This is a genomic window from Pseudomonas ogarae (genome assembly GCF_014268695.2).
Classification (GTDB): domain Bacteria; phylum Pseudomonadota; class Gammaproteobacteria; order Pseudomonadales; family Pseudomonadaceae; genus Aquipseudomonas; species Aquipseudomonas kilonensis.
Window position 1 is genome coordinate 6050209 of the sequence record NZ_CP077086.1, and the last position, 56629, is coordinate 6106837.

59 protein-coding genes, 6 tRNA genes and 3 rRNA genes (2 of these 68 running past the window's edge) are annotated in these 56629 nt (G+C 56.2%); 8 read left to right on the forward strand and 60 right to left on the reverse strand.

The genetic code is table 11. The features are described from left to right. Both HU749_RS26725 and HU749_RS26730 read left to right on the forward strand, forming a co-directional pair. Positions 1 to 516 carry the final stretch of an MAC/perforin domain-containing protein gene (locus HU749_RS26725; protein WP_079302794.1) on the forward strand. Its footprint begins 1410 nt before the window's first position, so only the last 516 of its 1926 coding nucleotides appear in the window; the start codon falls outside the window, past its left edge; its stop codon occupies positions 514 to 516. A gap of 169 nt (positions 517 to 685) precedes the next feature. Further along, complete coding sequence (locus HU749_RS26730) at positions 686 to 1540, forward strand: hypothetical protein (RefSeq protein ID WP_079302795.1); 855 nt, start codon at positions 686 to 688, stop codon at positions 1538 to 1540. Between the two features lie 125 nt (positions 1541 to 1665). Here the strand turns inward: HU749_RS26730 and HU749_RS26735 are convergent, their stop codons facing one another. Both HU749_RS26735 and HU749_RS26740 read right to left on the reverse strand, forming a co-directional pair. After that, complete coding sequence (locus tag HU749_RS26735; protein WP_003206078.1) at positions 1666 to 2187, reverse strand: single-stranded DNA-binding protein; 522 nt, start codon at positions 2185 to 2187, stop codon at positions 1666 to 1668. 9 nt (positions 2188 to 2196) lie between these two features. Then, complete coding sequence (locus tag HU749_RS26740) at positions 2197 to 3594, reverse strand: MFS transporter (protein ID WP_046064835.1); 1398 nt, start codon at positions 3592 to 3594, stop codon at positions 2197 to 2199. A gap of 179 nt (positions 3595 to 3773) precedes the next feature. Here HU749_RS26740 and uvrA point away from each other — a divergent pair, with 179 nt between their 5' ends. Next, positions 3774 to 6608: an excinuclease ABC subunit UvrA gene (uvrA, locus tag HU749_RS26745; RefSeq protein WP_014340469.1), complete on the forward strand. Its 2835-nt coding sequence runs from the start codon at positions 3774 to 3776 to the stop codon at positions 6606 to 6608. A gap of 94 nt (positions 6609 to 6702) precedes the next feature. Here uvrA and bfr read toward each other — a convergent pair whose 3' ends face one another. From bfr to tyrS, 56 genes are all read right to left on the reverse strand, one after another. Beyond that, entirely contained in the window at positions 6703 to 7167 is a 465-nt protein-coding gene (gene bfr, locus HU749_RS26750; RefSeq protein ID WP_014340470.1) for a bacterioferritin, read from the reverse strand. 158 nt (positions 7168 to 7325) lie between these two features. Then, entirely contained in the window at positions 7326 to 8774 is a 1449-nt protein-coding gene (locus HU749_RS26755; protein WP_186652301.1) for a catalase, read from the reverse strand. Positions 8775 to 8996: 222 nt separating this feature from the next. Then, the gene (gene rplQ, locus HU749_RS26760) at positions 8997 to 9383 is read right to left on the reverse strand and encodes a 50S ribosomal protein L17 (protein ID WP_003186009.1); all 387 of its coding nucleotides are present in this window, start codon (positions 9381 to 9383) and stop codon (positions 8997 to 8999) included. A 42-nt stretch (positions 9384 to 9425) separates the two neighbouring features. Next, positions 9426 to 10427, reverse strand: a complete 1002-nt coding sequence (locus tag HU749_RS26765; protein WP_003186012.1) for a DNA-directed RNA polymerase subunit alpha — start codon at positions 10425 to 10427, stop codon at positions 9426 to 9428. Positions 10428 to 10449: 22 nt separating this feature from the next. After that, positions 10450 to 11070, reverse strand: coding sequence for a 30S ribosomal protein S4 (rpsD, locus tag HU749_RS26770; protein WP_003176404.1), 621 nt, complete (start codon positions 11068 to 11070; stop codon positions 10450 to 10452). Positions 11071 to 11088: 18 nt separating this feature from the next. Next, complete coding sequence (gene rpsK / locus HU749_RS26775; protein ID WP_002555466.1) at positions 11089 to 11478, reverse strand: 30S ribosomal protein S11; 390 nt, start codon at positions 11476 to 11478, stop codon at positions 11089 to 11091. A 30-nt stretch (positions 11479 to 11508) separates the two neighbouring features. After that, on the reverse strand, positions 11509 to 11865 hold the full coding sequence (gene rpsM / locus HU749_RS26780; protein WP_003186020.1) for a 30S ribosomal protein S13: 357 nt from the start codon (positions 11863 to 11865) through the stop codon (positions 11509 to 11511). A gap of 129 nt (positions 11866 to 11994) precedes the next feature. Beyond that, positions 11995 to 12111: a 50S ribosomal protein L36 gene (gene rpmJ / locus HU749_RS26785; RefSeq protein ID WP_002555468.1), complete on the reverse strand. Its 117-nt coding sequence runs from the start codon at positions 12109 to 12111 to the stop codon at positions 11995 to 11997. Positions 12112 to 12141: 30 nt separating this feature from the next. Beyond that, positions 12142 to 13470, reverse strand: coding sequence for a preprotein translocase subunit SecY (gene secY, locus HU749_RS26790; protein WP_018612224.1), 1329 nt, complete (start codon positions 13468 to 13470; stop codon positions 12142 to 12144). Beyond that, a complete protein-coding gene (gene rplO, locus HU749_RS26795) occupies positions 13471 to 13908 on the reverse strand; it encodes a 50S ribosomal protein L15 (RefSeq protein ID WP_003186032.1) in 438 nt (145 codons plus the stop codon). 3 nt (positions 13909 to 13911) lie between these two features. Beyond that, positions 13912 to 14088 (reverse strand): 50S ribosomal protein L30, encoded by a 177-nt coding sequence (rpmD, locus tag HU749_RS26800; RefSeq protein WP_003186033.1) that lies wholly within the window; start codon positions 14086 to 14088, stop codon positions 13912 to 13914. A 2-nt stretch (positions 14089 to 14090) separates the two neighbouring features. Next, on the reverse strand, positions 14091 to 14591 hold the full coding sequence (gene rpsE / locus HU749_RS26805) for a 30S ribosomal protein S5 (protein WP_003186035.1): 501 nt from the start codon (positions 14589 to 14591) through the stop codon (positions 14091 to 14093). Between the two features lie 3 nt (positions 14592 to 14594). Further along, positions 14595 to 14945, reverse strand: a complete 351-nt coding sequence (gene rplR / locus HU749_RS26810; protein ID WP_003186037.1) for a 50S ribosomal protein L18 — start codon at positions 14943 to 14945, stop codon at positions 14595 to 14597. A 10-nt stretch (positions 14946 to 14955) separates the two neighbouring features. Then, entirely contained in the window at positions 14956 to 15489 is a 534-nt protein-coding gene (gene rplF, locus HU749_RS26815) for a 50S ribosomal protein L6 (RefSeq protein ID WP_003186039.1), read from the reverse strand. Between the two features lie 12 nt (positions 15490 to 15501). After that, the gene (gene rpsH / locus HU749_RS26820; protein WP_003186040.1) at positions 15502 to 15894 is read right to left on the reverse strand and encodes a 30S ribosomal protein S8; all 393 of its coding nucleotides are present in this window, start codon (positions 15892 to 15894) and stop codon (positions 15502 to 15504) included. A 210-nt stretch (positions 15895 to 16104) separates the two neighbouring features. After that, positions 16105 to 16410 carry a 30S ribosomal protein S14 gene (rpsN, locus tag HU749_RS26825; protein WP_003186042.1) on the reverse strand — a complete coding sequence of 102 codons (306 nt, stop codon included), beginning with the start codon at positions 16408 to 16410 and terminating at the stop codon, positions 16105 to 16107. Positions 16411 to 16423: 13 nt separating this feature from the next. Further along, entirely contained in the window at positions 16424 to 16963 is a 540-nt protein-coding gene (rplE, locus tag HU749_RS26830; RefSeq protein WP_003186044.1) for a 50S ribosomal protein L5, read from the reverse strand. Between the two features lie 20 nt (positions 16964 to 16983). Further along, positions 16984 to 17298 (reverse strand): 50S ribosomal protein L24, encoded by a 315-nt coding sequence (rplX, locus tag HU749_RS26835; RefSeq protein WP_007896770.1) that lies wholly within the window; start codon positions 17296 to 17298, stop codon positions 16984 to 16986. Positions 17299 to 17309: 11 nt separating this feature from the next. Next, positions 17310 to 17678 (reverse strand): 50S ribosomal protein L14, encoded by a 369-nt coding sequence (gene rplN, locus HU749_RS26840; protein ID WP_002555479.1) that lies wholly within the window; start codon positions 17676 to 17678, stop codon positions 17310 to 17312. A gap of 23 nt (positions 17679 to 17701) precedes the next feature. Beyond that, positions 17702 to 17968, reverse strand: coding sequence for a 30S ribosomal protein S17 (gene rpsQ, locus HU749_RS26845; protein ID WP_003176419.1), 267 nt, complete (start codon positions 17966 to 17968; stop codon positions 17702 to 17704). Positions 17969 to 17970: 2 nt separating this feature from the next. Further along, a complete protein-coding gene (gene rpmC, locus HU749_RS26850; protein WP_002555481.1) occupies positions 17971 to 18162 on the reverse strand; it encodes a 50S ribosomal protein L29 in 192 nt (63 codons plus the stop codon). Further along, positions 18162 to 18575 (reverse strand): 50S ribosomal protein L16, encoded by a 414-nt coding sequence (rplP, locus tag HU749_RS26855; RefSeq protein WP_003186052.1) that lies wholly within the window; start codon positions 18573 to 18575, stop codon positions 18162 to 18164. Before rplP ends, rpmC begins: the two co-directional genes overlap by 1 nt. A 12-nt stretch (positions 18576 to 18587) precedes the next feature. Next, positions 18588 to 19274 carry a 30S ribosomal protein S3 gene (rpsC, locus tag HU749_RS26860; RefSeq protein ID WP_003176422.1) on the reverse strand — a complete coding sequence of 229 codons (687 nt, stop codon included), beginning with the start codon at positions 19272 to 19274 and terminating at the stop codon, positions 18588 to 18590. Positions 19275 to 19287: 13 nt separating this feature from the next. Continuing rightward, on the reverse strand, positions 19288 to 19620 hold the full coding sequence (gene rplV / locus HU749_RS26865; RefSeq protein WP_003103908.1) for a 50S ribosomal protein L22: 333 nt from the start codon (positions 19618 to 19620) through the stop codon (positions 19288 to 19290). An 11-nt stretch (positions 19621 to 19631) separates the two neighbouring features. Next, positions 19632 to 19907 carry a 30S ribosomal protein S19 gene (gene rpsS / locus HU749_RS26870; RefSeq protein ID WP_002555486.1) on the reverse strand — a complete coding sequence of 92 codons (276 nt, stop codon included), beginning with the start codon at positions 19905 to 19907 and terminating at the stop codon, positions 19632 to 19634. Between the two features lie 16 nt (positions 19908 to 19923). Beyond that, a complete protein-coding gene (gene rplB, locus HU749_RS26875; RefSeq protein ID WP_003186055.1) occupies positions 19924 to 20748 on the reverse strand; it encodes a 50S ribosomal protein L2 in 825 nt (274 codons plus the stop codon). Positions 20749 to 20762: 14 nt separating this feature from the next. Then, on the reverse strand, positions 20763 to 21062 hold the full coding sequence (rplW, locus tag HU749_RS26880; RefSeq protein ID WP_002555488.1) for a 50S ribosomal protein L23: 300 nt from the start codon (positions 21060 to 21062) through the stop codon (positions 20763 to 20765). After that, complete coding sequence (gene rplD / locus HU749_RS26885) at positions 21059 to 21661, reverse strand: 50S ribosomal protein L4 (protein WP_186652299.1); 603 nt, start codon at positions 21659 to 21661, stop codon at positions 21059 to 21061. Before rplD ends, rplW begins: the two co-directional genes overlap by 4 nt. 12 nt (positions 21662 to 21673) lie before the next feature. After that, positions 21674 to 22309, reverse strand: coding sequence for a 50S ribosomal protein L3 (gene rplC / locus HU749_RS26890; protein ID WP_003186059.1), 636 nt, complete (start codon positions 22307 to 22309; stop codon positions 21674 to 21676). 80 nt (positions 22310 to 22389) lie between these two features. Next, on the reverse strand, positions 22390 to 22701 hold the full coding sequence (gene rpsJ, locus HU749_RS26895) for a 30S ribosomal protein S10 (RefSeq protein ID WP_003186070.1): 312 nt from the start codon (positions 22699 to 22701) through the stop codon (positions 22390 to 22392). 156 nt (positions 22702 to 22857) lie between these two features. Continuing rightward, on the reverse strand, positions 22858 to 24051 hold the full coding sequence (gene tuf, locus HU749_RS26900) for an elongation factor Tu (protein WP_003186071.1): 1194 nt from the start codon (positions 24049 to 24051) through the stop codon (positions 22858 to 22860). A 30-nt stretch (positions 24052 to 24081) separates the two neighbouring features. Then, on the reverse strand, positions 24082 to 26187 hold the full coding sequence (gene fusA, locus HU749_RS26905) for an elongation factor G (RefSeq protein ID WP_014340475.1): 2106 nt from the start codon (positions 26185 to 26187) through the stop codon (positions 24082 to 24084). A gap of 30 nt (positions 26188 to 26217) precedes the next feature. Continuing rightward, positions 26218 to 26688, reverse strand: coding sequence for a 30S ribosomal protein S7 (rpsG, locus tag HU749_RS26910; protein ID WP_003186074.1), 471 nt, complete (start codon positions 26686 to 26688; stop codon positions 26218 to 26220). Between the two features lie 102 nt (positions 26689 to 26790). Then, complete coding sequence (gene rpsL / locus HU749_RS26915; protein WP_003186084.1) at positions 26791 to 27162, reverse strand: 30S ribosomal protein S12; 372 nt, start codon at positions 27160 to 27162, stop codon at positions 26791 to 26793. Positions 27163 to 27378: 216 nt separating this feature from the next. Continuing rightward, entirely contained in the window at positions 27379 to 31578 is a 4200-nt protein-coding gene (gene rpoC, locus HU749_RS26920; protein WP_003206095.1) for a DNA-directed RNA polymerase subunit beta', read from the reverse strand. Between the two features lie 64 nt (positions 31579 to 31642). Then, on the reverse strand, positions 31643 to 35716 hold the full coding sequence (gene rpoB / locus HU749_RS26925) for a DNA-directed RNA polymerase subunit beta (protein ID WP_013694338.1): 4074 nt from the start codon (positions 35714 to 35716) through the stop codon (positions 31643 to 31645). A 220-nt stretch (positions 35717 to 35936) separates the two neighbouring features. Continuing rightward, positions 35937 to 36302, reverse strand: a complete 366-nt coding sequence (gene rplL, locus HU749_RS26930) for a 50S ribosomal protein L7/L12 (protein ID WP_003206098.1) — start codon at positions 36300 to 36302, stop codon at positions 35937 to 35939. A 78-nt stretch (positions 36303 to 36380) separates the two neighbouring features. Then, entirely contained in the window at positions 36381 to 36881 is a 501-nt protein-coding gene (gene rplJ, locus HU749_RS26935; RefSeq protein ID WP_003206099.1) for a 50S ribosomal protein L10, read from the reverse strand. 198 nt (positions 36882 to 37079) lie between these two features. Further along, entirely contained in the window at positions 37080 to 37775 is a 696-nt protein-coding gene (gene rplA, locus HU749_RS26940) for a 50S ribosomal protein L1 (RefSeq protein WP_003186095.1), read from the reverse strand. Further along, positions 37775 to 38206, reverse strand: a complete 432-nt coding sequence (rplK, locus tag HU749_RS26945) for a 50S ribosomal protein L11 (RefSeq protein ID WP_003176435.1) — start codon at positions 38204 to 38206, stop codon at positions 37775 to 37777. The genes rplA and rplK overlap by 1 nt, the downstream gene beginning before the upstream one ends. Positions 38207 to 38323: 117 nt before the next feature. Beyond that, complete coding sequence (nusG, locus tag HU749_RS26950) at positions 38324 to 38857, reverse strand: transcription termination/antitermination protein NusG (RefSeq protein ID WP_003186097.1); 534 nt, start codon at positions 38855 to 38857, stop codon at positions 38324 to 38326. Between the two features lie 9 nt (positions 38858 to 38866). Continuing rightward, positions 38867 to 39235 carry a preprotein translocase subunit SecE gene (gene secE, locus HU749_RS26955; RefSeq protein ID WP_003206102.1) on the reverse strand — a complete coding sequence of 123 codons (369 nt, stop codon included), beginning with the start codon at positions 39233 to 39235 and terminating at the stop codon, positions 38867 to 38869. A gap of 45 nt (positions 39236 to 39280) precedes the next feature. Continuing rightward, positions 39281 to 39356 (reverse strand) — tRNA-Trp (locus HU749_RS26960). A 53-nt stretch (positions 39357 to 39409) separates the two neighbouring features. After that, positions 39410 to 40603 (reverse strand): elongation factor Tu, encoded by a 1194-nt coding sequence (gene tuf / locus HU749_RS26965; RefSeq protein WP_003186103.1) that lies wholly within the window; start codon positions 40601 to 40603, stop codon positions 39410 to 39412. A gap of 84 nt (positions 40604 to 40687) precedes the next feature. Further along, positions 40688 to 40763: transfer RNA gene (locus tag HU749_RS26970), tRNA-Thr, on the reverse strand. A 26-nt stretch (positions 40764 to 40789) separates the two neighbouring features. Continuing rightward, a tRNA-Gly gene (locus tag HU749_RS26975) sits at positions 40790 to 40863 on the reverse strand. A gap of 24 nt (positions 40864 to 40887) precedes the next feature. Further along, positions 40888 to 40972 (reverse strand) — tRNA-Tyr (locus tag HU749_RS26980). A 142-nt stretch (positions 40973 to 41114) separates the two neighbouring features. Continuing rightward, on the reverse strand, positions 41115 to 41570 hold the full coding sequence (locus HU749_RS26985) for a hypothetical protein (RefSeq protein WP_046064837.1): 456 nt from the start codon (positions 41568 to 41570) through the stop codon (positions 41115 to 41117). A gap of 7 nt (positions 41571 to 41577) precedes the next feature. Beyond that, on the reverse strand, positions 41578 to 42327 hold the full coding sequence (locus HU749_RS26990) for a pantothenate kinase (protein WP_186652297.1): 750 nt from the start codon (positions 42325 to 42327) through the stop codon (positions 41578 to 41580). Beyond that, the gene (gene birA / locus HU749_RS26995) at positions 42317 to 43273 is read right to left on the reverse strand and encodes a bifunctional biotin--[acetyl-CoA-carboxylase] ligase/biotin operon repressor BirA (protein WP_186652295.1); all 957 of its coding nucleotides are present in this window, start codon (positions 43271 to 43273) and stop codon (positions 42317 to 42319) included. The genes HU749_RS26990 and birA overlap by 11 nt, the downstream gene beginning before the upstream one ends. A 133-nt stretch (positions 43274 to 43406) precedes the next feature. Continuing rightward, positions 43407 to 43522: ribosomal RNA gene (gene rrf / locus HU749_RS27000) — 5S ribosomal RNA — on the reverse strand. Positions 43523 to 43688: 166 nt separating this feature from the next. Further along, positions 43689 to 46580, reverse strand: a 23S ribosomal RNA gene (locus tag HU749_RS27005). Positions 46581 to 46826: 246 nt separating this feature from the next. Further along, positions 46827 to 46902 (reverse strand) — tRNA-Ala (locus tag HU749_RS27010). A gap of 30 nt (positions 46903 to 46932) precedes the next feature. Further along, positions 46933 to 47009, reverse strand: a tRNA-Ile gene (locus HU749_RS27015). A gap of 81 nt (positions 47010 to 47090) precedes the next feature. Beyond that, a 16S ribosomal RNA gene (locus HU749_RS27020) occupies positions 47091 to 48627 on the reverse strand. Together the 16S, 23S and 5S rRNA genes with 2 tRNA genes alongside form the textbook arrangement of a ribosomal RNA operon. Before the next feature lie 550 nt (positions 48628 to 49177). Beyond that, positions 49178 to 50377 carry a tyrosine--tRNA ligase gene (gene tyrS, locus HU749_RS27025; protein WP_046064577.1) on the reverse strand — a complete coding sequence of 400 codons (1200 nt, stop codon included), beginning with the start codon at positions 50375 to 50377 and terminating at the stop codon, positions 49178 to 49180. A gap of 212 nt (positions 50378 to 50589) precedes the next feature. Here tyrS and HU749_RS27030 point away from each other — a divergent pair, with 212 nt between their 5' ends. Together HU749_RS27030 and HU749_RS27035 are read left to right on the forward strand one after the other, a co-directional pair. Then, entirely contained in the window at positions 50590 to 52008 is a 1419-nt protein-coding gene (locus tag HU749_RS27030) for a peptidoglycan DD-metalloendopeptidase family protein (protein WP_046064576.1), read from the forward strand. 2 nt (positions 52009 to 52010) lie between these two features. Further along, positions 52011 to 53102: an anhydro-N-acetylmuramic acid kinase gene (locus HU749_RS27035; protein WP_079302800.1), complete on the forward strand. Its 1092-nt coding sequence runs from the start codon at positions 52011 to 52013 to the stop codon at positions 53100 to 53102. Between the two features lie 67 nt (positions 53103 to 53169). Here HU749_RS27035 and erpA read toward each other — a convergent pair whose 3' ends face one another. Further along, a complete protein-coding gene (gene erpA / locus HU749_RS27040) occupies positions 53170 to 53520 on the reverse strand; it encodes an iron-sulfur cluster insertion protein ErpA (protein ID WP_003177727.1) in 351 nt (116 codons plus the stop codon). Between the two features lie 149 nt (positions 53521 to 53669). After that, a complete protein-coding gene (gene argC / locus HU749_RS27045) occupies positions 53670 to 54704 on the reverse strand; it encodes an N-acetyl-gamma-glutamyl-phosphate reductase (protein WP_079302801.1) in 1035 nt (344 codons plus the stop codon). 135 nt (positions 54705 to 54839) lie between these two features. Here argC and hemJ point away from each other — a divergent pair, with 135 nt between their 5' ends. The 3 genes in view from hemJ to HU749_RS27060 are tightly spaced (at most 35 nt apart) and all read left to right on the forward strand, a layout consistent with a single transcriptional unit that may run on beyond the window. Beyond that, a complete protein-coding gene (gene hemJ / locus HU749_RS27050; RefSeq protein ID WP_003206117.1) occupies positions 54840 to 55271 on the forward strand; it encodes a protoporphyrinogen oxidase HemJ in 432 nt (143 codons plus the stop codon). A 35-nt stretch (positions 55272 to 55306) separates the two neighbouring features. After that, on the forward strand, positions 55307 to 56302 hold the full coding sequence (locus HU749_RS27055; RefSeq protein ID WP_079302802.1) for an NAD(P)H-dependent flavin oxidoreductase: 996 nt from the start codon (positions 55307 to 55309) through the stop codon (positions 56300 to 56302). A gap of 24 nt (positions 56303 to 56326) precedes the next feature. Then, positions 56327 to 56629, forward strand: the 5' portion of a protein-coding gene (locus HU749_RS27060; RefSeq protein ID WP_079302803.1) for a DUF805 domain-containing protein. 663 nt of this gene lie beyond the right edge of the window; 303 of the gene's 966 nt are visible here — the first part of the coding sequence; it begins with the start codon at positions 56327 to 56329; the stop codon falls past the right edge of the window.

A 56629-nucleotide genomic window follows, 5' to 3' on the forward strand; every position in this document is an offset into this window, starting at 1 on the left:
GTGAAGGTCAAGGCTCGGCTTTCCCACGACTCGTTCGGCAAGGTCAAGTTGGTAAAAACCGCAACGACCGAAGAAGACCCTCGCACCGCGCTGTACATCGTGCGCAACAATACCGACGCCAAACCGGCCCTGGCGGTCGATCCGCAAAACCGGACCCGTATCGCCATGCAGACGCCGGACCGGCACAACCCTGGACAATTCTGGTACATGCCCGAGCTGGAAAAACCCTACCCGGAAATCAACCACCCGGTACTGCTGATCAACTACGAGACCGGAACCTGCCTGCAGGGCATGCATGACCAGGGCGACTGCCGGCTCAAGCCCATCGAACCGGGTCGCCAGCAGGACGACGTCATTTGGGACCGGCGCGGCGATGAGGTGTTTCACCTGTTGATGGTCTACTACTGGATGGACGCCTTGTGCCTGACCCAGGTTGAAAAGCGCGCCGCCGTCCGGGCTTGGCGCCAACCTCACGGCATGGATTGGTTGCGCGAGCAGCATCGTCCGTATAGTTGATACCCGATAATTACCCCTGTGGGAGCGAGCTTGCTCGCGATGGCGGCGGCACATTCAACATTGATGCAAGCTGACCCACCGCTATCGCGAGCAAGCTCGCTCCCACAGGTTTTGTGGCTTGATTGACTGCCATTCCCTCTAGCCCTCTTGCGTGCGTGGTCCCCATACGATGCAAGTCTTCAACAGTGTTCCCTTTATCGGCGACGGCGTGGAAACAGCCCTCGATCCCCGCCGCTTTCCCTATCTGTTCAACGACCATGGGTTGGCGCAGCCGAGTGTCCAGGTGCGCGGCAACCTGATCCCGCTCAGCCCCGAGAATCCATCCCTGTCCTTGGGCACTCGCTACTCCGGCATCAGTTGGAGGGACCGTGAGGTTCCAACGAACACCGGCTCCTACTGGATCAAGACGTTCGACTTCCACGCCAGCGAAGTGCACTACGCCCCCATCTGGGCAACCAGGGAAACGGCGCAAGCCTTCGGCATGACCCTGCTCGGCAACGGCGAATGCCTGCGTTTCGAGTACGACCAACTGATCCTGGGCCAATACACCTACGGTAAATGGGCCGGCCACCAATCGCCCTACCTGGGCCCGGCGCGCCAGCGCGAGCTGCTGACCTACAACCCGACCGACCTCGAATACCACAACTTCCCCCACGCGTTCTTTTCCCGCTACGGACGCTTGCCGCTGGTGATCAGCGTCGCCCGCTGGCGTCCTGCGGCCAGGGAAATCCATCTGGCTGACCTGTGGCTGCGGCCCGGTGATGCACTGGTCCTGCCGCCCAAGCATTACCCCGACATTGCCCCAAGTGACGCCCACGGCATCGAAAACTGGCCGGCCGTCGTGGACATGCACGGCAACCGAAACTCGGCGCTGGCCTGCTGGTTCGGGGAAGGCGAGGACTGTTTGCTGACGGAGACGATCCTGGCCAATTCGACCTTGATGAACTCCCCCCAGGGTAAACCGCACTATCACGAAGAGAAGACGCCGACACGGCATGAGTTACCGGCAAATTACCGACCGTGAAAGTGACGGCACGGCAGGTGAACATGACCGCGATTGCCCGGTGTACCCAGCGCCCAACAAAAAGCCCCAAGAGCAGAGCACTTGGGGCTTTTCAGGAACTACCTGCGTTATGAGTTCAGGCAGGATCAGAACGGAATATCGTCATCAAAGCTGTCGAAATCCGGAGCCGGTTGCGGCGCGGCCTGTTGTGGGGCCGGGCGTTCGCGTTGTGGCTGTGGAGCGGACTGCGGACGAGGCGCCTGCTGACGCGGGGCCGGAGCCGACTGCTGGTAGTTGTTGCCACCTTGCTGCTGGTCGCCTTGTGGACGGCCACCCAGCAATTGCATGGTGCCTTGCATGTCGACCACGATTTCGGTGGTGTAACGCTTGATACCGTCCTTTTCCCACTCGCGAGTCTGCAGCTTGCCCTCGATGTACACCTGCGAACCCTTGCGCAGGTATTCGCCGGCGATCTCAGCCACCTTGCCGAACATCGACACGCGGTGCCATTCGGTCTTCTCGACCTTCTGGCCGGTCTGCTTGTCGGTCCACTGTTCGCTGGTCGCCAGACTCAGGTTGGTCACGGCGTTGCCGTTCGGCAAGTAGCGAACTTCGGGATCCTGGCCGCAAGTACCGACCAATATGACTTTGTTAACCCCACGGGCCATAACGTTCTCCTAGGCTTCGCACGTAGTCGGGGCCGGGTTGTTCACCAGGCGCTCGAGCGTCGCACGATCCAATAATTCGGTGTCCAGTTTGATGTAAACGGCCGCTTCGTCGGCGACCACCACTGCATCGGTTACTCCAACGACGGCCTTCAGACGCTCGGTCAGGCCAGCCTCACGAATCGCCTCGGGCGATAAGGGCAAGCGCAGGCTCGTCACATAGGGAGGTTCGCGCATGGTAACAGCAAAGGCTAACCAAAGTGCAGCCAGCGCGGCACATCCCAGGAACACAACCGACAAACCGCCGTGCTGGAACAGCCAGCCGCCGAGGATCCCACCCAACGCCGAGCCCAGGAACTGGCTGGTGGAGTAGACCCCCATCGCCGTGCCCTTGCCGCCCGCCGGTGAAACCTTGCTGATCAGCGATGGCAGCGATGCTTCCAGCAGATTGAACGCGGTGAAGAACACCACCGTGCCGATCACCAGGGCTCGCAAGCTATCGCCGAACTGCCAGAAGAATAGCTCAGTGAGCATTAGCGTCACGACGGCGCCGAGCAAAACTCGTTTCATTTTGCGTCGTTTTTCGCCATAGATAATGAATGGGATCATGGCGAAGAACGAAATCAGCAACGCGGTAAGGTAAACCCACCAGTGCTGTTCCTTGGGCAGGCCAGCCTTCTGAACCAGCGCCAGCGGCAGGGCCACGAAGCTGGACATCAGCATGGCGTGGAGCACGAAAATGCCCAGGTCCAGGCGCAACAGGTCCGGGTGCTTGAGCGTCGGGATCAGTGCCTGGCGCGCCACCCCGGATTCCCGGTGCTGCAGCGGCCCGGTGGCGCGCGGCACCATGAACGCCACGATCAGGATCCCCACCAACGCCATGGCGCCGGTCGCCAGGAACAGGCCCGACAAGCCAAAGGCACGGGTCAGCAAGGGGCCTACCACCATGGCGACTGCGAATGACAGACCGATGGTCATGCCGATCATGGCCATGGCTTTGGTCCGATGCTGTTCGCGGGTCAAGTCTGACAGCAGCGCCATGACCGCCGCGGAAATAGCCCCGGCGCCTTGTAGGATGCGTCCGGCGATCACGCCCCAGATCGAGTCGGCATTGGCCGCCAGCACGCTGCCGAGGGCGAAGACGATCAATCCCAGGTAGATGACGGGGCGCCGGCCGATGCGGTCGGAAATGACCCCGAACGGGATCTGGAAGATCGCCTGGGTCAGGCCATAAGCGCCAATCGCCAACCCGATGAGGGCCGGGGTCGCGCCCGCCAGGTCCATGCCATAGGTCGCCAGCACCGGCAACACCATGAACATGCCCAGCATACGGAAGGCGAACACCAGGGCCAGACCGCTTGCTGCGCGTGTCTCGCCACTACTCATGCGTTCGCTGTGGGGATCTTGCATGTAAAAACCTCATGTGAACCGGCGGCGATTCTACCAGTCCCATCGATTGAGAGGGTATATGGCGACCGTTTGCCGCGCAGTCTTCATGTATGGCTGCAACCGCACCTTCAATAGTGTGCATCCATCCAGTATTTGCCCGTATACTCCTACGTTTTCGACGCCCGCCGAGCGAGGCCACTTTGGACAAGATCCTGATTCGTGGGGCCCGTACCCACAACCTGAAGAACATCGACCTGACCCTGCCACGGGACAAGCTGATCGTCATCACCGGCCTGTCCGGATCCGGCAAATCATCCCTGGCCTTCGACACGTTGTACGCCGAAGGCCAGCGACGCTATGTCGAATCGCTGTCGGCCTACGCCCGGCAGTTCCTGTCGATGATGGAAAAACCCGACGTCGACACCATCGAAGGCCTGTCGCCGGCGATTTCCATCGAACAGAAGTCGACCTCCCATAACCCCCGGTCGACGGTCGGCACCATCACCGAGATCTACGACTACCTGCGCTTGCTGTATGCGCGGGTCGGTATTCCCCGTTGCCCCGATCACGACATTCCCCTGGAAGCCCAGACCGTCAGCCAGATGGTCGACCTGGTGCTGGCCCAGCCGGAAGGCAGCAAGCTGATGCTGCTGGCGCCAGTGATTCGCGAGCGCAAGGGCGAACACCTGATGGTTTTCGAAGAACTGCGCGCCCAGGGCTTCGTGCGGGCCCGGGTCAACGGCAAGCTGTGCGAACTGGACGAATTGCCGAAGCTGGATAAACAGAAGAAGCATTCGATCGATGTGGTGGTCGACCGCTTCAAGGTCCGGGCCGACTTGCAACAGCGGCTGGCCGAGTCTTTCGAGACGGCGCTGAAGCTGGCCGACGGCATCGCCCTGGTCGCGCCGATGGACGACGAGCCCGGCGAAGAGATCATTTTCTCCGCGCGCTTCGCCTGCCCGATCTGCGGCCACGCCATCAGCGAGCTGGAACCCAAGCTGTTCTCCTTCAACAACCCGGCTGGCGCCTGCCCGACCTGCGACGGCCTGGGGGTCAAGCAGTTCTTCGACACCAAGCGGCTGGTCAATGGCGAGCTGACCCTGGCCGAAGGCGCGATTCGCGGCTGGGACAGGCGCAATGTCTATTACTTCCAGATGCTCGGTTCGCTGGCAGCCCATTACAAGTTCAGTCTGGACATGCCGTTCAACGAGTTACCCGCTGACCAGCAGAAGTTCATCCTGCAGGGCAGTGGCTCGCAGAATGTCGACTTCAAGTACCTCAACGACCGCGGCGATATCGTCAAGCGCTCCCACCCGTTCGAAGGCATCGTGCCGAACCTGGAGCGACGCTACCGCGAGACAGAGTCGGCCAGCGTGCGCGAAGAACTGGCCAAGTTCCTCAGCACCCAGCCCTGCCCCGATTGCCGTGGCACCCGCCTGCGTCGCGAAGCGCGGCATGTGTGGGTCGGCGAGAAGACGCTACCGGCGGTGACCAACCTGCCGATTGGTGACGCCACCGAGTATTTCGGCGGCTTGAAGCTCACCGGTCGTCGTGGCGAAATCGCCGACAAGATCCTCAAGGAAATTCGCGAGCGCCTGCAGTTCCTGGTAAACGTCGGCCTGGATTACCTGACCCTCGATCGCAGCGCCGACACCCTGTCCGGCGGCGAAGCCCAGCGTATCCGCCTCGCCAGCCAGATCGGCGCCGGCCTGGTGGGGGTGATGTACATCCTCGACGAGCCGTCCATCGGCCTGCATCAACGGGATAACGACCGCTTGCTCGGGACCCTGAAGCACCTGCGGGACATCGGCAACACGGTGATCGTGGTCGAGCACGACGAGGATGCCATCCGCCTGGCCGACTACGTCGTCGACATCGGCCCGGGCGCGGGCGTGCATGGCGGGCACATCGTCGCCCAGGGCACCGCCGCCGAAGTCATGGCGCACCCTGACTCGTTGACGGGCAAATACCTGTCGGGCCGGGTCAAGATCAAGGTCCCAGCCAAACGTACGCCGCGCAACAAGAAGTTGTCGCTGACCCTCAAGGGTGCTCGCGGCAACAACTTGCGCAACGTCGACCTGGAAATCCCGATCGGCCTGCTGACCTGCGTTACCGGCGTGTCCGGCTCCGGCAAATCGACGCTGATCAACAACACCCTGTTCCCCCTCAGCGCCACGGCCCTGAACGGCGCCACCACCCTGGAAGCGGCCGCCCACGACAGCATCAAGGGCCTGGAGCACCTGGATAAAGTCGTCGACATCGACCAAAGCCCCATCGGCCGTACCCCGCGCTCCAACCCGGCGACCTATACCGGGCTGTTTACGCCGATCCGCGAACTGTTCGCCGGCGTGCCGGAGTCCCGTTCACGGGGCTACGGCCCGGGGCGTTTCTCGTTCAACGTCAAGGGTGGGCGCTGCGAGGCCTGCCAGGGCGATGGCTTGATCAAGGTGGAAATGCACTTCCTGCCAGACATCTACGTGCCGTGCGATGTGTGCAAGAGCAAGCGCTACAACCGCGAAACCCTGGAGATCAAGTACAAGGGCAAGAACATCCACGAAACCCTCGAGATGACCATCGAGGAGGCCCGGGTGTTCTTCGACGCGGTGCCGGCCCTGGCGCGCAAGCTCCAGACGCTGATGGATGTCGGCCTGTCGTATATCAAGCTGGGGCAGTCGGCAACCACGCTATCTGGCGGTGAAGCCCAGCGGGTCAAGTTGTCCCGCGAACTGTCCAAGCGCGACACCGGCAAGACCCTGTATATCCTCGACGAGCCGACCACAGGCCTGCACTTCGCCGATATCCAGCAATTGCTCGACGTGCTGCACCGCCTTCGCGACCACGGCAACACCGTAGTGGTGATCGAACACAACCTGGACGTGATCAAGACCGCTGACTGGCTGGTGGATCTGGGGCCGGAAGGCGGCTCCAAAGGCGGCCAGATCATCGCCGTGGGTACGCCGGAACAAGTGGCCGAGATGAAGCAGTCCTACACCGGCTACTACCTCAAGCCGCTGCTGGAACGTGATCGGGACTGATTTCAACCGAGCACGAAAAAGCCCCTGTCATCTCATCGATGGCAGGGGCTTTTTGTTTTCCTGTGGGAGCGAGCTTGCTCCCACAATAAATACATCAGAACTGTGATTGCAGGTAGTTTTCCAACCCGATCAGCTTGATCAGACCCAACTGCTTCTCCAGCCAGTAGGTATGGTCTTCTTCGGTGTCGTTGAGCTGGATCCGCAAGATCTCGCGGGTCACATAGTCGTTGTGCTGCTCGCAGAGCTCGATGCCTTTGCACAGCGCAGCGCGGACTTTGTATTCCAGGCGCAGGTCGGCAGCGAGCATGTCGGGCACTGTGGTACCGACGTCGAGATCATCGGCGCGCATGCGTGGCGTGCCTTCGAGCATCAGGATCCGGCGCATCAGTGCATCGGCGTGTTGGGTCTCTTCTTCCATCTCGTGGTTGATACGTTCGTAGAGCTCGGTAAAACCCCAATCCTCGTACATCCGCGAATGGATGAAATATTGATCACGGGCTGCCAGTTCGCCTGTCAGCAACGTGTTGAGGTAATCGATTACGTCTGGGTGACCTTGCATCGCCCTACATCTCCACAAGCTTTTAAAGGTTGTAGTTTGAACCAAGCTGACCGCAAGGTCACTGCCTCAACGCAACAAAAGCGAAGAAAATCCGAGAAAACCAGGTTAAATAACGCAAAAACCGCCCTAATGAGGGCGGTTCTGCTTCTCGTTTAGACTTAGTTAAGCGCTACACCCAAGGCTTTTGCGATGCCCTCTCCATAGGCAACATCGGCCTTGAAGAAATGCTGCAACTGACGGTCAACCACATCTGCCGACACGCCTCCCATTGCACCGGCGATGTTGCTGATCAACAGCGCCTTCTGCTCATCGCTCATCAAGCGGAACAGCGCACCGGCGTGGCTGTAGTAGTCGGTGTCTTCGCGATGATCGTAACGGTCCGCCGCACCACTGAGGGCCAGTGCTGGTTCTGCATAACGCGGGGCCTGCTTTGGCGCCTCCACGTAGCTGTTAGGCTCGTAGTTCGGTGCCGCCCCGCCATTGCTGCCAAACGCCATGGCACCGTCGCGCTGGTAGGTATTGACCGGACTGCGCGGCGCATTCACCGGCAATTGCTGGTGATTGGTGCCCACACGATAGCGGTGCGCATCAGCGTAGGCGAAGACACGGCCCTGCAGCATGCGGTCCGGCGAGAGCCCAACACCTGGCACCATGTTGCTCGGGCCGAACGCCGCTTGCTCGACTTCAGCAAAGTAGTTCAGTGGGTTACGGTTGAGCTCGAGCACACCGACTTCGATCAGCGGAAACTCCTTCTGCGACCAGGTCTTGGTGACATCGAAGGGATTCTCGTAATGCGCTGCGGCCTGGGCCTCGCTCATGACCTGGATGCAGACGCTCCATTTCGGGAAGTCACCGCGCTCGATGGCGTTGAACAAGTCACGCTGGGCGTAATCCGGGTCGGTACCCGCCAGGCGTGTTGCCTCTGCCGGCGCGAGGTTCTTGATCCCTTGCTGGGTCTTGTAGTGCCACTTCACCCAGTGGCGCTCACCCTGCGCGTTGATCAGGCTGTAGGTATGACTACCGAAGCCGTGCATGTGGCGGTAGCCATCCGGAATGCCGCGATCAGAGAACAGAATGGTGACCTGGTGCAACGCCTCAGGCGAATGCGACCAGAAATCCCACATCGCCTGGGCGCTTTTCAGGTTGCTTTGCGGCAGACGTTTCTGGGTGTGGATGAAGTCTGGAAACTTCAACGGATCACGAATGAAGAATACCGGCGTGTTGTTGCCTACGATGTCCCAGTTACCTTCCTCGGTGTAGAACTTCAGGGCGAAACCGCGCGGGTCGCGTTCAGTGTCAGCCGAACCACGCTCGCCACCCACGGTGGAGAACCGCAGGAAGGTGGGCGTCTGCTTGCCGACCGACTCGAACAACTTGGCGCTGGTGTACGGGGTAATGTCCTGGGTGACGGTAAATGTACCGTAGGCGCCCGAGCCTTTGGCGTGCACACGGCGCTCAGGAATGTTCTCGCGATTGAAGTGAGCAAGCTTCTCGATCAGGTGGAAATCGTCGAGCAGCAGCGGGCCGCGCGGGCCGGCGGAACGAGAGTTCTGGTTATCGGCGACAGGAGCGCCGCTGGCGGTCGTAAGCGTTTTGGTCTGGCTCATGCTCAATCTTCCTAGGTCGGTCTTCGAACTGCCGGCTAATCGGCTGGAAAGGAGTATTGATCATATTAATGACAGTATCCAAATTCATTAAATCATGGACATCGATAGTCATTATCTAACGTTGAAGACTTGCGATAGCCAAGCCGGGCGAAACGGTTTGTCTGCTTTTCTATCAGGCACAAAAAACCGGGCACAAGGCCCGGTTTTTTGTATGTTGCCGACTTACTCAGCGGATACAGCTTCACCGCTGGTAGCACGATCAACCAACTCGACGTACGCCATAGGCGCGTTGTCGCCAGCGCGGAAACCGCACTTGAGGATGCGCAGGTAGCCACCCTCACGGGTAGCGTAACGCTTGCCCAGGTCGTTGAAGAGCTTACCAACGATAGCTTTCGAACGAGTACGGTCGAAAGCCAGACGGCGGTTAGCCAGGCTATCTGTCTTGGCCAGAGTGATCAGCGGCTCAGCAACGCGACGCAGTTCTTTGGCTTTCGGCAGTGTAGTTTTGATCAGCTCGTGCTCGAACAGCGACACCGCCATGTTTTGGAACATGGCCTTGCGGTGCGAGCTGGTGCGGCTCAGGTGACGACCACTTTTACGATGACGCATGGTTCATTCCTTACCAAACACAACGTTCGGTGATTACGACGATCAGGCAGTCGCCTTGTCGTCCTTCTTAAGACTTGCAGGCGGCCAGTTGTCGAGGCGCATGCCGAGGGACAGACCGCGGGAGGCCAGAACGTCCTTGATTTCAGTCAAGGATTTCTTGCCAAGGTTCGGAGTCTTCAACAGCTCTACTTCGGTACGCTGAATCAGGTCGCCGATGTAGTAGATGTTTTCCGCCTTAAGGCAGTTAGCCGAACGTACAGTCAGTTCCAGATCGTCAACCGGGCGAAGCAGGATCGGATCGATCTCGTCTTCCTGCTCGACAACCACTGGCTCACTGTCACCCTTGAGGTCGACGAACGCAGCCAACTGCTGTTGCAGGATGGTTGCAGCACGGCGGATAGCCTCTTCAGGATCCAGGGTACCGTTGGTTTCCAGATCAATAACCAGCTTGTCCAGGTTGGTACGCTGTTCGACACGGGCGTTTTCCACCACGTATGCGATACGGCGAACCGGGCTGAACGAAGAGTCAAGCTGCAAGCGACCGATGCTGCGGCTTTCGTCTTCATCGCTCTGACGCGAGTCTGCCGGTTCATAACCACGACCACGAGCTACAGTGAGCTTCATGTTCAGGGCGCCGTTAGACGCCAGGTTAGCGATTACGTGATCGGGGTTAACGATCTCGACATCATGATCCAGCTGAATATCGGCAGCGGTAACCACCCCCGAACCCTTCTTCGACAAGGTCAGCGTAACTTCGTCACGACCGTGCAGCTTGATAGCCAGACCTTTAAGGTTCAACAGGATTTCAATTACATCTTCCTGTACACCTTCGATGGCGCTGTACTCGTGGAGCACACCGTCAATCTCGGCCTCGACTACTGCACAGCCGGGCATTGAGGACAACAGGATGCGGCGCAGCGCGTTGCCCAGGGTGTGGCCGAAACCACGCTCGAGAGGCTCGAGTGTGATCTTGGCGCGGGTTGGACTGACAACCTGCACATCAATATGGCGGGGTGTCAGGAACTCATTTACCGAAATCTGCATGGATGCACCTATTTTCTAGCCCTTACTTGGAGTAGAGCTCGACAATCAGGCTTTCGTTGATGTCGGCGGACAGATCACTGCGAGCAGGAACGTTCTTGAAAACGCCCGACTTCTTCTCAGTGTCTACTTCTACCCATTCTACGCGGCCACGTTGGGCACACAGATCGAGAGCTTGGACAATGCGAAGTTGGTTCTTTGCTTTCTCGCGAACAGCAACCACGTCACCAGCACGAACCTGGTAGGACGGAACGTTTACGGTCTGACCGTTAACGCTGATCGACTTGTGCGATACCAGCTGACGGGATTCGGCACGAGTAGAACCGAAACCCATACGGTATACAACGTTGTCCAGACGGCATTCGAGCAGTTGCAACAGGTTTTCGCCGGTTGCGCCTTTCTTGCCAGCTGCTTCTTTGTAGTAGCCGCTGAATTGACGCTCGAGAACGCCGTAGATACGACGGACCTTCTGCTTTTCACGCAGTTGGGTGCCGTAGTCGGACTGGCGACCGCGGCGTTGGCCGTGGATACCAGGTGCTGCTTCAATGTTGCACTTCGATTCGATCGCGCGCACGCCGCTCTTCAGAAAAAGATCGGTGCCTTCGCGACGAGCGAGTTTGCATTTTGGACCAATGTAACGAGCCATTCTTTACAATCTCCTGGATTACACGCGGCGCTTCTTCGGCGGACGGCACCCGTTGTGCGGGATTGGCGTCACGTCGGTGATGCTGGCGATCTTGTAGCCACAGCCGTTCAAAGCGCGGACTGCGGATTCACGACCTGGACCTGGACCTTTGACGTTGACGTCGAGGTTTTTCAGGCCGTATTCCAGCGCAGCTTGACCAGCACGTTCAGCAGCTACTTGAGCAGCGAACGGGGTGGACTTGCGGGAACCGCGGAAACCCGAACCACCGGAGGTAGCCCAGGAAAGAGCGTTACCTTGACGGTCGGTAATGGTCACGATGGTGTTGTTAAAAGAAGCATGGATGTGGGCGATGCCATCAACCACTGTCTTTTTAACTTTTTTACGAGGACGAGCAGCAGGTTTTGCCATGATTAAATTCCTGTCGATTCGCTGGGGCGATTACTTGCGGATCGGCTTACGCGGACCTTTACGGGTACGCGCGTTGGTCTTGGTACGCTGACCGCGTACTGGCAGACCACGACGATGACGCAGACCGCGATAGCAACCGAGGTCCATCAAGCGCTTGATTTTCATGTTGATTTCGCGACGCAGGTCACCTTCAGTGGTGAACTTCGCCACTTCGCCACGCAGCTGTTCAATCTGCTCGTCGCTCAGATCTTTGATCTTTGCCGCTGGGTTGACCCCAGTCACTGCACAAATTTTCTGTGCAGTAGTGCGACCAACACCATAGATGTAGGTCAGCGAGATAACAGTATGCTTGTTATCTGGAATGTTGACGCCTGCAATACGGGCCATTCAGTGGGACTCCAATTGACAGCTACCTACGCCCCGGAAGCCAAGAAATAGGGCGCGAGATAATATCGCTGTAATAACAAATAATCAACCCGGCAGCGCACTAGCTGCCGGGCTTAAGCACAATCACACTCAGCCTTGGCGCTGTTTGTGACGCGGTTCCGCGCTGCAAATTACCCGAACAACACCTTCGCGGCGAATAATCTTGCAGTTACGGCACAGCTTTTTCACCGATGCACGAACTTTCATCACCAACTCCTCGAACCTTATGGACGCTACTCAGCGCAACATGCCGCTGCCGTAGCCCTTCAGGTTGGCTTTCTTCATCAGGGATTCGTACTGGTGCGAAACGAGGTGCGATTGTACTTGGGACATGAAGTCCATCACAACCACGACCACGATCAGCAACGAGGTCCCGCCAAGGTAGAACGGTACGTTTGCCGCAACCACCAGGAACTGGGGAAGCAGGCATACGGCCGTCATGTAAAGAGCACCGAACAAGGTCAAACGAGTCAGAACGCCATCAATGTAGCGCGCCGACTGCTCACCTGGACGGATACCCGGAATAAAGGCACCGGACTTCTTCAGGTTTTCCGCTACGTCTTTCGGATTGAACATCAACGCCGTATAGAAGAAGCAGAAGAAAATAATCCCTGCACTAAACAGCAGAATATTCAACGGCTGACCAGGAGCGATCGACTGCGAGATGTCCTGCAACCAGCCCATACCTTCAGACTGGCCGAACCAGGCACCCAACGAAGCCGGGAACAGCAAGATGCTGCTCGCGAAAATAGCCGGGATAACGCCGGCCATGTTCACCTTCAACGGCAAGTGGCTGGTCTGCGCAGCAAACACCTTGCGGCCCTGCTGACGCTTGGCGTAGTGAACAGCAATACGACGCTGGCCACGCTCAATGAACACCACGAAACCGATAATCGCTACTGCCAGCAAACCGATGGCAACCAGGGCGAAGATGTTGATATCACCCTGACGCGCAGACTCGAAAGACTGCCCGATCGCTCTCGGAAGACCGGCGACGATACCTGCGAAGATCAACATCGAGATACCGTTGCCAACACCACGCTCAGTAATCTGCTCACCCAGCCACATCATGAACATCGCGCCCGCCACAAAAGTGGTTACCGCAACGAAATGGAAGCCAAAGTCACCAGTGAACGCTACGCCCTGCCCCGCCAGACCGATGGACATGCCAACAGCCTGGACGAGAGCGAGGACGACAGTGAGGTAGCGGGTGTACTGGCTAATCTTGCGACGGCCAGCTTCACCTTCCTTCTTCAACTGCTCCAGCTGCGGGCTGACGGCGCTCATCAATTGCATGATGATCGATGCCGAAATGTACGGCATGATCCCCAGTGCAAAGATGCTCATCCGCTCCAGCGCGCCGCCGGAAAACATGTTGAACAAGCTAAGAATGGTCCCCTCATTCTGTCGAAACAGGTCCGCGAGTCGGTCCGGGTTGATACCTGGAACCGGGATGTGTGCGCCTATTCGGTAGACGATAATCGCCAGGAACAGAAAACGCAGACGAGCCCAGAGTTCAGACATACCGCCTTTGCCGAGCGCAGAGAGAGCACCTTGCTTAGCCATTTATTCCTCGAACTTGCCGCCAGCTGCTTCGATAGCCGCGCGCGCACCTTTGGTGGCGCCGATTCCCTTTCCGATGGTGACAGCACGAGCAACTTCGCCCGACAGCATGATTTTCACACGCTGAACGTTCTGGTTGATCACGTTGGCATCCTTCAGGGACTGCACGGTGACGATGTCGCCATCCACTTTGGCCAGCTCGGACAGACGCACTTCTGCGCGGTCCATGGCTTTCAGGGAAACGAAACCGAACTTCGGCAGACGACGATGCAGCGGCTGTTGACCGCCTTCAAAGCCTGGAGCAATGGTGCCACCGGAGCGGGAGGTCTGACCTTTGTGGCCACGGCCACCGGTCTTGCCCAAACCACTACCGATACCACGGCCCGGACGATGCTTTTCACGACGGGAACCCGGCGCTGGACTCAGATCATTGAGTTTCATCGATTAACCCTCGACACGCAGCATGTAGTAAGCCTTGTTGATCATCCCGCGATTCTCGGGAGTATCCAGGACTTCTACAGTGTGACCGATGCGACGCAGACCCAGACCCTTAACGCACAGTTTGTGGTTAGGGATGCGGCCGGTCATGCTTTTGATCAGCGTAACTTTTACGGTAGCCATGATCAGAAGATCTCCTTGACGCTTTTGCCACGCTTGGCGGCAATGGATTCAGGAGACTGCATTGCTTTCAAACCCTTGAAAGTGGCGTGAACCACGTTTACCGGGTTAGTCGAGCCGTAGCACTTGGCCAGAACGTTCTGAACGCCAGCAACTTCGAGGACAGCACGCATAGCGCCGCCAGCGATGATACCGGTACCTTCAGAAGCAGGCTGCATGTACACCTTCGAAGCGCCATGGGCAGACTTCATTGCGTACTGCAGAGTGGTGCCGTTCAGATCAACCTGGATCATGTTGCGGCGAGCAGCTTCCATTGCCTTCTGGATCGCAGCAGGCACTTCACGCGACTTGCCACGGCCGAAGCCAACACGGCCCTTACCATCACCCACTACGGTCAACGCAGTGAAAGTGAAGATACGGCCGCCTTTAACGGTTTTGGCTACGCGGTTAACTTGAACCAGCTTCTCGATGTAGCCTTCGTCGCGCTTTTGGTCGTTATTTGACATAACTTAGAACTCCAGCCCAGCTTCACGAGCAGCATCAGCCAGCGCCTTGACGCGGCCGTGGTACTTGAAGCCAGAGCGGTCGAAAGCCACCTGCGAGACGCCAGCGGCTTTAGCACGCGTAGCGACCAGCTGGCCAACCTTAGTGGCCGCGTCGATGTTGCCAGTGGCGCCATCACGCAGTTCTTTATCCAAAGTCGAGGCACTTGCCAGGACTTTGTTGCCGTCGGCCGAAATGACCTGGGCGTAGATGTGCTGCGACGAGCGGAACACGCAGAGACGCACGACTTCGAGTTCGTGCATTTTCAGGCGTGCTTTGCGAGCGCGACGCAGTCGAGTAACTTTTTTGTCGGTCATTTGCTATGCCCTACTTCTTCTTGGCTTCTTTACGACGGACGACTTCGTCCGCGTAGCGCACACCTTTGCCTTTGTACGGCTCTGGTGGACGGAAGTCGCGGATCTCGGCGGCCACTTGACCTACCAGCTGCTTGTCGATGCCCTTGATCAGGATATCGGTCTGGCTAGGAGTCTCAGCGGTGATGCCTTCCGGCAGTTCATAATCCACTGGGTGCGAGAAGCCAAGAGCCAGGTTCAGCACTGTGCCTTTTGCTTGCGCTTTGTAACCAACACCGACCAGCTGGAGCTTGCGCTCGAAGCCTTGGCTTACGCCTTGGACCATGTTGTTTACCAACGCACGAGTGGTACCAGCCATTGCGCGAGTCTGTTGATCGCCATTGCGAGCAGCGAAACGCAGCTCACCAGCTTCTTCAACAATCTCAACGGACGAATGGATGTTCAGTTGCAGAGTGCCCTTGGCACCCTTCACCGAAAGCTGTTGGCCTGCGAATTTGACTTCGACACCGGCTGGCAGCTTAACGGGGTTCTTAGCGACGCGTGACATGCTTATCCCCCCTTAGAACACAGTGCAAAGAACTTCGCCGCCGACACCGGCAGCGCGCGCAGCACGATCCGTCATCACACCTTTGTTGGTGGAGACGATAGACACACCGAGACCGCCACGAACTTTTGGCAGATCATCGACGGACTTGTACTGACGCAGGCCTGGACGGCTAACGCGCTTCACTTCCTCGATGACCGGACGGCCTTCGAAGTACTTCAGCTCGATGGACAGCAGAGGCTTGATTTCGCTGCTGATCTGATAACCCGCAATGTAACCTTCGTCCTTCAGGACTTTGGCAACAGCTACCTTCAACGTAGAAGATGGCATGCTTACGACGGACTTTTCAGCCATCTGGGCATTACGGATACGAGTTAGCATGTCCGCTAACGGGTCCTGCATACTCATGGGCTAGACGCTCCTAATACACAAAAAATTAGCCTTTCGACTAGTACGTGTCGCCGAGCGCATCCGCGCAATAAAAACACGGGCTCAGGCGAGCCGGGTATTCTAGACACACCCCACAAATGAATCAAGCCCCAAAAGGGGCTTGATTCAAGTTCAAGGCCACCGGCGGTCAGGATCTTGCGATCCCGAACGCCGCGACTTTGACAGTGCTTACCAGCTGGCTTTAACCAGACCTGGAACGTCACCACGCATTGCAGCTTGACGCAGCATGTTACGGCCGAGGCCGAACTTGCGGTACACGCCGTGCGGACGACCAGTCAGGCGGCAGCGGTTACGCATGCGCGAGGCGCTTGCATCACGTGGCTGCTTCTGCAGGGCTACGGTAGCTTCCCAACGCGCTTCTGGACTTGCGTTCAGATCAACGATGATAGCTTTCAGCGCTGCACGCTTGGTGGCGTACTTGGCAACGGTGAGCTGACGCTTCAGCTCACGGTTCTTCATGCTCTTCTTGGCCATTTTCCTACTCCAATCAGTTGCGGAACGGGAATTTGAAAGCGCGCAGCAGTGCGCGACCTTCGTCATCCGTCCGAGCAGTGGTGGTCAGGGTAATGTCCAGACCGCGGAGAGCATCGATCTTGTCGTAATCGATTTCCGGGAAAATGATCTGCTCTTTAACGCCCATGCTGTAGTTGCCACGACCATCGAAGGACTTGGCATTCAGGCCGCGGAAGTCGCGAACCCGAGGCAGGGAGATCGACAGCAGACGATCCAGGAACTCGTACATACGCTCACGGCGCAGGGTCACTTTGACGCCGATCGGCCAACCTTCACGGACTTTAAAGCCAGCGATGGATTTCCGAGCGTAAGTCACAACGACTTTCTGACCGGTGATCTTTTCCAGGTCGGCAACAGCGTGCTCGATGACTTTTTTGTCGCCGATCGCTTCGCCCAGACCCATGTTCAGGGTGATTTTGGTAACGCGCGGAACTTCCATCACGTTCGAAAGCTTAAGCTCTTCCTTAAGTTTCGGTGCGATTTCCTTCCGGTAAATCTCTTTTAGTCGTGCCATGGTCTTCTACCTAGCAGTGTTCAAGCATCAACCGCTTTTTGGGTCGACTTGAAGACACGAATTTTCTTACCGTCTTCTACTTTGAAACCAACGCGGTCAGCCTTGTTGGTTTCGCCGTTGAAGATGGCGACGTTGGAAGCGTGCAGTGGCGCTTCTTTCTCGACGATACCGCCTTGTACGCCCGACATCGGGTTTGGCTTGGTATGGCGCTTGACCAGGTTCAGACCACCAACAACCAGACGGTCATCAGCGAGAACCTTAAGCACCTTACCGCGCTTACCTTTGTCTTTGCCGGCGATCACGATGATCTCGTCGTCACGACGAATCTTTTGCATGTCGGATCTCCTTACAGCACTTCTGGGGCGAGCGAGACGATCTTCATGAACTTCTCAGTACGAAGTTCACGGGTCACTGGCCCAAAGATACGGGTGCCGATCGGCTCTTGCTTGTTGTTCAACAGAACAGCAGCGTTGCCATCAAAGCGGATAATGGAGCCATCTGCACGGCGAACGCCGTGACGAGTGCGGACTACAACAGCAGTCATCACTTGGCCTTTTTTCACTTTACCGCGAGGAATTGCTTCCTTGACGGTAACCTTGATGATGTCACCGATACCAGCGTAACGACGATGGGAGCCACCCAGCACCTTGATGCACATAACGCGGCGAGCGCCGCTGTTATCGGCCACATCGAGCATGGATTGAGTCTGAATCATATAATTTCTCCGACCCCTAGTCCTTAGACTTCCACAGCGCGTTCGAGAACATCAACCAGCGCCCAAGACTTGGTCTTGGCCAAAGGACGAGTTTCACGAATAGTGACTTTGTCGCCGATGTGGCACTGATTGGTTTCGTCGTGCGCGTGCAGCTTAGTCGAACGCTTAACGTATTTACCGTAGATCGGGTGCTTAACGCGACGCTCGATCAGAACGGTGATGGTTTTGTCCATCTTGTCGCTGACAACACGGCCAGTCAGCGTACGGACAGTTTTTTCGGCTTCAGCCATGATTACTTACCTGCCTGCTGGTTGAGCACAGTTTTCACGCGAGCGATGTCACGCTTAACTTGCGAGAGCAGATGAGACTGCCCCAACTGGCCAGTTGCTTTCTGCATACGCAGATTGAACTGGTCGCGCAGCAGGCCGAGCAGTTGCTCGTTCAGCTGCTGTGCTGATTTTTCACGAAGTTCATTCGCTTTCATCACATCACCGTCCGTTTAACAAAGGAGGTGGCGAGCGGCAGCTTTGCAGCAGCCAGGGCGAAAGCCTCACGCGCCAGCTCTTCAGAAACACCCTCGATTTCATACAGGACTTTACCTGGCTGAATCTGGGCAACCCAGTACTCCACGTTACCCTTACCTTTACCCATCCGAACTTCGAGTGGCTTCTTGGTGACAGGCTTGTCCGGGAATACACGGATCCAGATCTTGCCGCCACGTTTTACGTGACGGGTCAGAGCACGACGCGCTGACTCGATCTGACGAGCGGTGAGACGACCACGAGCAACAGACTTCAGCGCGAACTCGCCGAAGCTGACTTTGCTACCGCGCAATGCCAGGCCACGGTTGTGGCCGGTCATCTGCTTGCGGAACTTCGTACGCTTTGGTTGCAACATTTGGCGTACCCCTTACTTAGCAGCTTTTTTACGAGGCGCTGGTGCTTGTGGTTTCAGTTCTTCTTGGCGACCACCAATTACTTCGCCTTTGAAGATCCAAACCTTTACACCGATCACACCGTAAGTGGTGTGAGCTTCGTAGTTGGCATAGTCGATGTCGGCACGCAGGGTGTGCAGTGGCACACGACCTTCGCGATACCATTCAGTACGTGCGATTTCAGCACCGCCGAGACGACCGCTCACTTGGATTTTGATGCCTTTGGCACCAATGCGCATTGCGTTCTGTACAGCGCGCTTCATAGCGCGACGGAACATTACGCGACGCTCCAGCTGCTGAGCTACGCTCTGCGCAACCAGCATACCGTCGAGCTCCGGCTTGCGGATCTCTTCGATATTGATGTGCACAGGCACACCCATTTGCTTGGTCAGGTCCTGACGCAGTTTCTCAACATCTTCACCTTTCTTCCCGATAACGATACCTGGACGAGCGGTGTGGATGGTGATACGTGCAGTCTGCGCCGGACGATGGATATCGATACGGCTTACGGACGCGCTTTTTAGTTTGTCTTGGAGATACTCACGCACCTTCAGATCAGCGAACAAGTAGTCCGCATAAGTCCGACCGTCTGCGTACCAGACGGAGGTGTGCTCCTTGACGATTCCCAGGCGAATGCCAATGGGATGTACTTTCTGACCCATCTCTTCGACTCCGTTACTTGTCAGCAACCTTGACAGTGATATGGCAAGACCGCTTGACGATGCGATCAGCACGGCCTTTGGCACGTGGCATGATGCGCTTCAGCGAACGCCCTTCGTTGACGAAAACGGTGCTGACCTTCAGGTCATCAACGTCTGCGCCTTCGTTATGCTCGGCGTTGGCTACGGCCGACTCCAGCACTTTCTTCATGATCTCGGCGGCTTTCTTACTGCTGAAAGCCAACAGGTTGAGCGCTTCGCCCACCTTCTTCCCGCGGATCTGGTCGGCGACCAAGCGGGCTTTCTGGGCGGAGATTCGAGCGCCCGACAACTTAGCGGCTACTTCCATTTCCTAACCCCTTAACGCTTGGCTTTCTTGTCTGCCACGTGCCCGCGATAAGTGCGGGTACCGGCGAACTCGCCCAGTTTGTGGCCGACCATGTCTTCGTTAACGAGAACTGGGACGTGTTGACGACCGTTGTGTACTGCGATGGTCAAACCGACCATTTGTGGCAGGATCATCGAACGACGCGACCAGGTCTTAACTGGTTTGCGATCGTTCTTTTCCGCCGCCACTTCGATCTTCTTCAGTAGGTGAAGATCAATAAAAGGACCTTTTTTCAGAGAACGTGGCACTGTCGTATCCCTCTATTTACTTGCGACGACGGACGATCATTTTGTCGGTACGCTTATTACCACGAGTCTTCGCGCCCTTAGTCGGGAAGCCCCATGGCGATACCGGATGACGACCACCAGAGGTACGACCTTCACCACCACCATGTGGGTGGTCAACCGGGTTCATGGCAACACCACGAACGGTTGGGCGAACGCCACGCCAGCGCTTGGCACCAGCTTTACCCAACGAACGCAGGCTGTGCTCGGAGTTCGAGACTTCGCCCAGGGTCGCACGGCATTCAGCCAGTACTTTACGCATCTCACCAGAACGCAGACGCAGGGTCACGTAGACACCTTCACGAGCGATCAGCTGAGCCGAAGCACCAGCGGAACGAGCGATCTGTGCGCCTTTACCTGGCTTCAATTCGATGCCGTGTACGGTGCTACCAACTGGAATGTTACGCAGCTGCAGAGCGTTGCCCGGCTTGATCGGTGCCAGGGCACCTGCGATCAGCTGGTCGCCAGCACTCACGCCTTTAGGGGCGATGATGTAGCGACGCTCGCCATCTGCGTACAGCAGCAGAGCGATGTGAGCAGTACGGTTTGGATCGTATTCGATACGCTCGACGGTGGCAGCGATGCCATCCTTGTCGTTGCGACGGAAGTCGACCAGACGATAATGCTGCTTATGACCACCACCGATGTGACGAGTGGTAATACGGCCATTGTTGTTACGACCACCAGACTTCGATTTTTTCTCGAGCAGCGGTGCGTGAGGAGCGCCTTTATGCAGCTCCTGGTTGACCACCTTGACCACAAAACGGCGGCCAGGGGAAGTCGGTTTGCATTTAACGATTGCCATGATGCACCCCTTCCTTACTCAGCACTGCTGCTGAAATCGAGATCTTGGCCTGGCTGAAGGGAGATAACTGCCTTCTTCCAGTCATTACGCTTGCCCAGACCGCGAGCAGTGCGCTTGCTCTTACCCAGAACATTCAGGGTAGTAACGCGCTCTACTTTCACGCTGAACAGGCTTTCGACGGCCTTCTTGATTTCCAGCTTGGTTGCGTCGGTCGCAACCTTGAAAACGAACTGGCCTTTCTTGTCTGCCAGAACCGTAGCCTTCTCGGAAACGTGCGGGCCAAGCAGAACTTTAAATACGCGTTCCTGGTTCATCCCAGCAGCTCCTCGAATTTCTTCACGGCCGACACGGTGATCAACACCTTGTCGTATGCGATCAGACTGACCGGATCGGAACCCTGCACGTCACGAACGTCGACGTGTGGCAGGTTGCGAGCAGCCAGGTACAGGTTCTGATCAACAGCGTCAGACACGATCAGGACGTCAGTCAGGCCCATGCCGTTCAGCTTGCTCAGCAGATCTTTGGTTTTCGGTGCTTCAACAGCGAAGTCCTGAACCACGACCAGACGATCAGTACGCACCAGCTCAGCAAGGATGGAACGCATTGCTGCGCGATACATCTTCTTGTTCAGCTTCTGGGAGTGATCCTGAGGACGAGCCGCGAAAGTGGTACCGCCGCCACGCCAGATTGGGCTACGGATAGTACCGGCACGAGCACGGCCAGTACCTTTCTGACGCCATGGGCGCTTGCCGCCACCGGAAACGTCGGAACGGGTCTTTTGCTGCTTGCTACCTTGACGGCCGCCGGCCATGTAGGCCACGACTGCTTGGTGAACCAGCGTCTCGTTGAATTCGCCGCCAAATGTCAGTTCGGAAACTTCGATCGCTTGAGCGTCATTTACATTTAATTGCATGTCAGCTTCCCCTTAACCGCGAGCCTTGGCTGCTGGACGTACAACCAAGTTGCCGCCAGTAGCGCCAGGAACAGCGCCCTTGACCAACAACAGATTGCGTTCAGCGTCCACGCGCACTACTTCGAGGGACTGCACGGTCACGCGCTCAGCGCCCATATGACCGGACATTTTTTTGCCCTTGAATACACGACCAGGAGTCTGGCACTGGCCGATAGAGCCTGGAACGCGGTGGGATACGGAGTTACCGTGGGTGTTATCTTGCCCGCGGAAGTTCCAACGCTTGATCGTACCCTGGAAGCCTTTACCCTTGGACTGACCGGTTACATCAACCAGTTGACCAGCGGCGAAGATTTCAGCGTTGATCAGATCGCCGGCCTGGTACTCGCCTTCTTCAAGGCGGAATTCCATTACGGTACGACCAGCGGCAACGTTCGCCTTGGCGAAGTGGCCAGCCTGAGCTGCTGTTACACGCGAAGCACGACGCTCGCCGACAGTGACTTGCACTGCACGATAGCCATCGGTCTCTTCAGTTTTGAACTGGGTGACGCGATTCGGCTCGATCTCAATGACCGTGACCGGAATGGAGACACCTTCTTCGGTGAAAATACGGGTCATACCGCATTTACGACCGACTACACCAATAGTCATGTTGTAAACCTCATGAGTGTACGGGGCTTTCACCCGCTATGGCCGCCCATTTCAGAGCGTTACACGACTAAGACCGAGTCTTAGCCGAGGCTGATCTGCACTTCCACACCGGCCGCAAGATCAAGCTTCATAAGTGCATCAACGGTTTTATCCGTTGGCTGGACGATGTCCAGAACGCGCTTATGAGTACGGATCTCGTACTGGTCACGCGCGTCTTTGTTGACGTGCGGGGAGACCAGAACGGTGAACCGCTCTTTACGGGTAGGCAGTGGAATTGGACCACGCACTTGAGCACCAGTACGTTTCGCGGTTTCCACGATTTCCTGGGTGGATTGGTCGATCAGGCGATGGTCGAAAGCCTTCAACCTGATACGGATTTGCTGATTTTGCATTGGATTTCAGACTCCGGCTGCTATTCCCACCGAGCGCAATACGCCCGTTAAAAGGAGGCGCAATTCTATAGACGCCCCATATAGGTGTCAACCCAATAAAAAAGCCCCCGCTGGGCGGGGGCTTTTTCAACTCATCGAAGCTGACTCAAAAAGAGCTTACTCGATGATTTTGGCTACGACGCCAGCGCCGACGGTACGACCGCCTTCACGAATAGCGAAACGCAGACCGTCTTCCATTGCGATGGTCTTGATCAGGGTGACAACCATTTTGATGTTGTCGCCTGGCATTACCATTTCAACGCCTTCCGGCAGTTCGCAGTTACCGGTCACGTCAGTGGTCCGGAAGTAGAACTGTGGACGGTAGCCTTTGAAGAACGGAGTGTGACGACCGCCTTCTTCTTTGCTCAGAACGTACACTTCAGCTTCGAACTTGGTGTGCGGCTTGACCGAACCCGGCTTAACCAGAACCTGGCCACGCTCAACGTCGTCACGCTTGGTACCACGCAGCAGAACGCCGCAGTTCTCGCCAGCACGACCTTCGTCGAGCAGTTTACGGAACATTTCAACACCGGTGCAGGTGGTGACGGTGGTGTCACGCAGACCTACGATTTCCAGTGGATCCTGAACCTTGACGATACCGCGCTCGATACGACCAGTCACAACAGTACCGCGACCAGAGATCGAGAATACGTCTTCGATTGGCATCAGGAACGGCTTGTCGATAACACGAACTGGCTCTGGGATGTAGCTGTCCAGAGTTTCTACCAGACGCTTGACAGCGGTGGTACCCATTTCGTTGTCGTCTTGGCCGTTCAGAGCCATCAGAGCCGAACCGATGATGATTGGAGTGTCATCACCTGGGAAGTCATAAGTGCTCAGCAGATCGCGCACTTCCATCTCAACCAGTTCCAGCAGCTCAGCGTCGTCAACCATGTCAGCCTTGTTCAGGAAGACAACGATGTACGGAACGCCTACCTGACGGGACAGCAGGATGTGCTCACGGGTTTGCGGCATCGGACCATCAGCGGCCGAGCAAACCAGGATCGCGCCGTCCATCTGGGCAGCACCGGTGATCATGTTCTTCACATAGTCAGCGTGACCTGGGCAGTCAACGTGAGCGTAGTGACGAATCGAAGAGTTGTACTCAACGTGCGCGGTGTTGATGGTGATACCACGTGCCTTTTCTTCCGGAGCGCTGTCGATCTTGTCGAAAGCAACAACGGCCGAACCGAAAACTTCGGAGCAGACGCGAGTCAGAGCAGCAGTCAGAGTGGTTTTACCGTGGTCAACGTGACCAATGGTGCCAACGTTGACGTGCGGTAGGGAACGATCAAATTTTTCTTTAGCCACGACAATTAACTCCTTGCCTAAAGGGCTGAATCAGCCTTGCTTTTTGGTAACAGTCTCGACGATATGCGACGGAGCTGTATTGTATTTTTTGAATTCCATAGAGTAGCTTGCGCGACCCTGAGACATGGAACGAACGTCGGTCGCGTAACCGAACATTTCACCCAACGGAACCTCGGCACGAATAACCTTGCCGGAAACCGTATCTTCCATACCCAGAATCATGCCACGACGACGGTTAAGGTCGCCCATGACATCACCCATGTAGTCTTCAGGCGTAACGACTTCTACTGCCATGATCGGCTCGAGCAACTCACCACCGCCCTTCTGGGCCAGTTGCTTGGTTGCCATGGAAGCAGCCACCTTGAACGCCATCTCGTTGGAGTCGACGTCGTGGTAAGAACCATCAAACACAGTCGCCTTCAGGCCGATCAGCGGATAGCCGGCAACAACGCCGTTCTTCATCTGCTCTTCGATACCCTTCTGGATCGCCGGGATGTATTCCTTAGGAACCACACCACCTACGACTTCGTTCACGAATTGCAGACCTTCCTGACCTTCGTCAGCCGGTGCAAAACGGATCCAGCAGTGACCGAACTGGCCACGACCGCCGGATTGGCGAACGAACTTGCCTTCGATTTCACAGTTCTTCGTGATGCGCTCACGATAGGAAACCTGAGGCTTACCGATGTTGGCTTCGACGTTGAACTCACGGCGCATCCGGTCAACCAGGATGTCCAGGTGCAACTCGCCCATGCCGGAGATGATCGTCTGACCAGTCTCTTCATCAGTCTTGACGCGGAAAGACGGGTCTTCCTGAGCAAGCTTGCCCAGAGCGATACCCATTTTTTCCTGGTCGTCCTTGGTCTTAGGCTCAACGGCAACCGAAATAACCGGCTCCGGGAAGTCCATGCGAACCAGGATGATTGGCTTGTCGCCATTGCACAAAGTTTCACCAGTGGTGACGTCCTTCATGCCGATCAAGGCCGCGATGTCACCAGCGCGCACTTCCTTGATCTCTTCGCGGGCGTTTGCGTGCATTTGCACCATACGGCCTACGCGCTCTTTCTTGCCTTTTACAGAGTTGATCACGCCGTCGCCGGAGTTCAACACGCCCGAGTAAACACGGACAAAGGTCAAGGTACCCACGAATGGGTCGGTAGCGATCTTGAACGCCAGAGCCGAGAACGGCTCGTTGTCGTCTGCATGACGCTCCAGTTCGACACTCTCGTCATCCGGGTCAGTACCCTTGATGGCAGGAATGTCGGTCGGCGCAGGCAGGAAGTCGATAACGGCGTCGAGAACCAGGGGAACACCCTTGTTCTTGAAGGAAGAACCGCAAACAGCCAGGACGATTTCGCCAGCGATAGTACGCTGACGCAGAGCGGCCTTGATTTCCTCGTTGGTGAGTTCTTCACCCTCGAGGTACTTGTTCATCAGCTCTTCGTTGGCTTCGGCCGCAGCCTCAACCATGTTACCGCGCCACTTCTCGGCTTCTTCCAGCAATTCAGCAGGAATATCCTTGCGAACAGGGACCATGCCCTTGTCAGCATCGTTCCAGTAGACAGCTTGCATGTTGATCAGATCGATCTGACCCTGGAAGTTGTCTTCGGAACCGATAGCCAGCTGGATTGGCACTGGAGTGTGGCCCAGACGCTGCTTGATCTGACCGATCACGCGCAGGAAGTTGGCACCAGCACGGTCCATCTTGTTCACATAAACAAGACGCGGAACGCCGTATTTGTTGGCTTGACGCCATACGGTTTCCGACTGAGGCTCAACGCCCGAGGTACCGCAGAATACAACCACAGCGCCGTCGAGTACGCGCAGGGAACGTTCTACTTCAATGGTGAAGTCAACGTGGCCCGGGGTATCGATGACGTTGAAGCGGTGCTCGTCCTTGTACTGCTTCTCGGAACCCTTCCAGAAAGCGGTAATGGCAGCAGAAGTAATGGTAATACCACGCTCCTGCTCCTGCACCATCCAGTCGGTGGTCGCGGCGCCATCATGCACCTCGCCCATCTTGTGACTTTTGCCGGTGTAAAAAAGGACGCGCTCGGTGGTGGTGGTTTTACCAGCATCCACGTGAGCAACGATACCGATGTTACGGTAGCGGTTAATCGGTGTAGTACGAGCCATAAAGCCCTCGCAAATTGAGTGACGCTAAAATTAGAAGCGGTAGTGCGAGAAAGCCTTGTTGGCTTCAGCCATACGGTGCACGTCTTCACGCTTCTTAACTGCAGCACCTTTACCTTCAGCAGCGTCCAACAGTTCGCCAGCCAAACGCAGGGCCATGGACTTCTCGCCGCGCTTGCGGGCGAAGTCTACCAACCAGCGCATTGCCAGGGCGTTACGACGGGACGGACGAACTTCGACCGGAACCTGGTAAGTAGCACCGCCTACACGGCGCGACTTCACTTCGACCAGCGGAGCGATGGCGTCGAGAGCTTTCTCGAAGATTTCCAGGGGATCGCTGTTCTTGCGTTCCTTAACTTTGTCCAGTGCGCCATAAACGATACGCTCGGCAACGGCTTTCTTGCCGCTTTCCATTACGTGGTTCATGAACTTGGCGAGAATCTGGCTTCCGTATTTCGGATCGTCCAGAATCTCACGTTTGGCTGCTACGCGACGTCTTGGCATTGATAAGCCCTCAAACGGTCTTCAGGTTAGCCCGGGACAGCAGATGCGTGCCCGACCTTACTCTTATCGACTCAATAAAATTAAAAACTGCAAAACGGCCGATTATTTCGGACGCTTGGTACCGTACTTCGAACGACCCTGGTTACGACCTTTAACGCCGGAAGTATCCAAAGAGCCGCGAACGGTGTGGTAACGAACACCTGGCAAGTCTTTTACACGACCGCCGCGGATCAGTACCACGCTGTGTTCTTGCAGGTTGTGGCCTTCACCGCCGATGTACGAGGAAACCTCGAAACCGTTGGTCAGACGCACACGGCATACTTTACGCAGTGCCGAGTTAGGTTTTTTCGGCGTGGTGGTATACACACGGGTGCATACGCCACGACGTTGCGGGCAGTTCTGCAGCGCAGGCACGTCGGATTTCTCGACGATACGCTTACGCGGCTGACGTACCAGCTGGTTGATAGTTGCCATCTACTAGCTCCACTGTTGTCTTGCGACGCTATTGTCTTACAAGAAAAGCAAAATGGCAGGAACGAATTCCCGCCAAATTTAGGGGATCAAGAGTCTAAAGAGGATCTTGTCCCCAGTCAAGGCAAGGCCCCGACCTCCCCGCCCGCCGGATCTCGACAATTTGTCTCGATCCGCCGAACGGGGTGACCAGGGCCAGGCACTCAATTACCGCAGAACTCAGTTACCACTCGAGTTCAGTGCTTCGGTCAGTGCAGCTTCCACTTCACTGGCGCTTACGCGCAGCGGCTTGTCAGCATCACGGCGACGCTTGCGTTCGCTGTGATAGGCCAAACCGGTACCGGCCGGGATCAGACGACCCACGACCACGTTTTCTTTCAGGCCGCGCAGGTAATCGCGCTTGCCGGTTACCGCCGCTTCGGTCAGTACGCGGGTGGTTTCCTGGAAGGAAGCCGCCGAGATGAACGATTCGGTGGACAACGACGCCTTGGTGATACCCAGCAGCACGCGAGTGAACTTGGAGACGAACTTGTCTTCGGTCGCCAGGCGCTCGTTTTCCACCAGTACGTGAGTCAGTTCCATCTGGTCGCCCTTGATGAAACTCGAGTCGCCGGATTCAGCGATCTCGACCTTACGCAGCATCTGACGCAGGATGGTCTCGATGTGCTTGTCGTTGATCTTCACGCCTTGCAGACGGTAAACGTCCTGGATCTCGTTCACGATGTACTTGGCCAGCGCACTCACACCCAGCAGACGCAGGATGTCGTGTGGATCGCTCGGACCGTCCGAGATAACTTCGCCGCGGTTTACCTGTTCGCCTTCGAAGACGTTCAGGTGACGCCACTTCGGAATCAGCTCTTCATACGGATCGCTACCGTCGTTCGGTGTAATGACCAGGCGGCGCTTGCCCTTGGTCTCTTTACCGAACGCGATGGTGCCGCTGACTTCAGCCAGAATCGAGGCTTCTTTCGGACGACGGGCTTCGAACAAGTCGGCAACACGCGGCAGACCACCGGTGATGTCGCGAGTTTTCGAAGTTTCCTGCGGGATACGGGCGATAACATCACCGATCGCGATCCGCGCACCGTCCGCAACACCGACCAGGGCGTTGGCTGGCAGGAAGTACTGAGCGATTACGTCAGTGCCTGGCAGCAACAGATCCTTGCCGTTGTCGTCGACCATCTTCACAGCAGGACGGATGTCCTTGCCGGCAGCTGGACGATCTTTCGCATCGAGTACTTCAATGTTGGTCATACCGGTCAATTCGTCGGTCTGACGCTTGATCGTGATGCCTTCTTCCATGCCCACGTAGGTCACGGTACCTTTCATTTCGGTAACGATCGGGTGAGTGTGCGGGTCCCACTTGGCCACGATGGCGCCAGCGTCGACCTTGTCACCTTCCTTGACCGAAATCACAGCACCGTACGGCAGCTTGTAGCGCTCGCGCTCGCGACCGAAGTCGTCAGCGATAGCCAGCTCACCGGAACGCGATACAGCCACCAGGTGACCATCCACTCGCTCAACGTGCTTCAGGTTGTGCAGACGGACGGTACCGCCATTCTTCACCTGAACGCTGTCGGCCGCGGAGGTCCGGCTTGCCGCACCACCGATGTGGAACGTACGCATCGTCAGCTGGGTACCCGGCTCACCGATGGACTGGGCAGCGATAACGCCGACCGCTTCACCGATGTTCACCTGGTGACCACGTGCCAGGTCGCGACCGTAGCACTTGGCGCAGATGCCGTAGCGAGTTTCGCAGCTGATCGGCGAACGTACGATCACTTCGTCGATGCTGTTGAGCTCGATGAACTCAACCCACTTCTCGTCAACCAGGGTGCCCGCAGGAACGATTACGTCCTCGGTACCCGGCTTGAATACGTCACGGGCGATGACACGACCCAATACGCGCTCACCCAACGGCTCTACAACGTCACCGCCTTCAATGTGCGGAGTCATTACCAGGCCATGTTCGGTGCCGCAATCGATCTCGGTCACGACCAGATCCTGGGCAACGTCCACCAGACGACGAGTCAGGTAACCGGAGTTCGCGGTTTTCAACGCGGTATCCGCAAGACCCTTACGAGCACCGTGAGTGGAGATGAAGTACTGGAGTACGCTCAGGCCTTCACGGAAGTTCGCGGTAATCGGGGTCTCGATGATGGAGCCGTCCGGCTTGGCCATCAGGCCACGCATACCGGCGAGCTGACGGATCTGCGCAGCAGAACCCCGTGCGCCCGAGTCGGCCATCATGTACATCGAGTTGAAGGATTCCTGGTCGACTTCGTTGCCATGGCGGTCGATGACTTTCTCTTTCGAGAGGTTGGCCATCATCGCCTTGGATACTTCGTCGTTCGCCTTGGACCAGAGGTCGATCACCTTGTTGTACTTCTCGCCCTGGGTTACCAGGCCGGAGGCGTACTGACTTTCGATCTCTTTCACTTCTTCGGTAGCAGCACCGATGATGCGGGCTTTTTCATCCGGGATAACGAAGTCGTTAACACCGATGGAAACGCCGGAAATGGTCGAATAGGCAAAACCGGTGTACATCAACTGGTCAGCGAAGATCACGGTCTCTTTCAGACCAACCACGCGGTAGCACTGGTTGATCAGCTTGGAGATCGCCTTTTTCTTCATCGGCTGGTTGACGACGTCGTACGACAGGCCCGGTGGAACGACCTGGAACAACAGCGCACGGCCAACAGTGGTGTCGACGATACGGGTGTTCTTGACGCTGCCACCATCACGATCGTTCACGGTTTCGTTGATCCGCACCTTGACCTTGGCGTGCAGTGCGGCTTCGCCAGCACGGAACACACGGTCAACTTCCTGCAGATCCGCGAATACACGACCTTCGCCCTTGGCGTTGATCGCTTCACGCGTCATGTAGTACAGACCCAATACAACGTCCTGCGACGGAACGATGATCGGCTCACCGTTGGCTGGCGACAGGATGTTGTTGGTCGACATCATCAACGCACGCGCTTCCAACTGGGCTTCCAGTGTCAGCGGTACGTGCACGGCCATTTGGTCGCCGTCGAAGTCGGCGTTGTACGCAGCACAGACCAACGGGTGCAGCTGGATAGCCTTACCTTCGATCAGTACCGGTTCAAACGCCTGGATACCCAGACGGTGAAGGGTCGGTGCACGGTTGAGCAGAACCGGGTGTTCGCGAATCACTTCGGCGAGAACGTCCCAGACCTCTGGCAGCTCGCGCTCGACCATCTTCTTGGCGGCTTTGATGGTAGTCGCGAGACCACGCATTTCCAGCTTGCCGAAAATGAACGGCTTGAACAGCTCCAGAGCCATTTTCTTAGGCAGACCGCACTGGTGCAGACGCAGGGTCGGGCCTACGGTAATTACCGAACGACCGGAGTAGTCAACACGCTTACCGAGCAAGTTCTGACGGAAACGACCCTGCTTACCCTTGATCATGTCAGCCAGGGATTTCAGAGGACGCTTGTTGGAACCGGTGATAGCGCGGCCACGACGACCGTTGTCGAGCAGTGCATCGACCGCTTCCTGCAACATACGCTTTTCGTTGCGCACGATGATGTCCGGAGCGGACAGATCGAGCAGGCGCTTCAAGCGGTTGTTACGGTTGATCACTCGACGATACAGATCGTTGAGGTCGGAAGTCGCGAAGCGACCACCATCGAGCGGAACCAGTGGACGCAGGTCTGGCGGCAGAACCGGCAGAACGGTCAGCACCATCCACTCTGGCAGGTTGCCGGAACCCTGGAAGGCTTCCATCAACTTCAGACGCTTGGACAGCTTCTTGATCTTGGTTTCGGAGTTGGTTTGCGGAATTTCTTCGCGCAGACGGCCAATCTCGTGCTCCAGGTCGATAGCGTGCAGCAGTTCGCGGACAGCTTCGGCACCCATGCGGGCATCGAAATCGTCGCCGAACTCTTCCAGCGCTTCGAAGTACTGCTCGTCGTTGAGCAGCTGACCTTTTTCAAGGGTGGTCATGCCTGGATCGATAACGACATAGCTCTCGAAGTAGAGAACGCGTTCGATATCACGCAGGGTCATGTCCATCAGCAGGCCGATACGGGACGGCAGCGATTTCAGGAACCAGATGTGGGCAACTGGCGAGGCCAGTTCGATGTGCGCCATGCGCTCACGACGAACTTTTGCCAGCGCGACTTCAACGCCGCACTTCTCGCAGATCACACCACGGTGCTTCAAGCGCTTGTACTTACCGCACAGGCACTCGTAATCCTTGACCGGGCCAAAGATCTTGGCGCAGAACAGGCCGTCACGCTCAGGTTTGAACGTACGGTAGTTGATGGTTTCCGGTTTTTTAACTTCACCGAACGACCACGAACGGATCATCTCAGGCGAGGCCAATCCAATACGGATGGCGTCGAACTCTTCGACTTGACCCTGGTTTTTCAGCAAATTCAGTAGGTCTTTCAAGGCCTTTCCTCCTGGCGGAGCAGAGAGCGGGCAAAACAGCCCCGCTCTCGATTCGCGTCACGTGTTATTCGGTTTCCAGATCGATATCGATGCCGAGGGAACGAATTTCCTTGATCAACACGTTGAAAGACTCGGGCATGCCCGGCTCCATACGGTGATCGCCGTCCACGATGTTTTTGTACATCTTGGTCCGGCCGTTCACATCGTCCGACTTCACTGTGAGCATTTCTTGCAGAGTGTATGCAGCACCGTACGCTTCCAGTGCCCAGACCTCCATCTCCCCGAAACGCTGACCACCGAACTGCGCCTTACCACCCAGCGGCTGCTGGGTAACCAGGCTGTAAGAACCGGTAGAACGAGCGTGCATCTTGTCGTCTACCAAGTGGTTCAGCTTCAGCATGTACATGTAGCCAACGGTAACCGGGCGCTCGAACTTGTTGCCGGTACGGCCGTCGAACAGCTGCATCTGGCCGCTTTCTGGCAGGTCCGCCAGTTTCAGCATGGCCTTGATTTCGCTTTCCTTGGCACCGTCGAACACCGGAGTAGCCATTGGAACGCCGCCGCGCAGGTTCTTCGCCAGGTCCAGGATTTCCTGGTCGGAGAAGGTGTCCAGCTCTTCGTTGCGGCCGCCGATTTCGTTGTAGATCTCGTGCAGGAACTTACGCAGGTCCGCGACCTTGCGCTGCTCTTCGATCATACGGTTGATCTTCTCGCCCAAGCCCTTGGCCGCGAGGCCCAGGTGGGTTTCAAGGATCTGACCAACGTTCATACGCGAAGGTACGCCCAACGGGTTGAGGACCACATCGACCGGGGTGCCATTGGCATCGTGCGGCATGTCTTCAACCGGCATGATCACGGAGACCACACCCTTGTTACCGTGACGACCAGCCATCTTGTCGCCCGGCTGGATGCGGCGACGGATTGCCAGGTAAACCTTGACGATTTTCAGCACGCCTGGAGCCAGGTCATCGCCCTGCTGCAGTTTGCGCTTCTTGTCTTCGAACTTGTCGTCCAGCAGACGGCGGCGATCAACGATATAGGCCTGGGCCTTCTCGAGCTGCTCGTTCAGAGCATCTTCAGCCATGCGCAGTTTGAACCACTGGCCATGCTCAAGACCGTCGAGAACTTCGTCGGTGATTTCCTGACCTTTCTTCAGGCCGGCGCCGCCTTCGGCTTTGTGGCCGACCAGAGCGGAGCGCAGACGCTCGAAAGTTGCGCCTTCGACGATACGGAACTCTTCGTTCAGGTCCTTGCGGATCTCGTCGAGTTGAGTCTTCTCGATGGACAGTGCACGAGCATCACGCTCAACACCGTCGCGAGTGAAGACTTGTACGTCGATGACGGTACCCTTGGTGCCGGTAGGCACGCGCAGGGAGGTGTCTTTAACGTCGCTGGCTTTTTCACCGAAGATGGCACGCAGCAGTTTTTCTTCCGGAGTCAGCTGGGTCTCGCCTTTCGGAGTGACCTTGCCCACCAGAATGTCGCCTGCGCCTACTTCAGCACCTACGTAAACGATACCGGCTTCGTCCAGCTTGTTCAGTGCAGCTTCACCCACGTTCGGGATGTCCGCAGTGATTTCCTCTGGGCCAAGCTTGGTGTCACGAGCCACACAGGTCAGTTCCTGGATGTGGATCGTGGTGAAGCGGTCTTCCTGAACCACACGCTCGGACAGGCAGATGGAGTCTTCGAAGTTGAAGCCGTTCCATGCCATGAACGCGATGCGCATGTTCTGACCCAGCGCCAGCTCACCCATATCGGTGGACGGACCGTCGGCCATGATGTCGCTGCGCTGAACCCGATCACCCTTGCTCACCAGCGGACGCTGGTTGATGCAGGTGTTCTGGTTGGAGCGGGTGTATTTGGTCAGGTTGTAGATGTCGACACCGGCTTCGCCAGTTTCAACTTCGTCATCGGCAACACGAACCACGATACGGCTGGCGTCGACGGAGTCGATCACGCCACCACGACGAGCCACGACGCAAACGCCGGAGTCACGGGCAACGTTACGCTCCATGCCGGTACCTACCAGCGGCTTGTCGGCACGCAGGGTGGGTACAGCTTGACGCTGCATGTTCGAACCCATCAACGCACGGTTGGCGTCGTCGTGCTCGAGGAACGGGATCAGCGACGCTGCAACCGAAACTACCTGCTTCGGCGACACGTCCATCAAGGTGACGTCTTCCGGCGCCTTGACGGTGAACTCGTTCAAGTGACGAACAGCTACCAGCTCGTCGACCAGGACCTTCTTGTCGTTCATCGTGGCCGAAGCCTGAGCGATCACGTGATCAGCTTCTTCGATGGCGGACAGGAACACGATCTCGTCGGTCACCAGGGCGTCTTTCACCACACGGTACGGGCTCTCGAGGAAGCCGTACTGGTTGGTGCGCGCATAGGCAGCCAGGGAGTTGATCAGACCGATGTTCGGACCTTCCGGCGTTTCGATCGGGCATACACGACCGTAGTGCGTCGGGTGTACGTCACGAACTTCGAAGCCTGCACGCTCACGGGTCAGACCGCCCGGGCCGAGTGCGGAGACGCGACGCTTGTGGGTGATCTCGGACAGCGGGTTGTTCTGGTCCATGAACTGGGACAGCTGGCTCGAACCGAAGAACTCCTTCACCGCCGCAGCCACAGGCTTGGCGTTGATCAGGTCTTGCGGCATCAGGCCTTCGCTTTCAGCCATCGACAGACGTTCCTTGACCGCACGCTCTACGCGCACCAGGCCAACACGGAACTGGTTCTCGGCCATCTCGCCTACACAGCGAACACGACGGTTACCCAGGTGGTCGATGTCATCGACGATGCCCTTGCCGTTACGGATGTCGACCAAGGTCTTGAGGACCGCAACGATGTCGTCCTTGTTCAGTACACCCGAACCTTCGATCTCGGTACGACCGATACGACGGTTGAACTTCATCCGGCCGACCGCAGACAGGTCATAGCGCTCAGGGCTGAAGAACAGGTTGTTGAACAGGGTCTCGGCGGCATCCTTGGTTGGCGGCTCGCCAGGACGCATCATGCGATAGATCTCGACCAGGGCTTCCAGTTGGTTGCCGGTGGAGTCGATCTTCAGCGTGTCGGAGATGAACGGACCGCAGTCGATGTCGTTGGTGTACAGCGTCTCGATGCGAACGACCTGGGCCTTGGCGATTTTCGCCAGGATCTCGGTGTTCAGCTCGGTGTTGCACTCTGCCAGGATTTCGCCGGTGGCCGGATGCACGATGACCTTGGCCGTGGTGCGACCCAGGACGTAGTCCAGAGGCACCTGCAGCTCTTTGATCCCGGCTTTTTCCAGCTGGTTGATGTGGCGAGCGGTGATACGACGACCCTGCTCGACAATAACCTTGCCTTTGTCATCCTGGATATCGAGGACAGCGATTTCACCGCGCAGGCGCTGTGGCACCAGTTCCAGGCTGAGGTTTTCACCTTGCACATGGAAAACGTTGGTGGTGTAGAACGCGTCCAGCACTTCTTCGGTGGTATAGCCGAGCGCGCGCAGCAGTACCGATGCAGGCAGCTTGCGACGACGGTCGATACGCACGAATACGCAGTCTTTCGGGTCGAACTCGAAGTCCAACCACGAACCGCGGTAAGGAATGATGCGCGCGGAGTAAAGCAGTTTGCCGGAGCTGTGCGTCTTGCCACGGTCGTGGTCGAAGAACACGCCCGGAGAACGGTGCAGCTGGGAAACGATTACACGCTCGGTACCGTTGATTACGAAGGTACCGTTCTCAGTCATCAGGGGGATTTCACCCATGTAGACTTCTTGCTCTTTGATGTCCTTGATCGCTTTGTTCGACGATTCTTTGTCGAAAATGATCAGGCGCACTTTTACCCGCAAAGGTACGGCGTAAGTAACACCGCGCAATACGCATTCTTTGACATCAAATGCCGGTTCGCCCAGGCGATAACCGACGTACTCCAGCGCAGCATTGCCGGAGTAGCTGATGATCGGGAAAACGGATTTGAAGGCCGCATGCAGGCCCACGTCGCGGAACTGATCTTTAGTCGCTCCCGCTTGCAAGAATTCACGATACGAATCCAGCTGGATGGCCAGGAGGTACGGCACATCCATGACGTCCGGCAACTTGCTAAAGTCCTTGCGGATACGTTTTTTCTCAGTATATGAGTAAGCCATCAGCGTTCCCCAGCTTGGTCACCTGCTTGTTTGGCCCCTCCCGACGGGAGCAGCCAGAAAATCGTGCAAACCCCATGGTTTGCGCCACCACATCGGGTGGTTACAGCTCGTGATCAGCACCGACCCAGTCGGCTGCCAATAACGGAAAAAGGCCGGTGGCAAGAGCCACCAGCCATCAGCCTGTCGCTTAACGCTCGGGCTGGAGACGCAAAGTCGATGCTTACTTCAGCTCGACTTTAGCGCCTGCTTCTTCCAGAACTGCTTTGGCTTTGTCAGCTGCGTCTTTGGCAACAGCTTCCAGAACCATGGCAGGAGCGCCGTCAACTACAGCCTTGGCTTCTTTCAGGCCCAGACCGGTCAGTTCACGTACTGCCTTGATCACGTTTACTTTCTTCTCGCCAGCTTCGGTCAGCATGACGTTGAATTCGGTTTGCTCTTCAGCAACGGCAGCAGCAACAGCTGGACCAGCGGAAGCAGCAGCAGCGGTAACACCGAATTTTTCTTCGAAAGCTTTGATCAGCTCAACAACTTCCATTACGGACATGTTGCCAACGGCTTCGAGGATATCGTTTTGAGAGATAGACATGACTCTAAATTCCTGGATTGGGGGACGGCCTACGCGACCATCGAAATAAACAAAAAACGCGAAAAGGAGTGTCGAGCCTTAGGCTGCGGCAGCTTCTTTCTGGTCGCGCAGTGCCGCCAGAGTACGAGCCAATTTGCTGGTTGCGCCTTGAATCACGCTCATCAGCTGGGAAATTGCTTCGTCACGGGTCGGCAGAGTTGCCAGTACGTCGATCTGGTTAGCTGCGAGGAACTTGCCCTCGAACGCAGCTGCCTTAATCTCGAACTTGTCCTGACCTTTGGCGAATTCCTTGAACAAACGGGCAGCAGCGCCAGGATGTTGGGTGGAGAACGCGATCAAGGTCGGGCCGGTGAACACGTCGTTGAGGACACTGTATTCAGTGTCAGCAACAGCGCGCTTGAGCAGGGTGTTACGTACAACACGTACGTAAACGCCAGCTTCACGAGCCTCTTTACGGAGTCCGGTCATAGCGCCTACTGTTACGCCACGGGCATCAGCCACGACAGCGGACAGAGCAGCTTTGGCAGCCTCGTTGACTTCAGCGACGATGGCCTTCTTGTCTTCGAGTTTAATTGCCACGGGTTTAACTCCTGCTTGTTACCGTTTCATCCGGTCGAAACCGAATGTCGTTTTGGTGTCTGATTCGGTAAGGAACCGGGAGCACCATCTGCGTAGGCTTGTGGTTTAAGACTTGCGTCGCCTACGGTCTTGGACAGCCCCCGCCAGGCAGGGACCCCAATTTTTTGATTGGCGCAATTACTTGCGCCAACCTGAGTCTTACGCGTCGAGCGAGCTCTGATCGATGACCAGACCTGGGCCCATAGTGGTGCTCAGGGTAACGCGCTTGACGTAGATACCTTTCGAAGAAGCTGGCTTGATACGCTTCAGATCAGCGATCAGGGCTTCAACGTTTTCCTTCAGCTTGACGGCGTCGAAGCCGATCTTGCCAACGGAAGTGTGGATGATGCCGTTTTTGTCGGTGCGATAACGAACCTGACCAGCCTTGGCGTTTTTAACCGCGGTGGCTACGTCTGGCGTTACGGTGCCGACTTTAGGGTTAGGCATCAGACCACGTGGACCGAGGATCTGACCCAACTGACCTACAACGCGCATGGCATCCGGGGATGCGATCACTACGTCATAGTTCAGGTCGCCGCCCTTCATTTCAGCAGCCAGATCGTCCATGCCTACGCGATCAGCACCAGCAGCCAGAGCAGCTTCAGCTGCTGGGCCCTGGGTGAAGACAGCTACACGAACGGTCTTGCCAGTGCCGTGTGGCAGCACAGTAGCGCTACGAACGACCTGGTCGGATTTACGTGGGTCAACGCCCAGGTTTACAGCAACGTCGAACGACTCGCTGAACTTGACAGTCGACAGCTCAGCCAGCAGAGCGGCGGCGTCTACAAAGTTGTAGGCCTTGCCTGCTTCGATTTTGCCGGCGATAGCCTTTTGACGCTTGGTCAGCTTAGCCATTACACACCCTCCACGTTAAGGCCCATGCTACGAGCAGAACCGGCGATAGTACGCACGGCTGCATCCATATCAGCTGCAGTCAGATCCGCGTTTTTGGTTTTCGCGATTTCTTCCAGCTGAGCACGGGTAACGGTGCCAACCTTAACGGTGTTTGGACGAGCGGAACCGCTGGTCAAACCTGCAGCCTTCTTCAGCAGAACCGAAGCTGGGGTGCTTTTTGTTTCGAAAGTGAAGCTACGGTCGCTGTAGACAGTGATGATCACTGGAGTCGGCAGACCTGGCTCAAGACCCTGAGTACGGGCGTTGAAGGCCTTGCAGAATTCCATGATGTTCACGCCGTGCTGACCCAGGGCAGGACCAACAGGTGGGCTTGGGTTAGCCTGAGCGGCCTTCACTTGCAGCTTGATGTAAGCGGTAATTTTCTTGGCCATGAGGCACTCCAATTACGGGTTCGAACGCCTCGAAAGGCTCCCCGGTTACTTGCGCGTTTATCCCAGTGACGACAAAACCCCACAGCCTTGGGCTGCGGGGTTGGGATGCCTGCTCAATCAGACCTTTTCGACCTGACTGAACTCTAGCTCTACCGGAGTAGAGCGACCGAAAATGAGCACTGCCACTTGGATCCGGCTCTTTTCGTAGTTAACTTCTTCAACCGTGCCATTGAAATCAGCGAATGGACCGTCGGTGACGCGTACAACCTCACCTGGTTCAAACAGTGTCTTCGGCTTCGGCTTGTCGCTACCATCAGCGACGCGACGCAGAATCGCTTCTGCCTCTTTATCTGTGATCGGCGCAGGCTTGTCGGCGGTACCGCCAATGAAGCCCATCACCCGAGGGGTATCCTTGACCAAGTGCCAAGTCCCTTCGTTCATGTCCATCTGTACCAGCACGTAGCCCGGAAAGAACTTACGTTCACTTTTGCGCTTCTGGCCATTACGCATCTCAACCACTTCTTCAGTGGGGACCAGAATCTCGCCAAAGCCATCTTCCATGCCAGCCAGCTTTACGCGCTCTACCAACGAGCGCATAACATGCTTCTCGTAACCCGAGTAAGCATGCACAACGTACCAACGCTTAGCCACGGGACACCCTTAGCCAACAATCAAGGAAACAAGCCAGCCGAGCAGGGAATCGAGCCCCCACAACAGCAACGCCATTACCAGAACAACAGCCACAACGATCAACGTGGTCTGCGTGGTTTCTTGGCGAGTCGGCCATACGACTTTACGAATCTCGGTGCGAGCTTCCTTAGCGAGTACAAAGAAAGACTTGCCCTTGGCTGTCTGCAGGCCTACAAAGGCAGCAACAGCAGCAATGGCAAGCAATGCAAGTACGCGGTACAGGATCGGCGAAGCAGAATAATACTGATTGCCAACAACGCCAATAACCACCAAAGCGACTACCACTAGCCACTTGAGCAGATCGAAGCGAGAGCCTTGAGCTTCAGCTTTAGGAGTCATCTATGAAGATCCTGTGAAAAGAAAGCCAGACACACCGAGTGAATCTGGCAGGTCAGGAGGGAATCGAACCCCCAACCTACGGTTTTGGAGACCGTCGCTCTGCCAATTGAGCTACTGACCTAAAACAAAATCAGGCCGACCATTATGCCGGCCCGAAAAAGACATTACAACTGTTTACTCGATGACTTTGGCTACGACGCCAGCGCCGACGGTACGACCGCCTTCACGGATAGCGAAACGCAAACCGTCTTCCATCGCGATGGTCTTGATCAGGGTAACAGTCATCTGAATGTTGTCACCTGGCATTACCATTTCAACGCCTTCTGGCAGCTCGCAGTTACCAGTCACGTCAGTTGTACGGAAGTAGAATTGTGGACGGTAGCCTTTGAAGAACGGAGTATGACGACCACCTTCTTCCTTGCTCAGAACGTAAACTTCTGCGGTGAATTTGGTGTGCGGCTTGACGGTGCCTGGCTTGACCAGAACCTGGCCACGCTCAACGTCGTCACGCTTGGTACCGCGCAGCAGCACGCCGCAGTTCTCGCCAGCGCGACCTTCGTCGAGTAGCTTGCGGAACATTTCAACACCAGTGCAGGTAGTTTTCTGAGTATCGCGCAGACCGACGATCTCAACCTCTTCCTGGATACGGACGATGCCACGCTCAACACGACCAGTCACAACAGTACCGCGACCAGAGATCGAGAATACGTCTTCGATTGGCATCAGGAACGGCTTGTCGATAGCACGCTCTGGCTCTGGGATGTAGCTATCCAGAGTTTCCACCAGCTTCTTGACAGCAGTGGTACCCATTTCGTTGTCGTCTTGGCCGTTCAGAGCCATCAGCGCCGAACCGATGATGATTGGAGTGTCATCACCCGGGAAGTCGTAAGTGCTCAGCAGATCGCGCACTTCCATCTCAACCAGTTCCAGCAGCTCAGCGTCGTCAACCATGTCAGCCTTGTTCAGGAAGACAACGATGTACGGAACGCCTACCTGACGGGACAGCAGGATGTGCTCACGGGTTTGCGGCATCGGACCATCAGCGGCCGAGCAAACCAGGATCGCGCCGTCCATCTGGGCAGCACCAGTGATCATGTTTTTTACGTAGTCGGCGTGACCTGGGCAGTCAACGTGCGCATAGTGACGCACAGCCGAATCGTATTCAACGTGAGCGGTGTTGATGGTGATACCGCGAGCTTTCTCTTCCGGGGCGCTGTCGATCTTGTCGAAGTCAACCTTGGCCGAACCGAAAACTTCGGAGCAGACACGGGTCAGAGCAGCGGTCAGGGTGGTTTTACCGTGATCGACGTGACCAATGGTACCAACGTTGACGTGCGGCTTATTACGTTCGAACTTTTCCTTAGCCATCGAAATCACCCCTAGGAGAAGAATTTAGCGAGTCACACAAGCCATTAAAACAAAGGCAGATATTTTCATATCTGCCTTGTTATATGGAGCTCTTGAGCGGATTTGAACCGCTGACCTCACCCTTACCAAGGGTGTGCTCTACCAACTGAGCTACAAGAGCGAAACACTTTGCACAACCTGCAAACTTGGAGCGGGTAGCGGGAATCGAACCCGCATCATCAGCTTGGAAGGCTGAGGTTCTACCACTAAACTATACCCGCGGAGCTTGCAGCTCACGCTAAAAATGGTGGAGGGGGAAGGATTCGAACCTTCGAAGTCGTAGACGTCAGATTTACAGTCTGATCCCTTTGGCCGCTCGGGAACCCCTCCTAAGCGAGCCGGCATTCTATATCATGCCAGCCTTCTGTCAAGCATTTTCTCATTAAAAACCTGAGGTTAGCTGCGTTGACCTCGCTTCGTATCGCCAACCTTTAAAGGTCTTCGCTGCGAAGCGGGCGCCATTCTATGCAAACTACCCTGCGGGTGCAACCCCTTCGCATGGCATTATTTTATGTTTTAACTCATTGAATTCTTTAGAAAGGTTTTGAAGCAACGTTTCATTCACCTTTCCCGCGCTTTCCTGGGAAACCTGAACCCAGAATCCCCCACCCTCAGGGAGATTTGGCGAGTTCGGCGCAGCAGAACGAGCTACGACGCCCGAGGCGGCCAATCGCTGCTCCAACTGCCTGGCCAGCTCCGGACGAACAAAACCGCCCAAGTAAACACAGGTCTTTTGCGCTTCACCGGGTTTACCCAGGTCGCGCCTGACAAGTGCATCCGCCGTCTCGCTCAACAGGTGAATATCCTGCTGCGAACCGCGGTACAAACTGAGCGGAGTCACATCCTTGGCGCGAAGTGGAGCCTCCTGCTGATGCCAGATGTAGTAGAAGACATTCAAAACCAGCAACAACAGAAACAACCACCGCATAGAAACCTCAAGACAAAGGACAGGCCATCGCCAAACCGACAAAAACCAGGTCGGGCACCACTTTGGCATCAGGAACAACCCCGGAAACCAGATTGGCGTCCCCACCCGTGAGAAACACCACGAAATCATTTCCCCAATATTGCCGCGCCAATTCAAGCTGCGTCAGGACAAACCCTCTGAGCATCAGCATGCAACCGCGCTCGACCGCTTCAACAGTTGTCCGACCTGGAGCGAGACTCTCATGGGCTCGCTCGGCCGCCATATCGTCATAGCGAATTCTTCGCGTATGAGTACGCAATTGGTTACGCATCAAAGGCATGCCCGGACAAATGAATCCGCCGAGATGCTCACCGTCCGTCGCCACAAAATCAGCAGTAATGGCAGTACCGAAATCGAGGACCAGGCACGCACCCGAAGCAAGATGGAACCCACCAAGCAGGGCCAGCCATCGATCAAGCCCCAACCGCTCGTAATCCTGGTAGCCGTTTTTCACCCCCGCCATTTCTCGGGCAGGCACAGCACGAGTCACCGACACCCCATACGCATCAACCAGAGAGGCGACCAATGAATCTGTCTCCTCCAGGGTCCTCACACTAACAAGACGACATTTCTTGAGCTGGAACTTCTCAGCATTACTCAGACTCACCAGCAAATCGCTGTCAGAGCTGACCACACCGCCGTCAACCGACGTCACCCCGTCGGCACGAAGAACACGCCATTTGATAAAGCTATTGCCGCAGTCAAGCTCAAGAATCATTACGCAACCTCAGACTGAGCTCACCACCGCTAAAGTTTTTTTCCACACCGTCCACCTTCAACCGCAGCGCACCCTGGTGATCAATGCCCAGCACAACACCGTCAATTTTATTAACACCAGCAATCAGGGAGACAGCCCTCCCCTGCCAAAGATGATATTGCTCCCACTCCGACTGTATTGCGGCAAACCCCGATGCGTGATGAAGCCTCAGATAGCGCTGAAGCTTCGCACCCAATCGTGCCACCAGCTCATTTCGATCAAAATCCCTTCCAGCTTCAAGGCACATGGATGTCCACTGCTGGTCGACCTCATCAGTCGATTGCATATTCACATTAATCCCCACGCCCAGGACAACATGGCAAACGTCCGCAGGATCCCCCACCAACTCAAGCAAGATGCCGGCGATCTTTTTCTCTCCCACCAGGACATCATTAGGCCATTTCAGCCCCGCCTCAGCGATGCCCATATCACGCAGGGCATGCATAACCGCAAGTCCGACGACCAGGCTCAGCCCTTCGATCTGCCGCATGCCGCCGTCAATGCGCAGCACCAGGCTGTGATAGAGGTTTTCGGCAAACGGACTGACCCACTTACGACCACGACGACCGCGACCAGCGATCTGTCGCTCGGCCAAAACCATGAACGGTGCCGCCGCCCCACGCTCGATCAAACGCAGCGCCTCGGCATTGGTCGAGTCGATAGCGTCAAAGACATGGACAGGCCACTCATGAAGGCCTTTTGCGTAAATCTCTGCAGCATCCAAAAATACCAGTGGCTTAGCCAACTGATACCCCCTACCTCGAACCTTATGAACAGACAATCCTATTTCTGCTTCCAAGTGCTGCAATTGCTTCCATACAGCACTACGACTGATACCCAGCGCAGCACCCAGCGCCTGCCCTGAATGAAAGCGCCCATCCTTCAGAAGTTTTAGCAACGTGAGCATGCGGACTGCGCCCTGATAATGAGGCCCGCATGATAGCCATGCACAAGACCGTTGCATAGAAACACGAAATGACTTTCCTGCGGGCAAAACAAAACCCCTACCTGCATCAGCAGATAGGGGTTTCGGAATTTAATCTTGACGATGACCTACTCTCACATGGGGAAACCCCACACTACCATCGGCGATGCATCGTTTCACTGCTGAGTTCGGGATGGGATCAGGTGGTTCCAATGCTCTATGGTCGTCAAGAAATTCGGGTACTGAGTCGTGGCCCGTTGGCCTCGCTTCAGCAAATTGGGTATGTGATAGCTTCGGTGTTTTGTGAGATTCGAACTTTCGGTTCGTTTCGTCTTCACACACCGCAATCTGGTCTCTTTGCCTTTTGGCTTGGAGTTACAAATTGCTTGGGTGTTATATGGTCAAGCCTCACGGGCAATTAGTACAGGTTAGCTCAACGCCTCACAGCGCTTACACACCCTGCCTATCAACGTCGTAGTCTTCGACGGCCCTTCAGGGGACTCAAGGTCCCAGTGAGATCTCATCTTGAGGCAAGTTTCCCGCTTAGATGCTTTCAGCGGTTATCTTTCCCGAACATAGCTACCCGGCAATGCCACTGGCGTGACAACCGGAACACCAGAGGTTCGTCCACTCCGGTCCTCTCGTACTAGGAGCAGCCCCTCTCAAATCTCAAACGTCCACGGCAGATAGGGACCGAACTGTCTCACGACGTTCTAAACCCAGCTCGCGTACCACTTTAAATGGCGAACAGCCATACCCTTGGGACCGGCTTCAGCCCCAGGATGTGATGAGCCGACATCGAGGTGCCAAACACCGCCGTCGATATGAACTCTTGGGCGGTATCAGCCTGTTATCCCCGGAGTACCTTTTATCCGTTGAGCGATGGCCCTTCCATACAGAACCACCGGATCACTAAGACCTACTTTCGTACCTGCTCGACGTGTCTGTCTCGCAGTCAAGCGCGCTTTTGCCTTTATACTCTACGACCGATTTCCGACCGGTCTGAGCGCACCTTCGTACTCCTCCGTTACTCTTTAGGAGGAGACCGCCCCAGTCAAACTACCCACCATACACTGTCCTCGATCCGGATAACGGACCTGAGTTAGAACCTCAAAGTTGCCAGGGTGGTATTTCAAGGATGGCTCCACGCGAACTGGCGTCCACGCTTCAAAGCCTCCCACCTATCCTACACAAGCAAATTCAAAGTCCAGTGCAAAGCTATAGTAAAGGTTCACGGGGTCTTTCCGTCTAGCCGCGGATACACTGCATCTTCACAGCGATTTCAATTTCACTGAGTCTCGGGTGGAGACAGCGCCGCCATCGTTACGCCATTCGTGCAGGTCGGAACTTACCCGACAAGGAATTTCGCTACCTTAGGACCGTTATAGTTACGGCCGCCGTTTACCGGGGCTTCGATCAAGAGCTTCGCGTTAGCTAACCCCATCAATTAACCTTCCGGCACCGGGCAGGCGTCACACCCTATACGTCCACTTTCGTGTTTGCAGAGTGCTGTGTTTTTAATAAACAGTCGCAGCGGCCTGGTATCTTCGACCGGCGTGGGCTTACGCAGCAAGTGCTTCACCCTCACCGGCGCACCTTCTCCCGAAGTTACGGTGCCATTTTGCCTAGTTCCTTCACCCGAGTTCTCTCAAGCGCCTTGGTATTCTCTACCCAACCACCTGTGTCGGTTTGGGGTACGGTTCCTGGTTACCTGAAGCTTAGAAGCTTTTCTTGGAAGCATGGCATCAACCACTTCGTCACCCAAAGGGTAACTCGTCATCAGCTCTCGGCCTTAGAATCCCGGATTTACCTAAGATTCCAGCCTACCACCTTAAACTTGGACAACCAACGCCAAGCTGGCCTAGCCTTCTCCGTCCCTCCATCGCAATAACCAGAAGTACAGGAATATTAACCTGTTTTCCATCGACTACGCTTTTCAGCCTCGCCTTAGGGACCGACTAACCCTGCGTCGATTAACGTTGCGCAGGAAACCTTGGTCTTTCGGCGTGGGTGTTTTTCACACCCATTGTCGTTACTCATGTCAGCATTCGCACTTCTGATACCTCCAGCAAGCTTCTCAACTCACCTTCACAGGCTTACAGAACGCTCCTCTACCGCATCACTTGCGTGATACCCGTAGCTTCGGTGTATGGTTTGAGCCCCGTTACATCTTCCGCGCAGGCCGACTCGACTAGTGAGCTATTACGCTTTCTTTAAAGGGTGGCTGCTTCTAAGCCAACCTCCTAGCTGTCTAAGCCTTCCCACATCGTTTCCCACTTAACCATAACTTTGGGACCTTAGCTGACGGTCTGGGTTGTTTCCCTTTTCACGACGGACGTTAGCACCCGCCGTGTGTCTCCCATGCTCGGCACTTGTAGGTATTCGGAGTTTGCATCGGTTTGGTAAGTCGGGATGACCCCCTAGCCGAAACAGTGCTCTACCCCCTACAGTGATACATGAGGCGCTACCTAAATAGCTTTCGAGGAGAACCAGCTATCTCCGAGCTTGATTAGCCTTTCACTCCGATCCACAGGTCATCCGCTAACTTTTCAACGGTAGTCGGTTCGGTCCTCCAGTTAGTGTTACCCAACCTTCAACCTGCCCATGGATAGATCGCCCGGTTTCGGGTCTATTCCCAGCGACTAGACGCCCTATTAAGACTCGCTTTCGCTACGCCTCCCCTATTCGGTTAAGCTCGCCACTGAAAATAAGTCGCTGACCCATTATACAAAAGGTACGCAGTCACCCAACAAAGTGGGCTCCCACTGCTTGTACGCATACGGTTTCAGGATCTATTTCACTCCCCTCTCCGGGGTTCTTTTCGCCTTTCCCTCACGGTACTAGTTCACTATCGGTCAGTCAGTAGTATTTAGCCTTGGAGGATGGTCCCCCCATATTCAGACAAAGTTTCTCGTGCTCCGTCCTACTCGATTTCACTTCTAAGATCCTTTCGCGTACAGGGCTATCACCCACTATGGCCGCACTTTCCAGAGCGTTCCGCTAAAATCAAAGAAGCTTAAGGGCTAGTCCCCGTTCGCTCGCCACTACTAAGGGAATCTCGGTTGATTTCTTTTCCTCAGGGTACTTAGATGTTTCAGTTCCCCTGGTTCGCCTCTTGCACCTATGTATTCAGTACAAGATAACCATCTTATGATGGCTGGGTTCCCCCATTCAGACATCTCCGGATCAAAGTCTGTTTGCCGACTCCCCGAAGCTTTTCGCAGGCTACCACGTCTTTCATCGCCTCTGACTGCCAAGGCATCCACCGTATGCGCTTCTTCACTTGACCATATAACCCCAAGCAATCTGGTTATACTGTGAAGACGACATTCGCCGAAAATTCGAATTTCTCAACTAAGAGAACTCACAAATTTTACCTTAGCCTGATCCGTTACCAGTGAAAGTAACGTCCAGTCTATCTTTCTATCACATACCCAAATTTTTAAAGAACGAACTAGTCAAAGACTAGAAATCAACATTCACCATCGAACCGATGGAATGCTCATTTCTAAGCTTTATACAATCGAAGCAGTAGTGGTGGAGCCAAGCGGGATCGAACCGCTGACCTCCTGCGTGCAAGGCAGGCGCTCTCCCAGCTGAGCTATGGCCCCGTATTTCTACAGGCGTTTCCCACACAAAATTGGTGGGTCTGGGCAGATTCGAACTGCCGACCTCACCCTTATCAGGGGTGCGCTCTAACCAACTGAGCTACAGACCCAATTTCGGGCTGCTTCTTTCGTCTTCTTCAATGAATCAAGCAATTCGTGTGGGAGCTCATGAAGCAGCTGCGGTCGTCGATTAAGGAGGTGATCCAGCCGCAGGTTCCCCTACGGCTACCTTGTTACGACTTCACCCCAGTCATGAATCACACCGTGGTAACCGTCCCCCCGAAGGTTAGACTAGCTACTTCTGGTGCAACCCACTCCCATGGTGTGACGGGCGGTGTGTACAAGGCCCGGGAACGTATTCACCGCGACATTCTGATTCGCGATTACTAGCGATTCCGACTTCACGCAGTCGAGTTGCAGACTGCGATCCGGACTACGATCGGTTTTGTGGGATTAGCTCCACCTCGCGGCTTGGCAACCCTCTGTACCGACCATTGTAGCACGTGTGTAGCCCAGGCCGTAAGGGCCATGATGACTTGACGTCATCCCCACCTTCCTCCGGTTTGTCACCGGCAGTCTCCTTAGAGTGCCCACCATGACGTGCTGGTAACTAAGGACAAGGGTTGCGCTCGTTACGGGACTTAACCCAACATCTCACGACACGAGCTGACGACAGCCATGCAGCACCTGTCTCAATGTTCCCGAAGGCACCAATCCATCTCTGGAAAGTTCATTGGATGTCAAGGCCTGGTAAGGTTCTTCGCGTTGCTTCGAATTAAACCACATGCTCCACCGCTTGTGCGGGCCCCCGTCAATTCATTTGAGTTTTAACCTTGCGGCCGTACTCCCCAGGCGGTCAACTTAATGCGTTAGCTGCGCCACTAAGAGCTCAAGGCTCCCAACGGCTAGTTGACATCGTTTACGGCGTGGACTACCAGGGTATCTAATCCTGTTTGCTCCCCACGCTTTCGCACCTCAGTGTCAGTATCAGTCCAGGTGGTCGCCTTCGCCACTGGTGTTCCTTCCTATATCTACGCATTTCACCGCTACACAGGAAATTCCACCACCCTCTACCATACTCTAGCTTGTCAGTTTTGAATGCAGTTCCCAGGTTGAGCCCGGGGCTTTCACATCCAACTTAACAAACCACCTACGCGCGCTTTACGCCCAGTAATTCCGATTAACGCTTGCACCCTCTGTATTACCGCGGCTGCTGGCACAGAGTTAGCCGGTGCTTATTCTGTCGGTAACGTCAAAACACTAACGTATTAGGTTAATGCCCTTCCTCCCAACTTAAAGTGCTTTACAATCCGAAGACCTTCTTCACACACGCGGCATGGCTGGATCAGGCTTTCGCCCATTGTCCAATATTCCCCACTGCTGCCTCCCGTAGGAGTCTGGACCGTGTCTCAGTTCCAGTGTGACTGATCATCCTCTCAGACCAGTTACGGATCGTCGCCTTGGTGAGCCATTACCCCACCAACTAGCTAATCCGACCTAGGCTCATCTGATAGCGCAAGGCCCGAAGGTCCCCTGCTTTCTCCCGTAGGACGTATGCGGTATTAGCGTCCGTTTCCGAGCGTTATCCCCCACTACCAGGCAGATTCCTAGGCATTACTCACCCGTCCGCCGCTCTCAAGAGGTGCAAGCACCTCTCTACCGCTCGACTTGCATGTGTTAGGCCTGCCGCCAGCGTTCAATCTGAGCCATGATCAAACTCTTCAGTTCAAACATCTTTGGGTTTTGAGAAAACCCTAAACTTGGCTCAGCAATCGTTGGTTACATCTTTGATTTCTCGCGGAGTAACTTGTGATGCTGATAATCTGTTGACTAGCAGTCTGACTCCACAAGCACCCACACGAATTGCTTGATTCAGTTGTTAAAGAGCGGTTGGCTGAGTCTTTCGTCTCAACCGAGGCGCGCATTCTACAGCGCCCCGTGCATCTGTCAAGCGGTTATTTTCAGAAGCTTTCAAAGTTTCCTTTGCAACTTCAACCACTTGCGCTTCCGATCTCTCGTTAGCGGGAGGCGAATTCTACAGCGTTACTCGCTGCTGTCAACACCTCTTTTTCACCGCTTTCGACCGAGAAGATCGAACCGCCGATAGAGCCAAACAACACCGCTCTACCTGCTCCTTCCGGGCTTCGATGACCTGAAGCCCAACACCTTCGAAACTTACTTAACTCATTGAATCTCAAGGAGTTTTCCGTTTCGACTGCGCCGGAAGTGGGGCGAATTATAGACTTCCAGAATCTGCCGTCAACACCTATTTTCAGCTTTATTCAGATTTCAGCGTAATACGCGCGAAAGCCTTCTTGCCAGCCTGACATACATGAGTAGAACCCAGCTCATATATATAGGTGCGATCCACAACCTCACCATCGATACGCACCCCACCCGAACCCAAAAGGTCTCGCGCCACCGCCGCGTTCTTGACCAGGCCTGCTTTATTAAGGACTGCCGCAATCGGCATATCCTCGGCAGCAGTCAACTCGATCTCCGGCAGATCATCCGGCAGCTCACCATCCTTCATACGATTACCCGCCGCACGATGAGCATTGGCCGCAGCCTCCTCACCATGGAAACGAGCAACAATCTCTTCAGCCAGCTTGATCTTGATATCACGCGGATTGGCTCCAGCCTCGACATCGGCACGGAACGCATTGATCTCATCCATGGACCGGAAACTCAACAGCTCGAAGTAACGCCACATCAGCACATCAGGAATGGAGACCAGCTTGCTGTACATGACGCCCGGCGCTTCCTGGATACCCACGTAGTTGCCCAGCGACTTGGACATTTTCTTCACACCATCCAGACCCTCCAGCAATGGCATGGTCAGGATGCACTGCGCTTCCTGACCATAACCACGCTGCAGCTCACGCCCCATCAACAGGTTGAACTTCTGGTCAGTACCGCCGAGCTCAACGTCCGCGCGCAACGCGACCGAGTCATAACCCTGTACAAGCGGGTAGAGGAACTCATGAATGGCAATTGGCTGATTGGATTTATAGCGCTTGTCGAAATCATCGCGCTCGAGCATACGAGCCACGGTGTATTGAGACGTCAGGCGAATGAAATCCGCCGGCCCCATCTGATCCATCCAAGTGGAATTGAAAGCCACTTCGGTCTTGGCCGGATCAAGAATCTTGAAAACCTGAGTCTTGTAAGTCTCGGCGTTATCGAGAACCTGCTCACGGGTCAGCGGCGGGCGCGTAGCACTCTTGCCGCTTGGATCACCGATCATCCCGGTGAAGTCACCTATAAGGAAGATGACCTGATGCCCCAGATCCTGGAACTGGCGCAGCTTATTAATAAGCACGGTATGCCCCAGGTGCAGATCGGGTGCCGTCGGATCGAAACCAGCCTTGATACGCAGCGGCTGCCCGCGCTTGAGCTTTTCGATCAGCTCGGACTCGACCAACAGTTCTTCCGCACCACGTTTGATCAGCGCTAGCTGCTCTTCAACCGACTTCATAACAGACCCGTAAGGCTCAGATTCAAAGGGCCCCAACCATACAAGATCGCGCACCAAATACAAGGTTTGCCCGGCGCACGGACGCCAATCCACAGAACAGAGCGTTCGCGGGCTTGCTTCGCAGGGGTTTTGGTTATATTTTATACAGTTATTTCATCTTCATCATGTCAGTCATCTTTTCCAATTCATCTTTTCAAAAGTCAAAATTACCTATGACCACAGAACCGTCTAAAGCGCCGCCGCTTTACCCGAAGACCCACCTGCTTGCCGCAAGTGGCATCGCAGCCCTCCTTAGCCTGGCGCTGCTGGTGTTTCCCTCCAGCGATGTTGAAGCCAAAAAGACGACCCTGAGTCTTGAACTGGAAAGCCCTGCTGAACAACTGACACAAGAACAAGACGCCGCCGAAGCCGTTCAAGCCACAAACGAACCGGCCGCCTCTCCTTTTGCGCAGATTGAAAACAGCCCGGAAGACACCACCGAGGCCGCCGCTCAGGCAGAAGCGCCTGCAGCAGAAGAAAAGAAAGGACCAGAGCATCGCGAAGTGATTGTTGCCAAGGGCGACACACTTTCCACCCTCTTCGAAAAGGTGGGCCTGCCCTCGACTTCGGTCCATGAAATCCTGGCCAGCGACAAGCAAGCCAAACAGTTCACTCAACTGCAGCGCGGCCAGAAACTCGAATTCGAACTCAATCCAGACGGACAGCTGGCCAACCTGCACACCAAGCTGAGCGACCTGGAAAGCATCACCCTGACCAAAAACGACAAGGGTTATGTATTCAATCGCGTTATCACCAAGCCTACCGTCCACTCGGCCTACGTTCATGGCGTCATCAACAGCTCATTGTCCCAGTCGGCTGCACGCGCAGGCCTTTCGCACAGCCTGACCATGGACATGGCCAGTGTATTTGGCTACGACATCGACTTCGCCCAGGACATTCGCCAGGGTGACGAATTCGACATCATCTATGAGCAGAAAGTGGTCAATGGAAAAAGCGTCGGCAACGGCCCGATTCTCTCCGCGCGCTTCACCAACCGCGGCAAGACATACACCGCCGTGCGCTACACCAACAAGCAAGGCAACAGCAGCTACTACACCGCCGACGGCAACAGCATGCGCAAGGCCTTCATCCGTACACCGGTTGATTTCGCCCGCATCAGCTCGAAGTTCTCCGCTGGCCGCAAGCATCCAATCCTGAACAAGATCCGCGCCCATAAAGGTGTCGACTACGCAGCTCCCCGTGGCACGCCAATCAAGGCTGCTGGCGACGGCAAGGTATTGCTGGCCGGACGTCGCGGCGGTTACGGCAACACCGTGATCATCCAGCACGGAAATACCTACCGCACGCTGTACGGCCACATGCAAGGTTTCGCCAAGGGCGTGAAGACTGGCGGCAGCGTCAAGCAAGGCCAGGTAATCGGATACATCGGTACTACCGGCCTGTCCACCGGCCCGCACTTGCACTATGAATTCCAGGTCAACGGCGTCCACGTCGATCCGCTTGGCCAGAAACTGCCGATGGCCGATCCGATCGCCAAGGGCGAACGCGCGCGCTTCCTGGCTCAAAGCCAACCCTTGATGGCTCGCATGGACCAAGAGAAAGCCACCATGCTGGCCTCGAGCAAGCGCTAAGCATGGCGCTCTATATCGGTGTGATGTCCGGGACCAGCCTGGATGGCTTGGATATCGCACTGATCGAACTGACCCCGGCGATCAAATTGATCGCCACGCACTACATCCCTATGCCCGCCGCCCTGCGCACCGAATTGCTCGGATTGTGCAGCAGTGGGCCCGATGAGATCGCCCGCTCCGCCATTGCCCAGCAAAGCTGGGTAAAGCTGGCTGCACAGGGTATCCATACCCTGCTCAACGAACAGAAACTCAAGCCTGAAGACATCACGGCGGTCGGCAGCCACGGCCAGACCATCCGCCATGAACCAGCCCGCGGGTTTACCGTACAGATTGGCAATCCGGCCTTGTTGAGTGAGTTGACCGGCATCGCCGTCGTCAGCGATTTCCGCAGCCGCGACGTCGCCGCCGGTGGACAAGGCGCCCCGCTGGTTCCGGCATTTCACGAAGCACTGTTCGAAGAACGAGTCGGCAATCGCGCCGTGCTGAATGTCGGCGGTTTCAGCAATCTCAGCCTGATAGAGCCGGCAAAACCCGTTGCGGGCTTCGACTGTGGCCCAGGCAACGTATTGCTCGATGCCTGGATACACCAACAACGAGGCGACCATTTCGATCGCGACGGACAATGGGCTGCCAGCGGGAAAGTCGAGCCAGTCTTGCTCAAGGCACTGCTCACCGATCCCTTCTTTGTCACCAAGGGTCCAAAAAGTACCGGGCGCGAAGTATTCAACCTGCCTTGGCTGACACAGCATTTATCGCAGTTGCCAGCCTTCGCCCCCGAAGACGTGCAGGCGACGTTGCTCGAACTGACAGCCCTGACCATCGTCGAATCACTCCAACATGCCCAGTCAAATACTCAGGAGTTGCTGGTCTGTGGCGGCGGCGCGCACAACCAGACGCTCATGCAGCGCCTGGCTGACTTGCTGCCGGATGCCAAAGTCAGCAGTACGGCGGTGTACGGCGTAGACCCGGATTGGGTTGAAGCCATGGCTTTCGCCTGGCTTGCCCATTGTTGCCTTGAAGGTATTCCAGGCAACCGCCCAAGTGTCACCGGCGCCCGCGGCCTGCGCGTACTCGGCGCCATCTACCCAGCCTGAATCCAATAATCACGGATAAAAAAACGCCGCAGGGCCCTAAGGCACTGCGGCGTTTTTATTGAAGCACTCAGATCGAGAACGAAGAACCGCACCCACAGGTCGTGGTCGCGTTTGGGTTCTTGATCACGAACCGAGAGCCTTCCAGGCCTTCCTGATAATCCACCTCGGCACCAGCCAGGTACTGGAAGCTCATTGGATCGACCACCAGGCTGACCCCTTCGCGCTCGACGATGGTGTCATCTTCGGCCACTTCTTCATCAAAAGTGAAACCGTACTGAAAACCGGAACAACCGCCGCCCGTTACAAACACGCGCAGCTTCAAACGATCATTGCCCTCTTCATCGACCAGGCTCTTCACCTTGTGCGCGGCACCGTGGGTGAATTGCAAAGCCGTGGGGGTGAAGGTTTCGACGCTCATGCTGAATATCTCCCGGCGCTTACGCCGCCATAATGCGTGATGGCGGGCATTATCCGCTTCTCCTAGAAAATCGGTCAACTATTTACAAGAGCAGCGGCGAACTACAAGCCCCAAGCTTGTAGCTGCCGACTTGAAGCGTGTGGCTGCCGTTACGGCAACATCCCTGCATGGGACAGCCCCAGGCGCTCATCCAGCCCGAACAGGATGTTCAGGTTCTGCACTGCCTGGCCGGACGCCCCCTTGACCAGGTTATCGATGACCGACAACACCACCACCAGATCACCGTCCTGCGGACGATGCACGGCGATCCGGCAAACGTTCGCACCGCGCACGCTGCGGGTTTCCGGGTGGCTGCCGGCCGGCATTACGTCGACGAACGGTTCGTTGACGTAACGCTTTTCAAACAACGCCTGCAAGTCCACCGAACGATCGACGACGGTTGCATAAAGAGTGGAGTGGATGCCACGAATCATCGGGGTCAGGTGCGGCACGAAGGTCAAGCCGACGTCCTTGCCCGCAGCCCGGCGCAATCCCTGGCGAATTTCCGGCAGGTGGCGATGCCCCTTGACCGCGTACGCCTTCATGCTTTCCGAGGTTTCGGAATACAGCGAGCCGACACTGGCGCCACGCCCGGCACCGCTGACACCGGATTTGCAATCGGCAATCAGACGCGAAGCATCGGCAAGACCGGCCTCGAGTAGCGGCAGGAACCCCAGCTGCGTCGCCGTCGGATAGCAACCCGGTACCGCGATCAGTCGGGCCTGCTTGATTTTCTCACGATTGACTTCCGGCAATCCATAGACCGCCTCGTCGAGCAGATCCGGCGCGCCGTGAGGTTGACCGTACCACTTGGCCCATTCATCGGCGTCCTGCAGGCGGAAGTCCGCCGACAGGTCGATGACCTTGGTCCCGGCAGCCAGCAGTTCACCCGCCAGGGCGTGGGCGACACCGTGGGGCGTGGCGAAGAACACCACATCGCAGGCGCCGAGGGTCTTGACGTCCGGAACGCTGAACGCCAGGCCGTCGTAATGGCCTCGCAGGTTCGGGTACATGTCGGCAACGGCCAGGCCGGCCTCGGATCGGGAAGTGATGACCACCACCTCAGCTTGCGGATGCTGTGCCAACAGACGCAGCAGTTCGACACCGGTGTACCCCGTGCCGCCGACGATACCGACCTTGACCATAAACCTGCCCTCAACGAACCCACTGGAAAGCCGTCGATGATAGGGGCCGCAGGGCCCGGCGACAACCGCCAAGGTGACGTGCGGACGCTCTAACCTCTACTATCGGGCTACCGTGAATCCTGGGAATAACTAAAAATGCTCTATCTGTGGCTCAAAGCACTTCACATCGTCAGCATGGTCTGCTGGTTCGCCGGCCTGTTCTACCTGCCTCGCCTGTTTGTCTATCACGCCCAAAGCGAGGACAGCGTCAGCAAAGAACGTTTCAGCGTCATGGAGCGCAAGTTGTACCGCGGCATCATGGGCCCGGCGATGATTGCCACGCTCGTATTCGGCATCTGGCTGCTCAGTCTCAACGCCGGCGCCTATTTCACCCAAGGAGGCTGGATGCACGCCAAGCTGACCCTGGTCGTGCTGCTGATCGGTTACCACCATATGTGCGGCGCCCAGGTAAAGCGCTTCGCCCGTGGCGAAAACACCCGCAGCCATGTCTTTTATCGCTGGTTCAATGAAGTGCCGGTTCTGATATTGCTGGCTATCGTAATTCTGGTCGTAGTCCGACCGTTCTGATCTCCAATCAGCATCCATTATCCGGGGTACTTCCAATGTCGTTGCCCGCTCTGCTTGAACAACGCTTGCGCCTGCCTGTCGTGGCCGCGCCAATGTTCCTGATTTCCAATCCGCAACTGGTGCTGGCCTGCTGCCGCAACGGCATCGTCGGCAGTTTTCCGGCGTTGAACCAGCGCGAAAGCAGTGGCTTCAAGGCCTGGCTCGAGGAAATCGAAGCAGGCCTGGCGACCCTGGAGAATCCGGCACCCTACGCCGTGAACCTGATCGTCCATCACAGCAACCCGCGGCTTCAAGCCGACTTGGCCATCTGCATCGAACACAAGGTGCCGATTGTCATCACCAGCCTGGGCGCGGTGAAGGAGTTGGTGGATGCCGTCCATGCTTATGGCGGGCTGGTGTTCCATGACGTGACGACCCGGCGTCATGCCGAGAAAGCCGCCGAGGCCGGTGTCGATGGCTTGATCGCCGTTGCCGCCGGTGCAGGTGGGCATGCCGGAACATGGAGCCCGTTTTCACTAGTCGCCGAGATCCGGCAGTTTTTCGACAAAACCGTGCTGCTTGCAGGATGCCTGAACCACGGCCATCAGATTTTGGCCGCACAATTGCTCGGCGCCGATCTGGCCTACTTCGGCACGCGCTTTATCGCTACGAGCGAAAGCCACGCCCCTGACGCTTATAAAGAGATGTTGCTCACATCCAGAGCCGCAGACATCGTGCATACTCCCGCTGTATCCGGAGTGCCGGCCAGTTTCATGCGCCAGAGCCTGGAGAACGCCGGTTTCGATCTGGCCGCTCTGCAGAACAAGGGCGAGGTGAATTTTGGCTCGAAACTCAAACCGCTGAACGATGAAGCCAAGGCCTGGAAAACCGTATGGTCCGCTGGCCAGGGCGTGGGTGAAATCGATGATTTGCCCAGCGTCGATCAGTTGGTGGCACGCCTGGATGAAGAATACCGTCAGGCACATGCCCGGGCGGCGCAGCTTGGCGGGCAATGGCCCCGCGGAAGCAACCCCATAAAAACAGTTATTTAACTTTCAGAGACAAGGATGCCGGGCATGAGCGAAACCCGTTTCAACATTGTATTCGACGGAGGCCTGATGCCGGGCGTCGATACCACCACAGCCAAACTCAACCTCGCCGACCTGTTTAAAAGCGACATCAGCGCCATTGAACGGCTGTTCACTGGTCGCAAGGTAGCCCTTAAAAGCAACCTGTCCCAGAGCGAAGCGCAGCAATACCTGGAGGCGCTCAACAGGAGCGGAATCGATGCCCGAATCGAAGCTGAACCTGCCCTCCAACTGAGCCTCGGCGAAGTACAGGAGTCGCCACAACAGCCGAGTGGGCACCACCCGGAATCT

What these genes read in the sequence shown, in the direction of transcription:
- HU749_RS26730 (WP_079302795.1), top strand. Translation starts at nt 686, where the DNA reads ATGCAAGTCTTCAACAGTGTTCCCTTTATCGGCGACGGCGTGGAAACA.
- HU749_RS26735 (WP_003206078.1), bottom strand. Translation starts at nt 2,187, where the DNA reads ATGGCCCGTGGGGTTAACAAAGTCATATTGGTCGGTACTTGCGGCCAG.
- HU749_RS26740 (WP_046064835.1), bottom strand. Translation starts at nt 3,594, where the DNA reads ATGCAAGATCCCCACAGCGAACGCATGAGTAGTGGCGAGACACGCGCA.
- bfr (WP_014340470.1), bottom strand. Translation starts at nt 7,167, where the DNA reads ATGCAAGGTCACCCAGACGTAATCGATTACCTCAACACGTTGCTGACA.
- HU749_RS26755 (WP_186652301.1), bottom strand. Translation starts at nt 8,774, where the DNA reads ATGAGCCAGACCAAAACGCTTACGACCGCCAGCGGCGCTCCTGTCGCC.
- rplQ (WP_003186009.1), bottom strand. Translation starts at nt 9,383, where the DNA reads ATGCGTCATCGTAAAAGTGGTCGTCACCTGAGCCGCACCAGCTCGCAC.
- HU749_RS26765 (WP_003186012.1), bottom strand. Translation starts at nt 10,427, where the DNA reads ATGCAGATTTCGGTAAATGAGTTCCTGACACCCCGCCATATTGATGTG.
- rpsD (WP_003176404.1), bottom strand. Translation starts at nt 11,070, where the DNA reads ATGGCTCGTTACATTGGTCCAAAATGCAAACTCGCTCGTCGCGAAGGC.
- rpsK (WP_002555466.1), bottom strand. Translation starts at nt 11,478, where the DNA reads ATGGCAAAACCTGCTGCTCGTCCTCGTAAAAAAGTTAAAAAGACAGTG.
- rpsM (WP_003186020.1), bottom strand. Translation starts at nt 11,865, where the DNA reads ATGGCCCGTATTGCAGGCGTCAACATTCCAGATAACAAGCATACTGTT.
- rpmJ (WP_002555468.1), bottom strand. Translation starts at nt 12,111, where the DNA reads ATGAAAGTTCGTGCATCGGTGAAAAAGCTGTGCCGTAACTGCAAGATT.
- secY (WP_018612224.1), bottom strand. Translation starts at nt 13,470, where the DNA reads ATGGCTAAGCAAGGTGCTCTCTCTGCGCTCGGCAAAGGCGGTATGTCT.
- rplO (WP_003186032.1), bottom strand. Translation starts at nt 13,908, where the DNA reads ATGAAACTCAATGATCTGAGTCCAGCGCCGGGTTCCCGTCGTGAAAAG.
- rpmD (WP_003186033.1), bottom strand. Translation starts at nt 14,088, where the DNA reads ATGGCTACCGTAAAAGTTACGCTGATCAAAAGCATGACCGGCCGCATC.
- rpsE (WP_003186035.1), bottom strand. Translation starts at nt 14,591, where the DNA reads ATGTCAAATAACGACCAAAAGCGCGACGAAGGCTACATCGAGAAGCTG.
- rplR (WP_003186037.1), bottom strand. Translation starts at nt 14,945, where the DNA reads ATGACCGACAAAAAAGTTACTCGACTGCGTCGCGCTCGCAAAGCACGC.
- rplF (WP_003186039.1), bottom strand. Translation starts at nt 15,489, where the DNA reads ATGTCACGCGTCGCTAAGAACCCCGTTAAGCTGCCAGCCGGTGTCGAA.
- rpsH (WP_003186040.1), bottom strand. Translation starts at nt 15,894, where the DNA reads ATGAGTATGCAGGACCCGTTAGCGGACATGCTAACTCGTATCCGTAAT.
- rpsN (WP_003186042.1), bottom strand. Translation starts at nt 16,410, where the DNA reads ATGGCCAAGAAGAGCATGAAGAACCGTGAGCTGAAGCGTCAGCTCACC.
- rplE (WP_003186044.1), bottom strand. Translation starts at nt 16,963, where the DNA reads ATGGCACGACTAAAAGAGATTTACCGGAAGGAAATCGCACCGAAACTT.
- rplX (WP_007896770.1), bottom strand. Translation starts at nt 17,298, where the DNA reads ATGCAAAAGATTCGTCGTGACGACGAGATCATCGTGATCGCCGGCAAA.
- rplN (WP_002555479.1), bottom strand. Translation starts at nt 17,678, where the DNA reads ATGATTCAGACTCAATCCATGCTCGATGTGGCCGATAACAGCGGCGCT.
- rpsQ (WP_003176419.1), bottom strand. Translation starts at nt 17,968, where the DNA reads ATGGCTGAAGCCGAAAAAACTGTCCGTACGCTGACTGGCCGTGTTGTC.
- rpmC (WP_002555481.1), bottom strand. Translation starts at nt 18,162, where the DNA reads ATGAAAGCGAATGAACTTCGTGAAAAATCAGCACAGCAGCTGAACGAG.
- rplP (WP_003186052.1), bottom strand. Translation starts at nt 18,575, where the DNA reads ATGTTGCAACCAAAGCGTACGAAGTTCCGCAAGCAGATGACCGGCCAC.
- rpsC (WP_003176422.1), bottom strand. Translation starts at nt 19,274, where the DNA reads ATGGGTCAGAAAGTACATCCCATTGGCATTCGCCTGGGAATCGTCAAG.
- rplV (WP_003103908.1), bottom strand. Translation starts at nt 19,620, where the DNA reads ATGGAAGTAGCCGCTAAGTTGTCGGGCGCTCGAATCTCCGCCCAGAAA.
- rplB (WP_003186055.1), bottom strand. Translation starts at nt 20,748, where the DNA reads ATGGCAATCGTTAAATGCAAACCGACTTCCCCTGGCCGCCGTTTTGTG.
- rplW (WP_002555488.1), bottom strand. Translation starts at nt 21,062, where the DNA reads ATGAACCAGGAACGCGTATTTAAAGTTCTGCTTGGCCCGCACGTTTCC.
- rplD (WP_186652299.1), bottom strand. Translation starts at nt 21,661, where the DNA reads ATGCAATTAAATGTAAATGACGCTCAAGCGATCGAAGTTTCCGAACTG.
- rplC (WP_003186059.1), bottom strand. Translation starts at nt 22,309, where the DNA reads ATGACTATTGGTGTAGTCGGTCGTAAATGCGGTATGACCCGTATTTTC.
- rpsJ (WP_003186070.1), bottom strand. Translation starts at nt 22,701, where the DNA reads ATGCAAAATCAGCAAATCCGTATCAGGTTGAAGGCTTTCGACCATCGC.
- fusA (WP_014340475.1), bottom strand. Translation starts at nt 26,187, where the DNA reads ATGGCTCGTACTACACCGATTAACCGCTACCGTAACATCGGTATCGTT.
- rpsG (WP_003186074.1), bottom strand. Translation starts at nt 26,688, where the DNA reads ATGCCAAGACGTCGCGTAGCAGCCAAACGTGAGATTCTGGACGATCCG.
- rpsL (WP_003186084.1), bottom strand. Translation starts at nt 27,162, where the DNA reads ATGGCAACTATCAACCAGCTGGTACGTCAGCCGCGTAAGCGTATCGTC.
- rpoB (WP_013694338.1), bottom strand. Translation starts at nt 35,716, where the DNA reads ATGGCTTACTCATATACTGAGAAAAAACGTATCCGCAAGGACTTTAGC.
- rplL (WP_003206098.1), bottom strand. Translation starts at nt 36,302, where the DNA reads ATGTCTATCTCTCAAAACGATATCCTCGAAGCCGTTGGCAACATGTCC.
- rplA (WP_003186095.1), bottom strand. Translation starts at nt 37,775, where the DNA reads ATGGCTAAGCTGACCAAGCGTCAAAAGGCTATCGCCGGCAAAATCGAA.
- rplK (WP_003176435.1), bottom strand. Translation starts at nt 38,206, where the DNA reads ATGGCCAAGAAAATTACCGCTTACATCAAGCTGCAAGTGAAGGCCGCT.
- secE (WP_003206102.1), bottom strand. Translation starts at nt 39,235, where the DNA reads ATGACTCCTAAAGCTGAAGCTCAAGGCTCTCGCTTCGATCTGCTCAAG.
- tuf (WP_003186103.1), bottom strand. Translation starts at nt 40,603, where the DNA reads ATGGCTAAGGAAAAGTTCGAACGTAATAAGCCGCACGTCAACGTTGGT.
- HU749_RS26985 (WP_046064837.1), bottom strand. Translation starts at nt 41,570, where the DNA reads ATGCGGTGGTTGTTTCTGTTGTTGCTGGTTTTGAATGTCTTCTACTAC.
- HU749_RS26990 (WP_186652297.1), bottom strand. Translation starts at nt 42,327, where the DNA reads ATGATTCTTGAGCTTGACTGCGGCAATAGCTTTATCAAATGGCGTGTT.
- birA (WP_186652295.1), bottom strand. Translation starts at nt 43,273, where the DNA reads ATGCTCACGTTGCTAAAACTTCTGAAGGATGGGCGCTTTCATTCAGGG.
- tyrS (WP_046064577.1), bottom strand. Translation starts at nt 50,377, where the DNA reads ATGAAGTCGGTTGAAGAGCAGCTAGCGCTGATCAAACGTGGTGCGGAA.
- HU749_RS27030 (WP_046064576.1), top strand. Translation starts at nt 50,590, where the DNA reads ATGACCACAGAACCGTCTAAAGCGCCGCCGCTTTACCCGAAGACCCAC.
- HU749_RS27035 (WP_079302800.1), top strand. Translation starts at nt 52,011, where the DNA reads ATGGCGCTCTATATCGGTGTGATGTCCGGGACCAGCCTGGATGGCTTG.
- erpA (WP_003177727.1), bottom strand. Translation starts at nt 53,520, where the DNA reads ATGAGCGTCGAAACCTTCACCCCCACGGCTTTGCAATTCACCCACGGT.
- argC (WP_079302801.1), bottom strand. Translation starts at nt 54,704, where the DNA reads ATGGTCAAGGTCGGTATCGTCGGCGGCACGGGGTACACCGGTGTCGAA.
- hemJ (WP_003206117.1), top strand. Translation starts at nt 54,840, where the DNA reads ATGCTCTATCTGTGGCTCAAAGCACTTCACATCGTCAGCATGGTCTGC.
- HU749_RS27055 (WP_079302802.1), top strand. Translation starts at nt 55,307, where the DNA reads ATGTCGTTGCCCGCTCTGCTTGAACAACGCTTGCGCCTGCCTGTCGTG.